Below are 53235 nucleotides of genomic sequence, written 5' to 3'. Positions count from 1 at the left end.
CCACGCCCGCGCCTACCCACGAGGGCACCGGACCCACACAGCAGGGCACCGCGCCCGCGCGGCAGAGCACCCGGCCCACACAGCAGGGCACCGCGCCTACGAAGCAGAGCGCCACGCCCCAGCAAGGCACCGCACCCACGCAGCAAGGCACTGGGCCCACACGGCAAGGCACTCCGTCCACGCAGCAGGGCATTGCGCGCACGCCGCAGGACACCTCTCCCACGCAGCAGAGCGCCGCGCCCACCAAGCAGGGCAGCCCCACCGGGCAAGGCACCCCAGCGCAGGGCGCTCCCGCCGCCGAAGCGAAGACCGCGGAGATTCCGCAGAACCGCCCTGGCACACCCGGCACCGCGGACGAGCGGGATTCTGCGGGCCGCGCACCGTCGAGTGCCGACTACGAAACCATGGTCATGCGGCGGGTCGATCTGGTCGGTCAGGACGACGATGACGAGCCCGGTCCGGCGAGCACGGATGCCGCGACGGTGGTGATGCGGCGTGAGCCGCAGGACGCGCAGGCCGATATCGCCGGGGCGGACGACGCGACGGTGGCGATGCCGATCGTCCCGCACGCCGGTGACGACGACGCGAAGACGATGGCGCTGCCGATTCAGCGGCCCCCGGGGACCGACAAGGTGCAGGGTCAGCGCCCGCCGTTGTCGAAGCCGCCGACAACTCCGCGTCCCGCGCCCGGTCCGAAGCAGGCCGGTCCGCAGGGTCCGGCCAGCCGGCCGCCGAGCTCCCCCGACGAGGTCGAGGAAACCCGCCCTTCGGCTCCGCGCCCGGTTCCCCCGCAGCGCCAGGCCGCCTCCGCACCCTCGCCCGCCGACCTCAACGCGACCCGTCCGGCGCAGTCGGTGATGGACGGACCAGGTCAGCGTCCGCCCCAGCCGCGAGCTCAGCAACCGCAGCCCCAGCAACCGCGCCCGATGGCGCAGCCGCAGCGGGTCCCCCCGGCTCCGCCGAGCCAGACGACGGCCGCGGAACCGGCGCCCGCAGGCCGCTCCAAGCGTTTGCTGCTCGTGGCGGGCGCCGCTGCCGTGGTGCTGGTGCTCGCCGTGGTCGGATTGTTCGCGGTCATGGGCGGCGACACCGACGAGGACAAGGTCCGCAACGCGATCGGCGACTACACCAGCGCGCTGCGCGACGGGGACCTCTCGACGCTGCGCGGCAGCACCTGCGGTCCGCTGCACGACTTCTACCAGAACATCCCCGACGACCAGTTCGCCGGCGTGCACCGCCTCTCCCAGGAGCGCAAGAACATTCCTGTGGTCGACAGCATCGACGCGATCCGCATCACCGACGGCACAGCTATCGCTCAGGCAACGGTTTACACAGAGGCCGATCCGAGCAAGCGGTCGGCGCGTACCTTCGACTTGGAGCGCACTGACGACGGATGGAAGGTGTGTGATCCGCCCGCGGCTACCCCGTAAGCGTCCAGCCGGGTGAGCGGTGCCAGCGGTCACGCTTACCTGGTCAATGAACCTGTACGGCCAATAACATGGCCCGGATCATGCGCAGGAGTGGACGATGGCGGAGCCGGAAGCCGAGGATACGGCGTCGCTGGCGGGGCGACGATTCCGAGTTCGGGACCATTACGAGGTCGGCCGGGAGAAGGTGCGCGAGTTCGCGCGCGCGGTGCAGAACCACCACGACGCACACTACGCCGAACCGGAAGCGCGCGAGCTCGGCTACGACAGTGTCGTCGCGCCGCCCACCTTCGCCTCGGTGATCGGCATGGCGGGCACCAAGGCGCTGCTGAACACGGTGCTCACCGACTACGACCTGACCCAGATCCTGCAGACCGATCAGGTCTTCGAGATGCACCAGCCGATCCTGGCCGGTGACTCCATCCGGAACCGGATGCTGATCGAGTCGATCCGGCAGTTCGGCGACAACGACTTCATCACCGTGAAGTTCGAGCTCGCCGACCAGCACGACGAGATCCTGCAGACCGGCTCGACCACGATCGTGGCCCGCCGCGGCGCCGAGGTGGACCCGCACCTGATCGAGGCAGTCGACAAGATCTTCATGCACTCGCCTCCGGAGCGGGAGCCGGGCGATCCGTTCCAGCCCGACACGCTCGTCCCGATCGAGTCCGATGCGAACGGGCAGTCGCATATCTCCCCGCCGCGGCCCGTGCACACCGCCCCGAAGTTCGACGAGCTGACCGCCGGCGATCAGCTGCCCGCCGGTACCGCGTCGCTGACCCGCGGCGACCTGACCAACTACGCCGGCGTCGCCGGCGATCCCAATCCGATCCACTTCAGCGAGCGCGCCGCCGAGTTGGTCGGGCTCCCGACCGTCGTCGCGCACGGCATGCTGACCATGGGTTTGGCCGCCGAGTACCTGACCGCCTGGCTCGGCGATCCCACGGCTTTCGAGAAGTTCAGCGTCCGCTTCTCCGGCTTCGTTCCGGTGCGCTCCGACGGGGCGAGCACGATCGAATTCACCGGCAAGATCAAGTCGCTCGACCCCGAGCGGCGCGCGGGCACCATCGTGCTCGGCGGCACCTCCGAAGGCCGCAAGCTGTTCGGCCGCGCCATCGCCGAGGTCCGCTTCTCCTGACCGTCAGTCCTCGATGGTGGCGTGCATCAGGTAGACGTTGTAGTCGCTCCAGGTCGAGATCTTGAAGTACAGGTCCGAGCCCGTCGACCACGGGTGGATGAAGCCGCCGTACAACTCGGGATAGTCGAGCACGCTGACCGTCGGAGTGCCCGCGGACCACACACCCTGCGGCGAATCCGCCTCGCGCACAACGATGGCGGCCCGTGCGGTGTCGAGATAACTCATCTGCCAGACGCCGCGCGCCGCGTCGTAGCGGACCGAGAGTTCGCCCGCGGGCGCGTCGACGATCGGCGTCGCGCCACCCGCGCCACCGACAGGGGTCCACCGCCCGTCTCTCCAGTACTGATAGGCGGTGGTGTTGAGGACCTGATCCTTCGTCACCCTCGCCAGGCCGACGCTGCCGAGCCGAGTATTGGGCGTGCCGAACACGTAGACGTGGTCGCCGTGCGGAACCATCGCGCTCACTTGGAAATTCGCGAGCCCGAAGATGTTGTCCCAGCGCGCGTGCGGGTCCTTGGTCCAGGTCTGGCCGTGATCGTCGGAGTAGGCTATACCGCCGTAGTTGGTGAAGAACGTGCCGGGAGCGCTTTGCCAGGTGCGAATCGACATGTAGCTCAGGTACTGCCGAGCGCCGAGCGCGAAACCCGAGGTCGGGATGGTGGTGATCTCGACGTTGTCGAGCTTGCGGCTGGACAGCACCTCGGCGGCGTGACACCGGCCGTCGGTGACCATCCGGTCGTAGGTCATCCCGTCGGACAACTCGCGGTCGGTGCTGAAAGCGATCACATTGCTGCGCCAGTCGCCGCCCATACCGCCGGGCGGGTGGAACCCGCGCCCGACGGTGTCGCCGAACGCGACCGCGATCTCGCCCGGCGCGCTCTCCCACATGATGCCGAGGTCGGTGCCGTCCACCTGCCAGCGCTTGTCGGTGCGGTTCACCGAGTCGGCTCCGGTCTGTTTGGCCACTTCGCGCACCGCGGTGATGCGCGGCGCCCGGCGCTCGGGCGACTGCGCCGCCGGTTCGACGGGCGGGTCGACGCGCGGCGGTGGCGGCGGCACCGGGCTCGGATCCGGTCCGGGGCCGGGCACGGCGAAGTGGAAAGGCTTGGGGCTCAACAGGATCTCGGGAATGCCGAGCCGCCCGGCCAGGCCGGGCGGAGGCGGCGGGCCGTCGGTGAGATCGGGGCACGGGTTCACGCACGGATCCTCGGGCAGCGCCATGTCGGTGCGCACCGGCGCGGGATCAGGCTGTTGCGGCGGCAGTACGGTGATCACCGGATACGGGATCGGCACCTCGAGTGTCTTGGGAACGAGCGGTTCGTGCACGGGCCGAGGGTCGCTCGCGCACGGGCCGCTGCCCGGCACACCGGCCGCGACACCGGGCGCGGGCGCCGCATGCGCGAGCGTTCGATCGCCGTACACCAACGCGCCGGCCCCGAGCACCACGGTGCCGACCGCGGCCATCAGCCGCATGCCCATATATGCAACCTCTCGACGTTCGACGCACTCCACGGTCGGGTCGACCCTACCGGCCACAACCCACAGACCAGGAGGTACTTTCCGAAATCCCCGGTACAGCCGAGAGTGTCGGCCGGTCGAGAGACTGTTGACGGACTTCGTCCCGAGGCGCACGTTGGAAGCGTGAGCAATCCAGTGATACGCCGCTGCGCCGCCGCGGTCTTCGGCGTGGTGAGCGTGATGGGCGTGGCCGCGCCCGCTGTCGCCGAGTCACCGCCGTTCTCGGTGGTTTCGGGTCCGCGGGATGCCGATCCGGGACCGGCGTACCGGCCGGGACCGAAGGGCAACAACGTGCCACCGCCGGAAGACAACGCCGAACGTCCGCGCCGGTACTACACCGACTGCGATCAGGTGCGCGCCGAAGGGGCTTGGCCGCTGTACCGCGGCCAACCCGGCTACGCGTCGTACCTGGACACCGACGGCGACGGAATCGCCTGCAACTGAGGCGTTCCGCCTTACTGCACCGCCTGGAAGATCAGGATGGTGGCCCCGATCCGGATGGCGTCGCCGTCGGCGAGCAGCGCGCCGCTCTCGATCTGCTCCTCGTTGATGTACACGCCGTTGGCCGAATGCAGGTCCTTGATCAGGAGTCCGGCCCGGCTCGGCATGATGTGCGCGTGGTAGCGGCTGGCCTTCGGGTCGTCGAGCACCAGATCGTTGTCGGTCATCCGGCCGATCCGCATGCCGCCCAACGCGATCGGCTGCACCCGTCCGTCCGGCATGCGCAGCTGACCGCTGCGCACCGAGCGCGGCAGCTCGGTGACGGTCTCGGTCATGGCGGCGGCCAAGCGCTCGGTGCGCTTGAACTCCACGGTGTTCAACGGCTCTTGGCGCAGCACCCGCTGTTCCAGCTCGACCAGCGCCGGGCCCGGATCGATGCCGAGCTCGTCGGCGAGCACGGCACGTACCCTGCGGCACGCCTCGAGCGCGTCGGCCTGGCGGCCGGAGAGGTAGAGCGCGGTGATCAGCTGACCCCACAGCGGTTCACGCAACGGATGCTCGTTGGTGATCGTGACCAGCTCGCTGATCACCGAAGAGATACGCCCGCAGGCGATCTCGGCGTCGATGCGGGCCGAGACGGCAAGCAGCCGCTCCTCGTCCATCGCGGTGGCGAAACCGTCGGCGAATTGCAGACCCGCCAGATCGGACATCGCCCGGCCGCTCCACTCGCGCAGGGCGTTGCCGAACAACTGCGCGGCGCCCTCGTGATCGCCGACGCCGGCGGCCTTGGCCGCCGCATCCCTCGTCGCCTCGAAACGGCCGAGGTCGCAGGCTTCTTCGGGGATCTCCAAGCGGTAGCCCGACGACTCGGTGCGCAACACCTGCGCCGGATCGACACCCGAATTCCGCAGCGCCTTACGGATATTCGAGACGAACACCTGCAAGCTGGCGGCGTAGGAATCCGGCGGATCCTCGTTCCACACCATGTCGGCCAGTGCGGCCGATGCCACAGCGCGCCGCCGATTGACGGTCAACGCGGCAAGCAACGCTCGCGGCTTGGGCCCGCCGACCGCCACCGGCTCACCGCCGACGAGCAGCCGAACGGGCCCGAGCACACGCACATCAAGACTCATGAGCTCGGGCCCCCGGAGAGAAAGGGGTCAGGCGCTGATCGACCGCCCCGCAGACTTCAGATCATTGCACGCCTCGACGACGCGCGCCGCCATCGAGGTCTCGGCCTTCTTCAGGTAGCTGCGCGGGTCGTAGGCCTTCTTGTTGCCGACCTCGCCGTCGATCTTGAGCACACCGTCGTAGTTGGAGAACATGTGCGCGGCGACCGGACGGGTGAAGGCGTACTGGGTGTCGGTGTCGACGTTCATCTTCACCACGCCGAAACGCAGCGAGTCCTCGATCTCCGACTTCAGCGAGCCGGAGCCGCCGTGGAAGACGAAGTCGAACGGCTGCGCGTCCGAGCCGAGGCCCAGCTTGGCGGCCGCGACGCGCTGGCCCTCGGCCAGCACCTCGGGCTTGAGCACCACGTTGCCCGGCTTGTAGACGCCGTGCACGTTGCCGAAGGTGGCGGCGAGCAGGTACTTGCCGTTCTCACCGGCACCGAGGGCGTCGATGGTCTTCTCGAAGTCCTCGGGCGAGGTGTAGAGCTTCTCGTTGATCTCGGCCTCGACGCCGTCCTCTTCACCGCCGACGACGCCGATCTCGACCTCGAGGATGATGTTGGCCGCGGCGGTGGCCTTGAGCAGCTCCCTGGCGATCTCCAGGTTCTCGTCGATCGGGATCGCCGAGCCGTCCCACATGTGCGACTGGAACAGCGGAAGGCCGCCCGCGTTCACCCGCTCCTGGGAGATGGCGATCAGCGGACGGACGAAGGTGTCCAGCTTGTCCTTGGGGCAGTGGTCGGTGTGCAGCGCGATCGTCACGTCGTACTTCGCGGCGACCACGTGCGCGAACTCGGCCAGCGCGACCGCGCCGGTGACCATGTCCTTCACACCCAGGCCGGAGCCGAACTCCGAACCACCGGTGGAGAACTGGATGATGCCGTCGCTGCCCGCGTCGGCGAAGCCCTTGATGGCCGCGTTGATCGTCTCCGACGAGGTGACGTTGATGGCCGGGAAGGCAAAGGAGTTCGCTTTGGCCCGACCGAGCATCTCGGCGTAGACCTCCGGAGTCGCGATGGGCACTGTGAAGACCTCCGTGTCGTGCGGCAAAAGGCGATAACCAAATTCTGTCAGGCCATACCCTAAGGCAGGGGCGTTTCGCGACCTATACGGCCCGGTATCGCGGGCGGGTCCAACAGGGCATCCCCGAGACCCTCCGGCCGTGAACGGGACGACGATCGACCGACGCCCTCGGGGGCACCGCAGGACGATGACCCGCCTGGTTAATGGAGGGTAATTTCTCGCTCGACGGGGGATTCTCAGTCCGACCCGGTACTGTGGGCCGGGTAATTGCGCTGGCAGCTTCCGACGCGGTGGCAAGCAACGTATGGCCAGCCGCACCCCGGGACAGGAGGCCGCGTGATTCTGCAGGCAGCGACCGAATCGGTGACGACCAACCTCGCGCTGACCCAGTTGCTGGACCCGATGTACCTGCTCCAGGAGACGTGGCTCAAGAACGCGGTGCTGCCCGCGATCCTCGTGATCGTCTTCATCGAGACCGGTCTGCTGTTCCCGCTTCTGCCAGGCGACTCACTGTTGTTCACCGGCGGCCTGCTGGCCGCGCAGGACCCTCCCGTGGTGTCCATCTGGGTGCTGGTGCCGGCCGTCATCTTCATCGCGTTCGCCGGTGACCAGTGTGGTTATTGGATCGGACGCGCCATCGGCCCGGCGATCTTCCGCAAGGAGGACACCCGCTTCTTCAAGAAGTCCTACGTGACGGAGACGCACGCGTTCTTCGAGAAGCACGGTCCGAAGACCATCATCCTGGCCAGGTTCGTGCCGATCGTGCGCACCTTCATGCCGGTGCTGGCGGGCGTTTCCAAGATGGATTACCGCAAGTACGTCGCGTTCGACATCATCGGCGCCGTGCTGTGGGGCGGCGGCGTCACCATCCTCGGCTACTTCCTCGGCGGCGTCGACTTCATCCGCGAGCACGTCGAGGCGATCTTCCTGCTCATCGTGTTCGTCTCGATCCTGCCCGGGATCGGGGCGGTGGTGAAGAAGCTGCGCAATCGTGGCGCAGGGGAGCCCCGAGTCGTCGAGCCCGAGCTGACCGCTTCGGCGAACGAGACCACCCGCTGAGGCCGGTGTCCAGCGCGTCGCCCCTCGCGGTGGGCAGTTTCGATCCGCTGATCTCGGCGGGCCCCGCGCTCGTCTGGGCGGTGGTACTTACTTTCGTCTTCCTGGAATGCGCGTTCATCATCGGGCTTTTCCTGCCCGGTGACTCCATGCTGATCACGGCGGGCATCGTGATGGCCTCGCACGCCAGCGGCGAAGCGCAGGTGTGGGCGCTCTCGGTGGGAGCCATGGTCGCCGCGATCACCGGCAACCAGGTCGGCTACGTCATCGGGCAACGCACGGGCCACCGCTTGGTGGCCCGCAAGGACGGCCGATACATCAACACCCGAAATTTGCAGCGGGTCTCCGAGCTGTTGCAGCGGCACGGCTTCCTCGCGGTGCTGGTGGCCCGGTGGATTCCGTGGGTGCGGACGCTGTGCCCGATGGTCGCGGGCGCCGCGCAGATGGATCACCGCAAGTACACCGTGGCCAGCACCATCGGCGCCATCATCTGGGCCCCCGTGCTGCTGCTCATCGGCTTCTACGCGGGCAGTTTCCTGGAACGCGTGCCCTGGCTGATGCCGGGTGTGATCTGCACGCTGGTGCTCGGACTGATCATCGGCACCATCCTCGGTGTCCGGCACTATCGCTTGGAGATGTCGCGCCCGGCGGAGGAGTTCGACGTGGACGTCGACGCGCCGACCGTGGTGCTCCCCCGGGTCGAGTACTGAGAACCGGCGCTCGGCGGCGAGGCCGAGCGTCGAGCCCGGATCAGAGCCCGGCCGCGCTGACCTGGTAGGCGGCCTCCATCAGCAGCCAGCCGGACAGCTGCACCGAGAGGTCGCGCTCGGGCACCTTCGACGAGGTCACCGAGCCGCCCGTGGTGAAGTAGCCCGCACCGGCCGTGCCGCCGGGCAGCTGAGCGGGTTTGCTCCAGTCGGCGCCGAACAGCGGCTCGCCCTCGACCTCGAGACGATTCGCCCAGGCCGCCGTGGCCGAGGCGCGCACGATCGCGGCTGCCGCCTGCCGGTCGGCGACCTGCTGGCGATCCTCCCCCGGCAGCATCATCGCGACCACCGCGAGATAGCGCGCGAGGATGCCGTTGAACAGTCCGCCGTCGCCGCCACCGCCGCCCTTGATGACGCCGCCCGCGGTCATCTGGTCTTCCACCGCGACCAGCAGCCGGTGCACCCGCTCCAGATGACGCTCGGCGCCGGTGTGCATCGCCAGCTCGGTCTCGACGCCGAGCACCACGCCCTGGCAGTAGGTGAACGTCGGGCGCTCGATCACCCCCGACGGCAGATGGATGCCGTCCAGGATCAGGCCGGTGCCGGGATCGCGCAGGGTCGCGTCCAGCCAGTCCGCCATCTCCTGCGCGCGGGTGTGCCTGCCGAGACGGTTGAGCGCGATGGCCGCCGGACCGTTGGCGGGGGCGTTGTAGTAGTCCGCGCGGACGCGCCACGGGATGCCGCCCCCGGCTTCCGGATTCCACGCCTCGTACAGCTTCTTCTCCAGCGCGACCAGCGCGCCGCGCGCCTCGGTGATGCCCTGGGTCCGCTCGGCCCGCTCCAAAGCGATGGCGAGCCAGGCCATGTCGTCGTAGTAGTTGTTGGTCCAGCCGGTGATGTTGCGAATGCGGTGCGCGCGTACGAGTTCGCCGATCCGCTTGCGCCGCACCGATGTCGGCGCGCGGTTGGCCGCGTCCACCGCGCAGTCGATCAGATGCGCCTGCCACCAGTAGTGCCAGGTAACGAAGGCACGCTCACGCTTGGTGGCGGGCCAGCCGACGACGCCGAGTTCCGTTCCGGGACAAGCCCACAGGGCCCGCAGGTGCCGAGAGACGATCGCGGATTCCGCCATATCCGCCCGCTCCGACCAAAGCGCGGGCGTTGGTGCAGCATCCTGCCCAGTCCGAGGGCTCCGCGAGGTCATAGCTCAATGGTGCCAGTTGGAAGCCGATTCTGGCCGCCGAATTGTTACCCGGCCGACGCCGAATCGTGCACGCCACAAGATCGTTCACCACGCCGTCGCGAGATCGGCGTGCTGGCGGATCCAGGCGTGCATGGCGATCCCGGCGGCCACACCGGCGTTGATGCTGCGGGTGGAACCGAATTGGGCGATCGAGACCGTCATCGCCGCCGCGTGTTTCGCGTGCGCGGTGACGCCGGGACCTTCCTGGCCGAACAGCAGCAGACAGTCGCGCGGCAATCGCGCGGTCTCCAGCGGCACCGAGCCGGGGACATTGTCGACGGCGACCACGGTCAGACCCGTGCGCTCGGCGAAGGCGAGCAGTTCGGCGATGTCGGTGTGGTGCTCGATGTGCTGGTAGCGGTCGGTGACCATGGCGCCGCGGCGGTTCCACCGTCGCCTGCCGACGATGTGCACCGCCGCGGCCGCGAAGGCGTTCGCGGTGCGCACCACGGTGCCGATGTTCGCGTCGTGCCCGAAGTTCTCGATGGCGACGTGAAACGGGTGCCTGCGCGCGTCGATGTCGGTGACGATCGCGTCGCGCGACCAGTAGCGGTAGGCGTCGACCACATTGCGCCGGTCACCGTGCGCCAGCAGTTCGGGATCCAGTCGCGGGTCGTCGGGCGGCGGGGCGCCGTGCTCGTCGAGCCACGGACCGACGCCGTGCGGATGCTCGCCCCACTCGGTGGGCCCGGGAAGCTGCTCCCCCGGGGAAAGGCGCGCGGTATCCGACGACGAGTGACTCACGCGGTCGATGCTAGTTCCGCCGCTCCGTCGCCTGTGCTGCGGATATGCGCGGCGACGGCGGGCTTGGCCCGCTCACTCAGTACGACGAGCTGTTCGCTGCCACGATCGAGATCACGATGACGGCGACGATGCCGACCAGGTAGACGAGCATGATGGCGGTGCCGACGATGCCGCAGACGTAGCCCGCCTTGACGTTGCCTCGGCCGCCGATCGCGCCGCCCGACGCGTCGATCTCGTCGAGCGCCCGCTTGCCCATCACCCAGGCGAACGGCGCGCAGAGCTGGCACAGCACCAGCCCGAGAATGCCGAGCACCAGGATCGTTGTCGACTGCGGATGGTCCGGCGGCGGACCGTACGGGTTACCGTAGGGCTGCTGTGGATAGCCGTACGGCGGTGGGTAAGTCATGCGGGTGATGCTAGTTCCAAAACCCGCCGAGCGGCCCGGGCAACCGCACCGGACACCCGGTCGCGTCGCTCACGATCGCCGCGTGGTGTAGCTGGCCACACCCCCGATTCGGCGGTCAGCTCCATCGAGAACGCCGCCGTCGGCGAGAAACATGGAGCCCATGACCGAGACGCAAGCCGAACCCACCCTCGTGCTCGACAAACAGGCGGCACCGCCCGAACAGCCCGGCCGCGGGGCGCTGTCGGCCGTCCTGCGCGCACCGATCCAGACGAGGACCTGGAAGGAACTCGCCTATCTGATCACCGCGTTCGTGCTCGGCTGCCTCGCCGTCTGCTACTTGTTCTTCGGCTTCGGCGGCGGGCTCTACGCGTCGATCTTCCTGGTCGGCATCCCGCTGCTCGCCCTCGTACTGCTCGGCGGACGCGTCTGGGGACGGATCTACCGTGCGCTGTGCCGCGTCCTGCTCGACACCCCTGTGGAAGCGCCGCCCCCGTTCGACAGGCAGCGCGGGCTGTTCGGGTTCCTGAAGAGCGCGTTCACCGACCGGGCGAGCTGGCGGGCGACGCTGTTCCTGCTCGCGCAGGTCGCGCTCGGGGTGGTGATCGGTTATCTGGCGCTGATCGTCGTGGCGATGGTGGTGTTCATCGCGATCTCCCCGATTCCGTGGGCGCTGTTCGATCCGGTCAATGTCGACGAGAACGGGGTCGAACGCCATTCGCTCATGCAGTTCGGTTCCTTCTACGTCGACTCGTGGCCGCGCGTGCTCGGCGTCGCCGCGCTCGGCGTCGTCGGCTGCTTCGCACTGCCCTGGCTGGTCCGCGGCGTCTGCCACCTGCACCGGTTGCTCACCGTCTGGCTGCTCGCGGCCACCGTGCGCGACCGTCAGCTGGTCGAGCTGCGGGCCAGCAGGCGCGCCGCCGTCGAAGACGCGGCCGCCACGCTGCGGCGGGTGGAGCGCGACCTGCACGATGGCACCCAGGCCCGGCTCGTCACCATCGCCATGGCGCTCGGCAGGGCCGAGGAGCGCATCGCGGCGGGCGGCGACGCGACCGACCTGATCGCCGACGCGCACGCCAGCTCCAAGGAGGCGCTCACCGAACTGCGCGAACTCGTCCGCGGCATCCATCCGCCCGCGCTGGAACTCGGCCTCGGCCCGGCGCTGGAGACGCTGACCGCACGCAGCGCGGTACCCGTCGAGCTTCGTGTGCACCTGCCGCAGCGGCCGAGCCCGGCCATCGAGGCCATCGCCTACTTCTCCGTCGCCGAACTGCTCACCAACGTGGTCAAGCACGCGCACGCCGACCGGGCGTGGGTCTCGGTGCTGCCCGACAGCCTGCGCACCATCGCGGTCACGGTGCGGGACAACGGAATCGGCGGCGTGCTGCCACCGGCCGAAAGCGCACAGGCGGGCGGCAGCGGCCTGGCGGGTCTCGCGGCGCGGGCGCGTGCCGTTGACGGCACCCTCACCGTGCACAGCCCCGCCGGCGGGCCCACCGTGGTGACCATCCTGCTGCCGAAAGGGGATCCGCAGTGACCACGCCGCTGCGCATCGTCATCGCCGAGGACAGCGCCATCCTGCGAGACGGCCTGGCGGGCCTGCTGGTGGAGCGCGGCCACGAGGTGGTCGCGATGGTCGGCGACGCGAGCACCCTGAGCGACGTGGTCGGGGAACACAACCCAGACGTGGCGGTGGTCGACGTGCGCATGCCGCCCTCGTTCACCGACGAGGGCTTGCTCGCCGCCATCGAACTGCGCAGGAAGTACCCGATGACGGGCGTGCTCGTCTTCTCGCAGTGGATCGAAACCCGTTACGCCACAGAACTTCTCGCCGGTGGCGCCAGCGGTGTCGGCTATCTGCTCAAAGACCGCGTCGCCGACGTGCGCGATTTCGTCGACGCGCTGTACCGGGTCGCCACCGGCGGCACCGCCCTCGACCCCGAGGTGGTGAGTCAGCTGATGGGCGCCTCCCGCCAACAGGATTCGCTCGCCAGGCTGACCCCGCGCGAACGCGAAGTGCTCGAACTGATGGCGCAGGGCCTGTCCAACAACGCCATCGCCGACGCGCTCACCGTCACCGAGCGGGCCGTCGAAAAGCACATCGGCAACATCTTCGCCAAACTCGATCTCCCACCGTCGGATACGCACCATCGGCGGGTACTGGCGGTGCTGCGGTTGAAGGGTTAGACGCGGCGTTACCGCGCCATCGTGCATGCCGCGGCGATTTCCTTCGTATCCCAGTAGAACGGGCGGACTTCCGCGATACGCCCCTCTTCGACGCGAAGGGTCTGCAAGATCGGGAAGCGCAGCTCGCGGCCGGTCGCGCGGGCGCGAGCCCGCACTTCGGTCCGCACCACGGCCGTCTCCCCGGTCGCCAAGAACTCCTGCTCGACCATCTCGAACGACTCCCACACCGCCGCCATCGCCACGAAGAACCGCTCCAGCCCGGCATGGCCTCGCCAGATACCGCCGTACGGCATCCCGTCGGCCTGGTACAGCACCACGTCCTCGGCGAAGAACGGGGCCAGGGTGGTCTCGAAGGGGGCGCGACCAGGGCCGCCAGCGGCGAAGTACGCGGCCTCGGCGGCATACATTCCGGTCAGCACGTCGGTAGTCGTTGCGCTCGGCATGCGAACAGCGTGGCGTGCGGGCGGGGCGGGGCGCTGGCGGAGATCGGACGGAACGATCGGGCTTTGCGGCTCACTGACGGAGCGGCCGTCGTCGCTACGAAACCGATACTCGCAAGCGACCGGATCGGAGCACGGTAGCCGCTTATGCTTGAAGTGCGAGGTCAGGAGGGGTGTACACCGACTGGCGCAGCCGGACGCAGTCCGTTCCCACGGGCTGGACGAAGTCCGTCGAGAGACCGCACAGCCGGAAGACGTCCGTCCACGGACCGCACACAGCCGAACGAAGTTTCCACAGACCACGCACGGCCGGAGCGAAGGCGGGAGGCACGCATGGATCACGCACGGATTCTGCGTACGGTGCTCGGCGTCACCGCCGCGTACCTGATCGTGCTGTGCTTCTGGCTGGGTTGGCTCGTGCACCGCACGCCGCCCGGCACGATCCCGTTCCAGGTCGTCGCCCTGGTCGGCGTCTTCGGCTCCTGCGTCGGCATCGGCATGCTGCTGGCGGGGCGCCCCTCCCGTGCCGACCGCCGCCTCTGGCGCCACGGCCTCGAAGGCTGGGCCACCGTCGAAGGCGTGCACCCGCTGGAGCGCACCGACCACTACAGCGAACTCACCGAAATCGACCTCGAGCTCACCGTCCCTGGCTCCGAAACCTACCGTGGCTCCATCGTTTTCGATGTCATGCCCGCCGACAAGCCGAAACTCGGTCTCGGCGAGACCATCTCGATCCGCGTCGACCCAGCCAACCGCGACCGGATCATTCTGGTGCTGTGAAGGCGGTGCGCACTCGGTCCGACGTGTTCTGAACGGCCGACACCAGCCGACCCGGAGAATGCCGAGGTCGGCAGACCGGTGCGCGGCGCAGCGGGTTCAGCGTGCGGCGAATCTGCCGTTCCGAACGCCCTCCACGAGGTGGTTGATCCGCTGCTGCACGGTATTGATCAGAGCCTGCTCCGGCGCGGGTTTGGCGACGACCTTGTCCTCGCCGAAGCTGATGTAGCGCCCGTCGCCCTCGAAGTCGTTGACCTGAAAGTCCTGTCTGCCCACGATGTGCCGATTGTCGACACTGCCCAGCGGATACACCGCCACGTGCGCGATGCAGGTGGTCGGCCGGTTGAAGAAGCGATCGAAATCGTCCTTCGGGCCGCGGCGCCACGGGTCGGTCTTCACACCGCGCGGACCGGCCAGATCACGGACATCAATGGAGAGCGAATCACCTTTCCCGGGAGGGCATTTCGGCAACGCGCCGATCACCGCGGGCGCGACCCGCTCCGCCGTGAGGAACGCGAGTTCCACATCGCCGCCGTGATCGTGATCCACCCCCGGCCGCTGCGTCACGATCGCACCGTGCTGGTAGTGCACCCCCGCGTGCGCACGAATCCGGTGCTCGCGCCGCAGACCGCGGAACCCAGCCACCTCGACGCGCGCCTCCGGCCGCAACAACACGTCCAATGCGCGCAACAAGTTGTCGTCCATATGCGTCCAGACCGCCATAGCCGCCACCTGCCACGCGCGACGGAAATCCTCCGGGACGCCGGTGTCCTGCCACCGGTGCCCCAACGGATACGGGAGCACGTCCCGACCCGTCGACTCCCACAGCACCCGAAACTCCAGCGCGCTGAACCGCCAGCGCGTCACCCCGCTCAGCATCGACTCCGACTCACTCCCCGATCACCGGCGGGACCGTCTTCGGCGCATCGGTCAACCCGATGAGTTCCTCGCCGTGCTCCTGCGTGATCAGATAATCCGGCACACCCTTCGACGACTCGTCGTCGCCCTTGCCGCGCGCACCCGGCGCACCCATGCCCGGCATACCCGCACGGGTGTTGGCCGCGACCGGGCGACCCGCCGCGGGGTTCGCGCCGCCCGGAATGCCGGGTACGCCAGGCACACTCGCGCCGGGGCGGCCGGGCGAGGAGCCAGGACCGCCGGGGCCGGGACCACCCGGGCCTCCCGGAAACCCAGGGGTGCCGGGCGTTCCCGGAGTTGGCGTGGTCGGCGACACCGGGGTCGCCGAAGCCGGAGTCGTCCCGGTGGGCGTCGTCGGCGTCTCGGTGGAGGCAGCCTGCGTGTCGTCGTTGGACTGCGACTGCTGCTGCGAATCCTGTTGGCCCTGCGAGGGATCCTCGGTCGGACCGGGTCGAGTCGTGTCCTCGTTCTTCGTCGGCTGATCGCCACCGTTGTTCGTGCCGCCGGGTTGCACGCCGGTGCTCGTTCCACGCGGTTGGCCGCCGTCGGTCCGGCCCGGGTCACCGTTGTTCGCGGTGGGGTTGTGGGGTTTCGGGATCACGGGGACGCGATCGGTTTCCCGGAGCACCGGTTCATACACAGTCGTCAACACCCGCTTGGCCTCGGCCCATGCGTTGTTGTACGCGTCCTCGTTGTCCTTCCAGCCGCGCCCGGCGATCCAACTCCGGGTGTTCTCCCAGTTCGAGTTGTGTTCGGGGACATGGGGCACGAGTTCTTTGGTCGGCGCCAAACCCGTGGCGAGCTCCTCGGTTTTCCTGGCCATCAGCTTGGCGGCCTGCGACGTCTTCGCCGCGGATGCGAGAAAGTCGGTGACGCCCTGCGCGACAGCCTGGGCCGACTCTCCCTGCCAGACACCGGGATTCGTAGCTTTTTGCATCTGGCTGTTGAACGCCGTCTGCGCGGCCTCGGCCCGCTTGCCGATCTCGTCCCAAGCGTTGCGAAGGTCGTTCACCGCGTCGAGATCGATCTTGTCGACCTTGGCTCGCAACTCCGCGAGCGGATTCTGGAAGTGGTCGCAGCTCTTGATTCCCGATTTGAAATCGCCGACGAACCCGATGTCGCCCGCGCTAGTTCGTACGTTATCGCGCTGCCGGTTGTACCGATCCTGCACCGCCGCCGGATCCACTTCCGGCTGCAACTCCTCGCCTGCGATCCAGTTGGTGATATTGCGAAGGACGTTTTCGCCGAACGTATAGTTGTTGAAGAAATCCATGCCGGGAAGGGACATGGGTCAGCCCCCCAATTCGTTTGTGATCCCGGAAATTTGGGCAGAATGATCGGTGACTTGACCGGTGATCCGGTTGAGCGAGAGCTGCATCACTTCGCGCATCTCTTTGACCACATCGATCGATTCGATAATCACCGCGTCAATCGAATCTGTCCCACCAGTCGCCTGACTACGGAAGAGGGCTGCGAGATCGTCCGCCATGCTGAAATCACCGAATCCAGATACGCGTTGAGCGTTTTGCGCCGACCTGATCAGGTCGGTGTAGTCCTGGATGAACTTATCGCAAGCGGTCAGACACTCGCGCGCGGCCGCCTCGTCATCGAGGTAGATTTCCCCTGATTTGGCCTGGTCGGCGAATTTACGCCACTGGGTGATGTTCGGCTCGCTCAATGTTGTCCCCTCCCAATGTCATTGCGGAAATCGCGGCACAAGCATAGTGGCGGCTCGGTTCGCAAGCGAACAAGGATCGTCAGGATGGTCATCTGCCGGGTTGTTCCCGACTTTGACCGAAAACGCTCCCTGAAGTGCAGGGAATACGATGTCACAGGTCAGCCTTTTCGAGGCTCCTTCGACTCGGTATTGGGTTCCGTCGCGGCCAGCGATCTGGACATCTTGGAACTCTACGTTCCCCGGTTTGTTCCGAATCTCCTCAGAAGTCCGCTTGGTCGAGAAGACAGTCACGTGGTACTTTGCGGCGTTCCACGAGCAGATCTCCCAGCCGGATTGCGGCACCCCCGCAACACCACTCTCTTCCGTCGCCGGATCGACGCCGATCTGCCGCAACAGCCCATCCGGCACCTCCGTGCACGGATTCCACAACGCAACCTGCGCCGCACTCGTCGAAGTCGTCGGCGTCCCCTCGGTCGCTCCCTCACAGCCCGCGACCGCCGGCACCAGCACCACTGCCGCGCACAGAGCCAACATCACACGCCGCGCCATCCGCTCCCCCTCAGGGTGTTATCGACCTGCCTGTCCACGCCACCCTACCGAGCCGCCGAAAACGGTGGCATCGGTGCGCCGGGCAGGTGTGCGTGTTCATCTTCTTGGACGCGCCAGCCGCTCAGTCGGTTCCATCGAAGCAAGGCGCGTTCGATCCACGGCGCGGTCGATAGCGGTCGGCAGCGGGGAGCGATTCGGTTCCGCCCGATCGCACCGGACGCGGCGAGATCGCCCTACGAACGGTCGAGCGGCGAGCGGGCGTGGGCCCGAGGGTCGGCCAAAAGGTATTGGGCCGCGGCGTAAGTGGCGAGGATGACGCCCTCGGTAGCGCGGCGGGAGCGGGACGTGCGGGCGAAGAGGCGGCGCAGGACGATGAGTCCGTCGGAGAGGGTGAACAGGAGGGCGCCGAGGCCCAGGCGGCTGCGCGGGTCGGCGTCGGGGATGTTCAGGCCCGCAACGTTTTTCGTGCCGGGAGCGAGGCGGGGGTCGGAGGCGAGGACAGCGGCCGTGCCGAGGGTGGCGCCGTAGGCGGTGAGCGGGGCCGCGACGGTCGGGGCCTTGGCGCGTAGCAGGCCCGCGGCGCCGAGCCAGGCGGCGACCCTGGGCAGGGCGATCGGGGCGAGGGGACGCGCGCCGCGCCGCCACCACAACGTCGAGTACCCGGCCTGCATGACCGCGAACGACGACGCGCCGGCGATGAGGCGGCGGTCGTCGTCGGGTTCGATGAGCAGGATGTCGCCGAGGGTCGCCGCGCCGAGCGAGCCGAGCAGGATGGTGCGCTCGGTGGGGTCCATATCGACGCCGCTGGTCGCCACGTCGGCGGCGAGCAGCGGCATCATCAGCGGTTTGGCGAGCCACTGGAGCCGGTCGCGCCCGGTGACCGCCCCGAAGACGGTCACGGCGGCGGCGGCCAGGAATCCCGTGCGAAACGGACGCCCCGAGCCGGGGAACGCCGTGGCGCCGGTGGAATTCATGTCAGAAGCTCGCCTCGGTCGGCGCGGGCGGCAGCGTCACGACCTGGCCCGCGTAGCTGAGGCCCGCGCCGAAGCCGAGCAGCAGCGCCAGCTGTCCGCCCTTGGCCTTGCCGGTGACCAGCATTTCCTCCATGGCCAGCGGGATCGATGCGGCGGAGGTGTTGCCGGTGTTCTCGATGTCGTTGGCCATCGGGATCTCGTCGGCCAAGCCGAGGTTCTTCTTCATCAGGTCGTTGATGCGGGCGTTGGCCTGGTGTGGGATGAAGACCTCGATGTCCTCCTTGGCCACACCGGAGGCCTCCAGCGCATCGGACAGCGCGCGCGGCAGCGTGACGGCGGCCCAGCGGAACACCCGCGGACCCTCCATGCGCAGCGACATCCGGCCGACCGGTTCGATCGCGGGATCGGTGCCCTGCAAGGCCTGGGCCTTGTTCATGAACTCCAGGAAGTCGACGTCCTGGGCGATCGCCTCGGCGTTCTCGCCGTCGCTGCCCCACACCGTCGGGGAGATGCCGTTCTCCTCGCTCGGGCCGACGACGACCGCGCCCGCGCCGTCGCCGAAGATCATCGCGGTGCCGCGGTCGGTCGGGTCGAGTCCGACGGTCATCGTCTCCGCGCCGATCACCAGCACGTAGTCGGCCGAGCCTGCGCGGATGAGGTCGGCGGCGACGCCTAGGCCGTAGCCGAATCCGCCGCAGCCGGAGGTGAGGTCGAAGGCGGGAATGCCGTTGATGCCGAGATCGGCGGCGACGGTCGGGGCGCCGTGCGGGGTCAGCTTCAGCCAGCTGGACGTACAGAGGATGAGCGCGCCGATCTTGGACCGGTCGATGCCGGTGTTCACCAGCGCGCGTTCGCCCGCGGCCGCCGCGATCGACCGCAGCGTCTCGTCACCGCTGATCCAGCGCCGGTTGCGGATGCCGGTGCGCTCGTAGATCCACTGGTCGGTCGAATCGAGAACCTCGCACACCTCGTCATTGCTGACGATGCGCTGCGGTCGGTAAGCACCGATTCCGAGCATCGCAACATTTTCGCGACTCTTGTTTACTGCAATGCTCACCACTGGTGACTCACACGTCCCTCAACTGTCGGACAAACTTAACCCGCGTCCAGGCTAACCCAGGGCAAGATCCTTCAGCCCGAGGATGGACCGATACTCCAACCCCTCGGCCGCGATCACCTGGTCGGCGCCTGTCTCCCGGTCGACGACGGTGGCGACGCCGACGACGGTCGCGCCCGCCTCGCGCAGCGCGCGGACCGCGGTGAGCGGGGAGTTTCCTGTGGTCGTCGTGTCCTCGACGACCAGCACCCGCTTGCCGACGATGTCGGGTCCCTCGATCTGGCGCTGCATGCCGTGACTCTTTGCGGCCTTGCGTACCACGAAGGCGTCGATCGGGCGGCCCGGCGCGTGCAGCACCGCCAGCGCGACCGGGTCGGCGCCCATGGTCAGCCCGCCGACGGCGTCGAAATCCCAGTCCGCGACGAGCTCGCGGAGCAGCTTCCCGATCAGCGGTCCGGCGCGATGGTGCAGGGTCGCCCTGCGCAGGTCGACGTAGTAATCGGCCTCCTTGCCGGAGGAGAGCGTCACCTTGCCGTGCACGACAGCGAGCTCGCGCACCAGCGCGGCCAATTTCTCGCGGTCGGCGCCGAGCGCGGAGTCGTTGGTTGTCGCCTCGTCGATCATGTCTAAGTCCTTCCGCGTGAATTGAACAGGCCCCGATTCATTCGGACCTGCAGGGTTCGCGGGATGAGTCCGACCACCGTGGTGAGCGCCTTGTACTGCGCACCGGGCACGCTGATCACCCGGTCCTTGTCCAGATCACTCAGCGAGCCTGCGACGACCTGCTCGACGGAAAGCCACAGCGGTTTCGGCAGCGAGGACATCTCGATACCGGCTCGCTCGTGAAATTCGGTGTGGACGAATCCGGGGCACAACGCCTGGATCCGTACCCCGGTTCCAGCGAGTCCGCCCGCCAACCCTTCCGTGAAGGATACGACGTAGGACTTCGAGGCCGAGTAGGTCGATCCCCGACCTGGCACCAGCCCCGCGACGCTGGCCACGTTGACGATCGACCCCTTCGCCTTGGCGATCATCGACGGCAGCGCCGCGTGGGTGAGCTGGAGCACAGCGGTGACGTTGACGTCGAGCTGCGCCTGCAACTGCTCGTAGGGCAGCGTCCAGAACTCCCCCGAATGCGCGAAACCCGCGTTGTTGACCAGGAATTCGATGCCGTCGGCGGCGCGGGCCGCGACCCGTTCCCGGTCGGCGGCCTGCGCGAGATCGGCGACGAGCACCTCGCAGCGGGTGGCGTACTTGCGCTCCAACTCGGCGGCCAGCGCCTTCAGCCGCTCGGCGTCCCTGGCGACGAGCACCATGTCGTAGCCGAGCGAGGCCAGCCGTAGCGCGAACCCGTGACCGATGCCGGACGTCGGTCCGGTGATCAGTGCGATCGGGCGGGTGGCGCCGGGCAGGCGCGCGGGAGCAGAGCTATCGGTCATCGCGGCACCAATCGAATCGAGCGGATCACTGCGGCACGGGGCCCTGATATGGACGGAATCCGGGGTGGAACGGGCCGCCGGGGCGGTCGGCCTGGTCGGCGCGGTTCGTGGAGCGCGGTTCGTCGTCCCAGTCGTCGGAGCGGCCACGTTCCGGTCGCCAGTCGTCTTCCGGGTCGTCGTCGGACCAGCGTTCCTCGCGCGCCCTGTCCTTGGCGTCGGGGACAACGGCAAGCGATGGACGGCGCGGCTGGTCGGCCGCCTGCTCGTCCTCGTCGTCGTAGCGAGGGGCGCTGTCGTCGAACTCGCGATCGTCGTATCCGCGATCGTCCTCGTCGGCGGCGGGCGGTAGGACGCGGGAGGCTCCGCGTGCGGCGGCTGGTTCCTCGGCTCGGCCGCGGGCCCTCGGGTGCGGACGGCCCGGATCGTGGTCGGGGTTGTCACCGCCGCGCGAGTCGCTGACCGGTGGCAGCACGTGCAGCAGACCGGACAGGCGAAGCACCGAGTCGATGGCCGACTCCCAATCCTTCGACGCCGTACCGACATTCAGCATGCCGAGGGTCCAATTGCCCTCGCTCCAAAGCATCTGGACCGTGTCGGGCAGCGTCTCGATGAACGCGACCATCCGCTGATCGACCGCGTGCCTGGCGATCTCCGGGTTCGTCGCGAAGACGACCCGGCCGCCGATCGCGCCGAGCAACTCGAGATCCGCGTCCTTCGGCGGGGACGCGGTCTTGAGCCGCATGTCGACATCGATGTCCGAACCGATCTGGCGGCGCACCGCGACCAGCGTCGCGGCGTCCTCCAGATCGAACAGAACGAACTTCTCGCCCTTGCGGATACCGGAAACCACGTCGACCGCCGACAGATAGCCGAGTTTGGCCAGCGCACCGCGCCGCCAAGTCGACGGGAGTGCCGGTTCCACCGACACGTAGGTGTATCCCTGGGCCTTGGCCCACACCTGGCGCGCGTGACCGGTCCGCTGCCGCTGGACCCGATCGAAATACAGCAGCACGATCGCGCCAACAAGCGCGATCGCCGCCAACCCGAACCACATAGCCGTCATCGCGGTCTACCCTAATAGGCCCGGCCGGTGGAGGGCCTTCTTTGGTGCCGCGCCGGGCCGGACGTCTTGTGCCGCGGCACGGTCCGGGACCACGCCGCTCATCGTCCGCCGCCGGGCAGCGCGGTGCTGATGATGAACTTGGCGCGGATCGATCCGTCCGGTCCTTTGTCGCCCTGCACCATGACCATGTCGCCGATGGGCAGGTCGGCGGGCTTGGCGCCGGACAGCGAGATCACCTGGGTTAGTTCGTCGGTCCGGACGGCGACGCTGTTGCCGGAGACGGTGTCGATGGTGAGCTGGCCGCCGTTGTTGGCGCTGATGGTGCCCATGGTCGCGCCGATGCCGTCGAGTCCAGGCAGGCCGGGCAGCCCGCTCGGCGATGGCTGACGGGGCGACGGGTTCTGCGTCGGGAAAGCGCCGCGGGTCGGGAGTTGCGCGGTGGTGGTGCCGCCCGCCGTTGTGGTGGACGAGTCACCGCCGCCGAGCACCAGGCCTGCGACCACCCCGCCCACCGCGACGAGCGCGAGAACACCCAGACCGAGCGCGATCCACAGTCCCGTATTGCGTTTGGGCGGTGGCTGATCCATCGGCGGGACGCCCGGCGGTACCGCACCGGGCGGCACGGCCGCGTGGTGCGGATCCGGCATGCCTGGGTACTGGTGGCCGTAACCGCTTTCGTAAGCGCCCCACTGGCTCTCCATCGGCGGGAGCTGCTTGGTGGCGTTCGCGGGCGGCGGGCCCCACTCGAACCGTTCGGTCGAGGGGTATCGCGTGGTGTCCCCGGACGGGTCGTAGCCGGACGCACCCGGCGGACCGAGGTGTTCGGTCGGCGCATCCTCCGGCCGCTGCCCCCAGGGATCCTTCGGGTTCGTCATGCCTCCAGGGTAGGCGTACCTCCGCCTCCGCTCCGGCCATGCGCGGAGTCATTCGACGGACTTCGTCCGGCAGCGCCCCTCGTGCGTACTCCGCCTCCGCTCCGGCCATGCGCGAGGCCGATCGACCGCTTCGGGCAAACAGCACCCGGCGGCCGCCACGTCGAGCCGAACCGATTCGGCGGCCACGCCGGATACGCGAACGTCCCGCCCCGAGCCGGGCGGGGACGTCCCGCATTTCAGCGGCTGACGATCAGGTCGTCGCCCTCCCCGCACACACCGACCGATCGCAGGACCGCTCAGTCGAAGAGTTGCGCGACGTCGGTGATCGTCACTGCCCGCCGCAACCACTCGCCCAGCTGGTCGAGATCGGTGCACGAAGTGATCGTGCGCCGGTCCTCCTCGGAGACGGGCAACTTCCGCGCCTCGAGAATGACGAGCAGCGCGTTCGCTTCACCCTCGGCCTTGCCCTCGGCGATCAGGTTCTTGAAGAAGGGGTTCTTGTACTCGTGGTAGGCCGTTTCCATCTTCATCCTCCAGGCTTTCTGTGCCGAGCTTTCCAGGCAATCCCAGATATTGTCAGCGTACTTTCCGGCCAAGGACTGATCCTCCATCCGATTCAGGGTGTAGAGAAGCACATCGAGTAACTTGTCGCCGTCGTCTTCGGCCGCATGTCCAAGAACGCCCTCTTCACCTGTGGATCACGTACGACGTTCGTCGCGTCCTCGGATGCGACAACCGCCAATGAGTACTCCGGGATCTGAACATTCAGGTAGCGGCGTAGCACGATCGCCGCCGTCCGGGTTCTGCCGGAAGAGGTCGGTCAGGAATTCATGCTCGAGTGTGTTGGCCACCGCGCGAACGTGCGCGAATGACCGTCCGCCGGAACGGATCTCGAAGGCGTAGGCGTGTGTCTCGGCGTGCCGGGCGGCGACACGCTGACCGAGTGCGTCGAGGAGAATCGGCGAACGCCCCGGCCCGCGCGGGGCCGAGGCGTCCTGAGCATTCAGCGGCCGACGATGAGCCCGTCGCCGTCTTTGCTCACTCCGACCTTCACGGTGTCGCCGTCGGCGACTTCACCCGCGAGCAGTTCCTTGGCGAGGGTGTCGCCGATGGACTGCTGGATCAGCCTGCGCAGGGGGCGGGCGCCGTAGGAGGGGTCGTAGCCGCGGACCGCGAGCCAGAACCTGGCCGAATCGCTGACGTCCAGCTTCAGCCTGCGCTGCGACAGCCGCTTCTGCAGCTGGTCGAGCTGGATGTCGACGATCTGCTGGAGCTGTTCCTCGTCGAGCGCGTGGAACATGACCACATCGTCGAGCCGGTTGAGGAACTCGGGCTTGAACGCCGAGCGCACCGCGTTCATGACGAACTCCTTGTCACCGCCCGCACCCAGGTTCGAGGTGAGGATGAGGATGGTGTTGCGGAAGTCCACCGTGCGGCCCTGGCCGTCGGTGAGCCGTCCCTCGTCGAGCACGGCGAGCAGGATGTCGAACACATCCGGGTGCGCCTTCTCGATCTCGTCGAACAGCACCACGGTGTACGGCCTGCGCCGCACCGCCTCGGTGAGCTGACCGCCCTGGTCGTAGCCGACGTAGCCGGGCGGCGCGCCGACCAGGCGGGCCACCGAGTGCTTCTCGCTGTATTCGCTCATATCGATCCGCACCATGGCGCGTTCGTCGTCGAACAGGAAGTCCGCCAACGCTTTCGCCAGTTCGGTCTTGCCGACGCCGGTGGGGCCGACGAACATGAACGAGCCGGTCGGGCGGTTCGGGTCGGCGACGCCGGCGCGCGCCCTGCGCACCGCGTCGGAGACCGCCTGCACGGCCTCCTGCTGCCCGACCACGCGACGCCCGAGCTCGTCCTCCATGCGGAGCAGCTTCTGGGTCTCGCCTTCCATCAACCTGCCCACCGGAATGCCGGTCCACGCGGACACCACCTCGGCGATGTCGTCGGGGCCGACCTCCTCCTTGAGCATCACCTCGCCGTCGGATGCGGCTCCGTTCGCCTGCTCGGCCTTGGCCAGCTCCTTCTCCAGCGTGGGAATCCGGCCGTAGCGCAGCTCCGCCGCCTTGCCGAGATCGCCGTCGCGCTCGGCGCGCTCGGACTCGCCGCGCAGACTCTCCAGCTGCTCCTTGAGGCTGCGGACCTGGTCGATGGCCTTCTTCTCGTTCTGCCACCGGGTGGTCAGCTGGTTGAGCTTCTCCCGGTCGTCGGCGAGTTCCTGGCGCAGCTTCTCCAGGCGCTGCTTGGAGGCCTCGTCGGTCTCCTTGGTCAGCGCGACCTCTTCGATCTCGAGGCGGCGCACCGCGCGCTCCACCTCATCGATCTCCACCGGGCGCGAGTCGATCTCCATGCGCAGGCGCGAGGCCGACTCGTCGACCAGGTCGATCGCCTTGTCCGGCAGGAACCGCGAGGTGATGTAGCGATCCGAGAGGGCGGCCGCGGCCACCAGCGCGGAGTCGGTGATGCGCACGCCGTGGTGCACCTCGTAGCGCTCCTTGATGCCGCGCAGGATGCCGACGGTGTCCTCCACCGAGGGCTCGCCGACGAGCACCTGCTGGAAGCGCCGCTCCAGAGCGGCGTCCTTCTCGATGTGCTTGCGGTATTCCTCCAGCGTGGTCGCGCCGACCAGGCGCAGTTCGCCGCGGGCCAGCATCGGCTTGATCATGTTGCCCGCGTCCATCGCCGATTCGCCGGTCGCGCCCGCGCCGACGATGGTGTGCAGCTCATCGATGAAGGTGATGATCTGTCCCGCGCTGTTCTTGATCTCCTCGAGCACGGCCTTGAGCCGCTCCTCGAATTCGCCGCGGTACTTCGCGCCCGCCACCATCGCGCCGAGATCCAGTGCGACGACGGACTTTCCGCGTAGCGATTCCGGGACGTCGCCCGCCACGATGCGCTGGGCCAGCCCCTCGACGATCGCGGTCTTGCCGACGCCGGGCTCGCCGATCAGCACCGGGTTGTTCTTGGTGCGTCGGCTCAGCACCTGGACCACGCGCCTGATCTCGGTGTCGCGCCCGATCACCGGGTCGAGCTTGCCGGAGCGCGCGGCCGCGGTGAGATCGGTGGAGTACTTCTCCAGCGCCTGGTAGCTGCCCTCGGGATCGGGGTTGGTCACCCGGGCGCTACCGCGCACGGTGGTGAACGCCTCGCGCAGCGCGTCGGCCGTCGCGCCGTGCTTGGTGAGCAGCATGGTGACGTCCGAGTCGCCCTCGGCGAGGCCGACGACGACATGCTCGGTGGAGACGTACTCGTCGCCGAGTTCGGTGGCCAGCCGCTGGGCCGCGGTGATCGCGGCGAGCGCCTCGCGGCCGAGGTTCGGCGTCGTGGTCGCGCCGGTCGCCCTCGGCAGCCGGTCGACGATGTCCTGTGCCTCGCGCCGGACCGTCGCCGGGTCGACGCCGACGGCCTTCAGCAAGGGGGCGGCGATGCCGTCGGTCTGATCGAGCAACGCCACCAGCAAGTGCGCCGGACGAATATCCGGGTTGCCCGCGGCCGACGCCGCCTGGAGGGCTGCGGTCAGCGCCGCCTGGGTCTTGGTGGTGGGATTGAACGAGTCCACAAGTCACCTTCCTACTTCGATTTCCCAGCGTCGAGTGCCCTTCCGCGCGTGTCGACGCGCGAGCTCGTGCTGTTCCTATCGGTCTCAACGTGGGAGAGGTTGAGTCTGTTCCGCTCAAGTTTAAAAATTTTTCGGCAACCCGCCACCCGGCCGATTCGGCGACTCATTCGGCGACTCAACGCTACGCCGCGCCACCGGCGAATGCGGTGAATCGCAGCGCCGGTGGTGTAGGGATGCATACGAGCACCAAAACGGTTAGTTGATGCATCACCATTCAGCCGAACGGAGGAGCGGAACCGATGCGCGCGATCGTGGTACGGAAGTTCGGAGATCCCGTCGAGCTGGCCGAGATGCCGGTGCCCGAGCCCGGCGCGCAGGCGGTCAAGGTGCAACTCGACGCCGCGGGCGTCAATCCCTTCGACCTGAAGATGGCCAAGGGCATCCTGGAAGGCAAACTGCCGCACGACTTTCCGGCGATCCTCGGGGTGGACGGCGCGGGCAGCGTCGCGGCGGTCGGCCCCGGCGTGACGAAGTTCGCGGTCGGCGACCGCGTCGTCGGCAAGTTCCTCGTCCCACCCGCGGGCCACGGCAGTTTCGCCGAATACTCGGTGCTACCGCAGGACGCGACGCTGGTCGCGATCCCGGAATCGATCACCAACCTGGCCGCCGCCGCTCTGCCGACCGCGGGCGTCACCGCGCAGGACCTGGTCGACGCGGCCCAGATCCGGCCCGGCCAGACGGTGCTGATCGTCGGCGCCACGGGCGGTGTCGGCTCCTTTCTGGTGCAGCTGGCCAATATCGCGGGCGCGCACGTCATCGCGACCGCGCGCGGCGATACCGCCGATCGGATGACCAGGCTCGGCGCGGCCGAGACGGTGGACTACAGCCAGGCGCCCGTCGCCGACTCGGTGCGCTTCACCAATCCCGGCGGCGTCGACGTGCTCTTCGACCTGGTCAGCCCGCCCGAGGCGCTCGCGCCGCTGACCGAACTCGTGCGCGAGGGCGGCGCGGTGTACTCCATCGTCTTCTCGGCCGACGAGGCCGCGCTGCGCGAGCGCGGCCTGCGCGGCGGCAACTTCGAGTCCAAGGGTCGCGCGCCGGAACTGGCCCGCCTGCTGGCCCGCGTCGCTGCTGGCGACGTGGTGGTACCGATCGACGCGACCGTCCCGCTGGAGGAGGCGCCCGCCGTCCTCGGCGCCGCAGGCGCGCGCGGCAAGACCGTACTGGCCATCTGAGCAGCCGACCGAGGGCGATCCGAGGCAGCAGGACCGCCACTACGTCGAGCAAGTCGCACCCGCCGTTCGCGCCACCGTTGCCGGGGCATCGTGACATCGGGTCGCCGGTGATGCGGTCAACTTGTGCGTAGCCGGCGCACGAGCAGCCCTGTCCTCCCGTTGCAGGTACCCATCCAGAGAACCACACCATGGGCAGGTTCACCCGCCCCCGCTATGCGGTCAACTTGTGCGTAGCCGGCGCACGAGCAGCCCTGTCCTCCCGTTGCAGGTACCCATCCAGAGAACCACACCATGGGCAGGTTCACCCGCCCCCGCTATCCTGGTCGTGGCCCAACCATGGGGCCGAGCGCAGCGAGGCAGCAGCGGGCGCGTGAGCGCCGCGAGCCGGCCGGGCCGACATCCCGAGCTGCCGACTTAGCCGAGGGATAACTCGGAGCGGTCGAGAGCATGCTGCGCATACCCACACGACCACGGACTTTTCGGGGATACTTGTCCGCGAAGGACCGCCGGTTATGGGCATGTCCCTGCGCAGCAGTCGATAGCGGATGCGCAGCTATAGCGGGAAGAAAGGAAATCTCGTCGTGGATGCGCGTTCGGCAGCGCTGGTCCGCGCCAACTTCCGTTCGGTGACCGAGTCACCCGGCGGAGCCGAGCGGTTGATCAGTGCGTTTTATGGTCATCTGTTCGCGGAGAATCCACGCCTGCGCGAGCTGTTCCCACCCGCGATGGACATGCAACCGAAGCGGTTGGCCACGGCCATCCAGTTCGTGCTCGACCACCTGGAAGACTGGGATCGCGCGCAACGGTTTCTCGAGCAGCTGGCGCGCGACCACCGGAAGTACGGCGTCGAGGCCGCCCATTACGACCAAGCGGGCCGCGCGCTGCTCGCCGCGTTCCGCGTCTACAACGGCGCCGCATGGAACCGTCAGCTCGAGGAGGGCTGGCGCGACATCATGATCTTGATTTCGGCTTCGATGGCGATCGGCGCGAACTCCGACAAGTCCCAGCCGTACTGGGAGGCGACGGTGGTCGGCCACCGCAGGGTGCTCGAAGACCTGGCCATCGTGCGCTTGCAGTCCGACAGCCCGGTGCCCTATCAGGCCGGGCAGTACGTCCCGGTCGCCGTGCCGCAGCGGCCCAAGATGTGGCGCTACTTCTCGCCCGCGATTCCATCGAATCCCTACGGCGAGATGGAATTCCACGTGCGCAAGATCCGCGGCGGCTGGGTGAGCCCGGCCATCGTGAACGAGACGCAGGTCGGCGATCGCTGGATGATCGGCGGCCCGCTCGGCGGACTGCACGTCGACCGCGACACCGGGCGCGACGTGCTGCTCATCGGCGCGGGCACCGGCATCGCCCCGCTGCGCGCCCAGCTCATCGAGATGAGCCAGCGCGGCATCAACCCGCGCGTGCACTTCTTCATCGGCGGCCGCTACCCGTGCGACCTGTACGACGTGGAGAACATGTGGCAGCTCTCGCAGAGCAATCCGTGGCTCACCATAGTGCCGGTCTGCGAGCAGAAGACCAATCCGTGGTGGTACCCGCACCCGGCCGCCGACGCACCGTACGGCATGCACCGCACGCTGGTCGGCAATCTGGGCGCGGTGGTGGCCAGCTTCGGCGCGTGGGCCGACCGCCAGATCCAGATCGCAGGCTCGGCGCGGATGATCGCCGACACCCGCAGGGCGCTCATCGCGGTCGGCACCCCGGAACACGTCATCAGCTGCGATCCCGTCTGATCCACCGCGCCGCGCCGCGGCACCCACAACAGCAGAGGAGTTCACATGACGGAGCCGGGCGCGCTCGGCAACGGAGTCGCGCAACAGGAGTGGACGTCGACCGTCGTCGGCCACCACCGTTTGCGCCACGACGTGGCGGTGATCCGCCTGATCGGCGAGTTCGTGCCGTTCGTCGCCGGTCAGTCCGTCGAGGTCAGGGTGCCGCAGCAGCCCGGCGTGCGCCGCAGGCTCTCGCCCGCGCTACCGCCTTCGCTGGACGGCAAGCTGGAATTCCACGTGCGCACCGTGCCGGGCGGCTGGCTCAGCGGCTCGTTGGTCGCCGACACCCAGCAGGGCGACGAGTGGCGTATCGCCGCGCCGCAGGGCGCGTTCACCGTCGATCCGGCGGGCGACGAGGTCGTGATGATCGCGGGCGGCACCGGTCTCGCGCCGATGCGCGCGCAGATCCTGGAGCTGGCCAGGGTGCCGGAGCCGCCGCGCACCTACCTGTTCGTCGGCGGCCGCTCCCCCCGCGACCTCTACGCCTCCGACATGCTCGTGCTGCTCGCCGGGGAGCTGGACTGGCTCACCGTGGTGCCGGTGGTGGAGAACCTGGACGATCCGAACTGGGCAGACGAGTGGTACGAGCACACTCGCGTCGACATCGGATTCTCCGCCGACGAACTGCTGCAAGGCACCCTCGCCGATGTCATCGGCTCGCACGGCGCGTTCGACAATCACCAGGTGCTCGTCTGCGGCTCGCCCGCGATGACGCGCGCCACGCTGGATCGGCTCGTCGAGACCGGCACGCCCGCCGAACGCATTCAGTACGAAGGACTTTGACCGTCATCGTTCCGGCGAAGGCAGGGATCCAGTCGCAGACTCGCGGATAGTAGTCACCCGCTTGGATCCCGGCCTTCGCCGGAACGACGAGGGCGTCCGCTCAGAACAGCGGATCGTGGCGGATGCTCTTGGCCTGGGTGCCGGCCGCCATCAAGCGGAACTTGGTGGTCTGCACCATCGAGGGCGAGCCGACGATCTGCACGTCACGATCGGTCCACGAGCCGTAGCTGGCGACGACCTTGCCGATCTGGCCGGTCATGCGCGGCTCCAGGCCCGGCCATATGCGCTCGACCTCCCCGGATTCGTAGTACCACCAAGGGTTTTCGTCGCTCTCGCTGACGGGCGTCACGGTCAGCCAGCGGTTGGCCATGGCCAGCTTGCTCAGCGTCTCCAGATCGTAGAGATCGCACGGGTGATGCCCGCCGACGAACAGGTGCACCCTCGGATTGGTTCGCCGCAACGCCATCTGCATGAGCTGGGCTCGCAGCGGCGCGATTCCGGTGCCGCACCCCACCATGAGCATCTTGCGCTTGGTGTTGCGTGGCACGCCGAGTCCGCCGAGCGGCGAGCCGATCAGCCACTGGTCACCCACCTGCGTCTGTCCGACGATGGCGGGGCTGACCCAGCCCCCCAGTACCCCGCGGACGTGGAATTCGATCTCGCCGTTGGCATTCGCGGGCACGGCGGGCGAGAGATAACGCCACATCCTCGGCCGCGAGGGAATCTGCACGCTCATGTATTGACCGGCGGCGTACTGCATCGGCTGGTCCAGTTGTAATCGCACGATCGCCAGGTTGCGCAGGACGAGCCGGGTCTCCACCACCCGGCCGGACCAGACGGCGGGCGTGGCCTCCTTCTCGGCGGCGCCCATCATCGTGTCGCCGATGACGGCCAACCCTTCGTCCCATGCCTTCTCGACCTCGTCGGTCCACATCTCGGTGCCCGCGAAGCGGCGCATCGCGGTCTTCAGCGAGGTGGCCACCGCGGCGTAGTGTTCGGCCTGCACACCGTATTTGCGGTGGTCGCGGCCGAGCTGGGCGAGGAACGGCAACAACTTGTCGGGCTCCTCGAGCCGATCCAAGGCGTAGCCGATAGCCTTGAGGAGGCGGTCGCGCTGTGAATCCATCGCAGCGGGGAAGAAATCACGGACTTGCGGGTAGTCCGTGAACAGGATCGCGTAGAACGACCTGGAGAGCCTTTCCGGCCCACCGTCTTCCGCAGCAACCGCCTTGAACGTTGTTCTGATCAAAGCGACAGTCCGCGAATCCATTTGTGTCACAACCCCATTTCGCACTAGAACGCAGAGCGCGCCGGCGAGTGAAGTGCTGCGGGACACTCGACAGCAGCCGATGCCAAGGAGTGTAGGCGAGGTTTGCCAGCAACGGAACGCAAAGATTAAACATCACGCATGCAATTCGGCGGAAACAAGAAACGGAAGCGAAAAACACGCATATAACAGACCGAAAGACCGTATTGGAGCGGTGGATTCGGTCGTACGCTCACCGAATTCGCGCGCTCCGGTTTGCAAGACTCGTCCAGTTGACCCGAGAGGAGCGATCTCGTGGCAACACCCTGGTCAGAGCCGAGAGTTGCTGCGGGGCAATCTTCTCGCATCTGACACGGCCGAGAAGAGTAGACCGGTCGGTTCTGGATACGTCACAAGACGACACGCGGAATGCACTGCGTCCCAGCAAACTCGGGTGGCCGCACAGCAAACTCCAACTCGCCGGTAACACCGCCCGCCTCGGCTTTTCGAACCGAATAAGAAAAGGCCTCGCCGCGGACCCGTAAACGAGTCGGCGGCGAGGCCCGAATTCTTCTCGCCTCAGCGCTGATTGCGTGGCTTCCACACCACCAACGCCGTACTGCGTTGCGGCGGAGTGAGATCCGGTCGATAACCCGCCCGGAGCCGCTCCACCTCCGCGCGTGTCTCGGCGAGCTGTTCCCGCAATTCCTCGACCTGATTGGTGAGTTCGATGATGCGTTTGATGCCCGCCAGGTTCACGCCCTCGTCCTGGGACAGCCGCTGCACCTCGCGCAGCAGCTCGACGTCCCGCGCCGAATAACGTCGTCCGCCGCCCGAAGTGCGTTGCGGCGTTACCAGTCCGAGCCGGTCATAGGTGCGCAGGGTCTGCGCATGCATGCCGGCCAGCTGGGCCGCCACCGAGATCATGAAGAACTCGGCTCGCGACGCACCGGACGCCTTCTTCGGATCAGTGGACATCACGCACCTGCCCATCCAGCACGAGGATCGAATCCGCTGGACCGCTCCGCCTTCTGGTAGCGCTCGAGCGCGTCGACGGCATCGCTGTCCAATTTCTGTGGCACCGCGACCTTGACGGTGACCAGCAGGTCACCGGCGCCGCCGCCGCGCTTGGGGACGCCGCGGCCACGCACCCGCAGGATCCGCCCGTCGGCGGTTCCCGGCGGCACCTTGACGCCGACGCGCCCTTCCAACGTCGGCACGGAGACCGTTGTGCCGAGCACCAACTCAGCGTAACTGACCGGCAGCACCAGGGTCAGGTCGTCGCCGTTGCGGCCGAAGACCTTGTCCTGGCTTACGTGCACGGTGACGAACAGGTCGCCCGAAGGCGCACCACGCAGTCCCGCCTCGCCCTGTCCGGCCAACCGGATCCGCTGACCGTCGCTGACGCCGGGCGGAATCCGCACCGTGATGGTGCGGGTGCGGTTCTGGATGCCGCTGCCGTGGCAGTCGACGCACGGGTCGTCGATGATCGAGCCGGAACCACGGCACTCGTCGCACGGTTCGCTGAATCCGAACGCGCCCTGGTTGCGGCTGACCACCCCGCTTCCGTTGCAGTTGGGGCAGACTCGGGGACTGGTCCCCGGCTTCGCGCCGCTGCCGTGACACGTGGTACACGGCGACGGACTGGTCATCCGCAGCGGAACGGTGACACCCTGCGCGGCCTCGCGGAAGCCGAGCGTCGTCTCGGTCTCTACATCGGCGCCGCGCCGCGGGCGGCTCGTTGTCCGAGCGCCACCCCGGTTGAACAAGCCGCCGAGCAGGTCGCCGAGCCCGCCGTCGCCCGTGGCGGCGCCACCGAAGATGTCGCCGATGTTGAATTCCTGCGAGAAGCCGCCACCGCCGCCGGGGGTGAACCCGCCACGCGGATAACCGCCGCCCGCGAAGAGCTTTCGCGTTTCGTCGTACTCCTTGCGCTTGGCCGGATCCGACAGCACGGCATGCGCCTCGCTGACGGCCTTGAAGCGCTCCTCGGCCTTGGTGTCACCCGGATTGGCGTCCGGATGCAGGTCGCGGGCGAGCTTGCGATAGGCCTTCTTGACCTCGTCCTGCGAGGCGCTGGAGGAGATACCCAGCTCCTTGTAGAAGTCCTTTTCGATCCACTCCCGTTGGCTCACCGAGTATCTCCTCCTCCCGCTGTGTTGGACTTGCCGCGCTCACGTTCCCCTACGTGGCCACGCTTCGCTACCGCCTCGTGGGCCGTCGCTCGCGTAGCGGGGTCAATTGTCGTCGGCATTGGCATCTACGTCCGATGCCTCGTTCTCGGCCAGATCGGCCACGCCATCGGTTACCCCGACGAGCGCGTGCCGAAGCACCCGGTCGCCGAACCGATAGCCCTTGCGCATGACGACACCGAGCACCGGATCCGCGCCGGAACCCTCGTGCTGCACGGCCTCGTGCAGGGTCGGGTCGAAGGGCTCGCCCTCCGCGCCGAACTCCTCGAGACCTTGCTTGCGCAGCGCGTCGACCAGCTTGTCCGCCACCGACTTCAGCGGTCCGGACTCGAGGTCGCCGTGGGTCCTCGCGCGATCCAGATCGTCAAGCACGCCGAGCAGTTCGGTGACCACGGCCGCCTTGGCGCCGTCGATGGCGGTCTTGCGATCGCGCTCGACGCGGCGCCGGTAGTTGGCGTACTCCGCGGTCAGCCGCTGGAGGTCGGCGGTGCGCTCGGCGAGCTCGACGCTGATCGCGTCGGCCAGCGCTTCGGCTCCCTCGGGAGTCATCACGCCGTTGCCTTCGGCACCGTTCCCGCCCTCGGGGCCGGGCCCGGCCGCGGTGTCCGCGACCGGTTCCCGAACCTCACCGCTGGCCGGATCGACCTTGCGCTTGTCGACGAAGGTGATCGGCTCCTGTGCCGAATCGCCCTGGTTGCCCTCTGTCACTTCTTCTCCGTGTCGACCGGCTCGTCAACGACCTCGGCATCGACGACCTGGTCGTCGTTCGCGGCGCTGGACGCGCCGTCGCCGGACGCGGCCTGCTCGGCGGCGGAGGCCTCGTAGATGGCCTGGCCGAGCGCCTGCGACTCGGTGGCGAGCTTCTCCACCGCCGACTTCACGGCCGCGATGTCGGTGCCCTTCAGCGCCTCGTTGGCCTCGGCGATGGCCGCCTCGACCTTGGACTTCACGTCCGCGGGCACCTTGTCCTCGTTCTCCTTGATGAACTTCTCGGTCTGGTGCACCAGCGACTCGGCCTGGTTGCGGGTCTCCGCCTCCTCGCGACGCGCCTTGTCCTCGGCCGCGTGCGCCTCGGCGTCCTTCACCATCCGGTCGATCTCCTCCTTGGACAGGCCGGAGCCGTCCTGGATCTTGATCGTGTTCTCCTTGCCGGTGCCCTTGTCCTTCGCGGTGACGTGCACGATGCCGTTGGCGTCGATGTCGAAGGTGACCTCGATCTGCGGCACGCCGCGCGGGGCCGGCGGGATGCCGGTCAGCTCGAAGGAGCCGAGCAGCTTGTTGTGCGAGGCGATCTCGCGCTCACCCTGGAACACCTGGATCTGCACCGACGGCTGGTTGTCGTCGGCGGTGGTGAAGGTCTCCGAACGCTTGGTCGGAATGGTGGTGTTGCGCTCGATGAGCTTGGTCATCACGCCGCCCTTGGTCTCGATGCCCAGCGAAAGCGGGGTCACATCGAGCAGCAGGACGTCCTTGACCTCACCCTTGAGCACGCCGGCCTGCAGGGCGGCGCCGACGGCGACGACCTCGTCCGGGTTCACGCCCTTGTTGGGCTCCTTGCCGCCGGTCAGCTCGCGCACCAGGTCCGAGACGGCGGGCATACGGGTCGAGCCGCCGACGAGGACCACGTGGTCGATGTCGGAGACGTTGATGCCCGCGTCCTTGATCACGGACTGGAACGGCGCACGGGTGCGGTCCAGCAGGTCGGAGGTGATCTTCTGGAACTCGGCGCGGGTCAGCTGCTCGTCGAGGAACAGCGGGTTCTTGTCCGCGTCGACGGTGATGTAGGGCAGGTTGATCGAGGTCGACTGCGAGGACGACAGCTCGATCTTGGCCTTCTCGGACGCCTCGCGCAGACGCTGCATGGCCATCTTGTCCTTGGTCAGGTCGATGCCCGAGGTGCCCTTGAACTTGTCGACCAGCCACTTGACGACCCGCTCGTCCCAGTCGTCGCCACCGAGGTGGTTGTCGCCGGACGTGGCGCGGACCTCGACGACGCCCTCGCCGATTTCCAGCAACGAGACGTCGAAGGTGCCGCCACCGAGGTCGAAGACCAGGATGGTCTGTTCCTTGTCGCCCTTGTCGAGGCCGTACGCGAGCGCGGCCGCGGTGGGCTCGTTGACGATGCGCAGCACGTTCAGACCGGCGATCTGGCCGGCTTCCTTGGTGGCCTGGCGCTGCGAGTCCTCGAAGTACGCGGGCACGGTGATGACCGCGTCGGTGATCTCCTCGCCGAGGTAGGCCTCCGCGTCGCGCTTGAGCTTCATCAGCACGCGCGCGCTGATCTCCTGCGCGGTGTACTTCTTGTCATCGATGCCGACGGACCAGTCCGTGCCGATGTGGCGCTTGACGGAGCGGATGGTGCGGTCGACGTTCGTGACGGCCTGGTTCTTCGCAGGCTGACCGACCAGCACCTCGCCGTTCTTCGCGAACGCGACGATCGACGGGGTGGTACGCGATCCTTCCGAGTTGGCGACGACGACCGGTTCGCCGCCTTCGAGAACGGCGACGACCGAGTTCGTGGTCCCGAGGTCGATTCCGACCGCACGAGCCATGTTTGTTCCTCCTAGTTGACGTACATATGTGCCGGTGCCGGGCGAGCGGGCTCGCCCTTGCGGCGTGTTCTGCACCGCCGCGAGACCTCGCCCCCAGCACCTCACGGAGCACGGTCCCAGCAACGCTGAGCGTGGTCGGCTCAATCTTGCACCCAATCCCTACCGGGCGTCAACTTAAACTTGAGTCCGACTCGCTCAATGTTGTCGAACACCATCAACCAGCGGCCCGCGCGCGGTATTCCCGGGGACTCGAAATCGACCTTCAGGTCCAACCCCGCCGATCCCGTTAGGCGCGGCTGCTTCGCAGTGAACACCGCCGCGGCGCTCGGCGGCGCGGACGTGGACGCCACCGGATCGGTCCGGCGCATGTTCGACCGAACCGGAGTCGGCGTTCCGACAAGCCCTTGTCAGGACTTTCGCGTAGCAGGAGGCTGTCGCGGCACCGCGGTCGGCGAGCGCAGGCTCAGAAGCGCGCGTCCATGGCCTCGGCAAGGCGCTGGGCGGCGCCGCGCACCACGTCGATCCGCTTGCCGTCCAGGAACAGGTAGTAGCTCGGTGGGTCGACCCGGTCATCGAGCTCCTGCGCCACGGCATCGCGGACGGTATCCAAGTCGAGCGCGAAAAAGGAGACGTCCGCGTGCCCCTCCGCGAGCCGGTCGAGCTCCCCTTTGATCCCCTGGCACTCGGGATCCCGCTCGACCTGGCAGTAAACGACGACCTTGGCGTTGTTGGCGAGGGCCTGACGGAAGTCCTCGGCGGACAGGATGGTGTGGATCATCGCGGACTCTCCGATCCTCGCGGCCAGGTTGAGCACTACCGAGAACAGGTATGCCCGCCGTCGGGGCGAATTCACCACCCTTGTGGCGTCGGGTCTTGCACGGGACTGCCGCGAGAATCGCTCGGCGACTTCGATCATCGGAAGGGCACCGGTCGCAAAGCGCGCTCTGTGTGTTTACAGCTCAATGCCGAGATCGGTGACTGCTTCACCGACCCCCAAGGGGGCCGCGAACTCAGCGCCTTGCGCAAGATCCCTTGCACCCGGCCCGGCGCTTTTCAGGTGAAGACCAAGGTCGCCGGTCGCGATCTCGACGTCTGCAACTCGGCCATCAGAAGACAGCATCCCGATGTGGTCGCCGTCGCGCACTCCGACAAGAGCTACTGCCTGAATCCGATTCGCGGCTGAGTTCGCCACTGCCGCAACGTCATCCGAAGTGCGGCGGCGCGACCCGGGCACGCCGCCGCGGTTCCGAGTCAAGGCGCCCGCGGCTCGCTGACCGGAGCGCCGACCCTGCCCTCATATCGGTAGACCTGAAAGTAGGTCGGCTGACCGTTGGACCACCCGGAGACCGAGCGGTCATTCGGCTCTTTTCTTACGGCACACCTCCGCCGGAGGCGGGACGTCACTCATCCTATCCGAACATACATTCGAATCAAGGGTTGGAGCAACGGAATTCGCGGCGCGCCCGGAATCGATTGACATGGAGCGCACTCCAACTCATAACGTTCTGCGACAGCAGGTTTTTCGAGCTCAGGAGGTAGCACCATGACCGACATCAGCACCCGGCATCTCGGCGAACTCGTCGTCTCCGCACAGGGATTGGGGTGCATGGGCATGAGTCACGCGTACGGGGCCTCCGACGACGCGCAGTCGATCGCGACCCTGCACCGCGCCCTCGACCTGGGGGTGACGCTGCTCGACACCGCGGACTTCTACGGCGCCGGACACAACGAGGAGCTGATCGGGCGGGCCATCGCGGGCCGCCGCGACGAGGTGGTGCTCGCCACGAAATTCGGCTTCGTCAATCGCCTCGGCGAAGCCACCTCCATCCGCGGCGACGCCGAGTACGTGCGGCAGGCGTGCGAGGCGTCGCTGCGCCGGCTCGGCGTCGACCACATCGACCTCTACTACCAGCACCGCGTCGATCCGCGGGTGCCGATCGAGGAGACCGTCGGTGCCATGGCCGAGCTGGTGCGCGCGGGGAAGGTCCGCCACCTCGGGCTCTCCGAGGCGGGGGTGCAAACCATCCGGCGGGCGCACGCGGTGCACCCGATCGCCGCGCTGCAGAGCGAGTGGTCGCTGTGGACCCGTGATCTGGAAGTGGAGATCGCGCCCGTCTGCCGCGAACTCGGCATCGGCATCGTCCCGTTCTCCCCGCTCGGGCGCGGCTTCCTGACCGGCCGATACAGCTCGGTCGATGGTCTCTCGAAGACCGATATGCGGCGCACCCAGCCCCGTTTCGCCGACGGCAACCTGGAACAGAACCTGGCGATCGTCGCGAAGCTGAACGAACTGGCCGCGGCCAAGGGCGTCACCGCAGGCCAGCTCGCCCTGGCCTGGGTGCAGCACCGCGGCGACGACGTGGTGCCCATCCCCGGCACCCGCAGGCAGCAGTACCTGGAGGAGAACCTCGCCGCCCTGAGCATCGAGCTGACCGCCGATGACCTCGCCGCGATCGAGGCCGCCGCCCCGCCGGACGAGGTGGCGGGCACCCGCTACGACGCGACCAGCCTCACCTTCGTGAACGGGTGAGCGCGGTTCGATCGGCTCGACTGCGGCGACTCAGACCGTGGTCCCTGGGTGACCGGCTACCGGCTCGTGAGGAGCCGGGTCGTGACGACCGCCAATCGCTCTCCGCGAGTAATCGATTCGCGCTCGGTCAGCGCTCGGGCACGCTGGAGGAATTCGCGGCGCAGTGCCGTGAGCTCTTCGGCGGCGAGTGTCGCTGTGTCGTAGTACTTTTCGACGGCTGTTTTCCATACCTCTTCGGGTGTACCCGATCCGCCGAGGATGATCTCCTCCCAGGTGATCGGTGCGAAACCGGCTGCTGCCAGCAGCTCGTTCAGTCCGTCGCGGCTTCGGGTGCGGCGGTCACCGATCGGCGGGACGGGGCGCTTCGCGAACAGCGGCCGGGCCAGCTTCAGGAACAGCTCGAGCCCGCTGCCCTCGGCAGCCCGCCCGCCAACGGCGACGGCGAGCGTGCCGCCCGGGCGCAACACTCGGGCGGTCTCGGCGACGACCCGCTCGACGTCGGCCATCAGCATCAGCGCCATATGGCAGACCACCGCGTCGAAGGAGTCCTCGGCGAAAGGCAGATCCTGGGCGCGGGCCTCGCGCAGATCGGCGTCGGCCAGCTCGGGCCGCGCCCGGGCCACCGCGAGCCCACCCGCGGCGATGTCGACACCGGCGAGTCCGGTCGCGCCGCCGCGGGCGAGCACCGCCAGCAGTGAGCCGTCACCGCATCCGAGGTCGAGCACCCGCTGGGCGCCCGCGACCCGTTCAGCGAGGAACTGATAGCTCGTTCTGCCGTCGGCCATGGGGTGCGCGGTGACGTATCGACTCATCGCTTCCGGCGCCCGATTGTGCATGTCCCGCAAGAATTTCTCGCCGGCATGGGCGGCGTCAGCTGTGGTCACGACGCCAACCTAGCCGACTTCGGGCGGTGATCGGACGAACCGCTTCGCGCCCATCCCGTTTCCCCGGCGGCTGAAATTCGCCATGTCATGGTTGCCCACCGCGACCGCTGCCGGACGGCATTCGAAATGGCGCCGAAAGGTTCGCCGCATCCGCCCGAGGCGGCGGATACCGGCTGGTCGATCGGACCCATTGGCGGGCCGGGCGGTGATAGGTTCGGCGCGGGGTGTCCGAGAGGAGTTCCGGTATGCGAGCCGCTGTCGTGACGAATACGAAGTTCCAGGTCGAGGAGCTGCCGACGCCGCGGCCCGGGAGTGGGCAGGTGTTGCTCGATGTGGTGCGGTGCGGGATCTGCGGATCCGATCTGCACGCGCGCACCCATGCCGACGAGATGGCCGAGCTGGCGAGCGCGACCGGATACGGCGGCTTCATGCGGGCCGAGCAGAGCGTGGTGCTCGGGCACGAATTCAGCGGGGAGATAGTCGAATACGGCCCGGGGTGCCGTAAGCGGTGGAAGCCGGGGACGAAAGTGGTTGCGTTGCCGATCATTCGGCACGACGGCCAGCCGCACCTGACCGGGCTTTCGACGGCGGCGCCGGGTGGCTACGCCGAGCAGGTGGTGGTGCAGGAATCCATGACCATGCCGGTGCCGAACGGACTATCGGCCGAGCTCGCCGCGCTCACCGAACCGATGGCGGTGGCCTGGCACGCGGTGCGCAAGGGGCGGGTCGGCAAGGGACGCACCGCGTTCGTGATCGGTTGTGGGCCGATCGGTCTCGCGGTGATCAGCATGCTGAAAGCGGCGGGCGTTCGCACGGTGATCGCGAGCGATTTCTCCCCGCGCCGCCGCGAGCTGGCCGTCTCGTGCGGTGCCGACGTAGTGGTGGATCCGGCGGCCGAATCACCTTGGGAAGCTGCGCCCAAGAAGGGAATCGGCAGCGCCACCGAGTTGCTCGGCCTCGGCTTCGACGCCATGCAGCGACTGCGCCGGGTACCGAATCTGCCGTGGTGGTACGTCTTTCGGCTCGCGCATACATTCGACGCGGGACCGGCCGGGCCGGTGATCTTCGAATGCGTCGGTGTGCCGGGCATCATCGATCAGATACTCACCGCGGCTCCGCCGCTCTCGCGAGTCGTCGTGGTCGGTGTGTGCATGGAGACCGACCGCTTCCACCCGGCGATGGCGATCAACAAGGAGATCGAACTGCGCTTCGCGCTCGGCTACGACCCCGGCGAGTTCCGCGACACGCTGCACATGATCGCCGACGGCAAGGTCGATCCGGCGCCGCTGGTCACCGGCACCGTCGGCTTGGAAGGCATCGACAACGCGTTCACCGCGTTGGGCAACCCGGAACGCCACGCCAAGATCCTCATCGACCCGTCCAGCGCCGCTGTCGCCCCCTGAGCCGGTCCGCCCGGCCGCCGTTTCTCTATCGACGGAATCGAATGGATTCGGCGAGAGATGGTGGTCGCACGCTCATTCGGAGCGACCACTTCTCCCGCGATCAGGTCGTGCATCAACGCGGCAGGCCCGGGTACGCGTTCGGTAGTCGAGCGAGGAGGGTGTGATGAGTGATCGTGAGGTTGTGCGGGCCCTGCTGGATCGCGCGGGTACGGGGTACGCCGCCGAGGCGGGCATCAAGCTCGCGGACAAGCCCGCGCCGCTGTTCCAGCTGCTGATGCTCGCCGAGCTCATGAGCACAAGGATCTCCGCGGACATCGCGGTGGCCGCCGCGAAGGAACTGGCCGACAGCGGTTACCGGACACCGCAGAAGGTAGCCGACGCCGACTGGCAGGACCTGGTCGACGCCCTCGGCCGCGCCCACTACAAGCGCTACGACGAGAGCACCGCGACCCGGCTCGGCGAGAACGCCAACCGCGTTCTCGAGCAGTACCACGGTGACCTGCGCGAACTGGCCGCCGCGGCGAACGGCGACCCGGACCGAGCGGCCGACCTGCTCCAGGAATTCAACGGCATCGGCCCCACCGGCAGCGACATCTTCCTCCGCGAGGTCCAGGACACCTGGTCTTGGGCGCGCCCCCACTTCGACGACCGCGCCCTGCGCGGCGCCCGTCGGGTCGGCCTACCCGCCAAGCCGGAGAAGCTGGCCGATCTGGCACCCGAGGATCGCACCGCCGACCTGGCCGCGGCGCTTGTCCGCGTCACCCTCGATGACAAGGTGGCAGAGGGCCTGCCGAGCTGACGGGGCCGTACCGGCGGTCGGCGACGACCATGCGCCTATCCGGTCCGCGGCGCCGAAGATGCGCCGCCGCAGACCCCGGGCATATACCCGGGGCCGTTTCTCATGACGGGGTCGGCTTGTCGGGGTGGGACATTTGGTCGATTTGGTCGCCCAGCATTCCGGGGGTGTCAGGCATCAAGTCGGACTCGCCCTTCTTCTGTTCGGCGTCGTCCTTGCTGTCGTCGGCCGCCTTCTCGGTGTCCTCGGCATCGGACGGGCCATCGGAACCGCGAGTCATGCGAAGCTCCTTTCCCTGTGGACCGTTGCACCTGCGTAATCCATGGTGGATCGCCGAGTGGCGGCTCCGCAGGCGTTCCGGGATGCGCGCCGTTGCGTACGTCCGAAGTGATCTACATCACAGAGTGTCAGGTCTTTGGTCGCCGAGGTGTCTAGTACTCGACCCCCTGCAACGAAGGAGAGACACCATGACCGGGAACATCGATGTGGTCGTCGTCGGCGGCGGATACGCCGGAGTGATGGCGGCCAACCGCCTGACCCAGCGCGATGACGTGACGGTGACCGTCGTCAATCCGCGCCCGGTCTTCGTGCCGCGGCTGCGCCTGCACCAGCTGGCGGGCGGGACGCACGATGCGGTCGTCGACTACCAGGAAGTCCTCGCCGAGGGCGTCCGTCTGGTCGTCGACAACGTGACCGGGATCGACGCGAACGGGCGCAGTGTGAGCCTCGCCGAGGGCGGCGTGATCGGCTACGACTACCTGATCTACGCGGTGGGCAGCGGCAGCGCAGGCCCGCAGGTACCGGGCGCGGCCGAATTCGCCTACCCGATCGCGACTCTGGAAGCGGCACAGCGACTTCGGTCGGTGCTCTACGACACGCCCCTCGCTGCGCCGGTGACGGTCGTCGGCGGCGGCCCGACCGGCATCGAGACCGCCGCCGAGCTCGCAGAGCAGGGCCGGCGCGTCACGTTGGTCTGCGGAGGTGTCCTCGGTCCGTACCTGCATCCGAGGGCTCGGCGCACGGCCCGCAAGTACCTCGCGAGGTTGGGCGTCGACGTGCTCGAGGGCCCCGATGCGGCGGTCAGGACGGTGCGGAGCGAAGCCGTGGAACTCGCCGGCGGCCACTCGGTGGCGAGCCGGGTCACCATCTGGACCGTCGGGTTCGGCGTGCCCGATCTGGCCGACCGCAGCGGCCTGCGCACCGACACCGCCGGGCGACTGCTGACCGACGAAACGCTGACCAGCGTCGACGACGAGCGCATCGTCGCGGCGGGCGACTCGTCGGCGCCGTCCGACCTGCCGTTCCGGATGAGCGCTTACGCCGCGGGATGCCTCGGCGCCCATGCCGCCGACACCGTGCTCCACCGGATCGCGGGTGAGCAGCCCGCGCCGGTCGACCTGTCGTTCCCCGCCATGTGCATCAGCTTCGGCAGGCAGGCCGGGATCTTCCAGCTCGGCCGCAAAGACGACACCGCGATGCCGCTGTACTTCAGTGGGCGCGCGGGCAAGAAGCTCAAGGAGTTCGCCTGCGAAGCCAGCGTCAAGCACCTGGTGACCGAGGCGAGCAAGCCGGGTTCGCACTCCTGGCCAAAGGATGGCAAGCACCGACCGGCCCTGCTGGCGGTCCAGCGCGACGACGCGGCGGCACCGGTCGCATAGGCCATCGAACCCACCACCAACAATCTCGGCTGCATGATGCGCGGCAGCGTTCGCACACACCGCCCGCACGCCTCACCGAGGTGGTGCCCATGTGGGGCGTGCGGAAAGTGTGTGCTGGCTCCGGATCTCGGCCACCTCATCGACGGTCCGGTGTCGACCTGATTGCGACCGACGGGAGAGGAATCCATGGACAGGACAAGTGCAGACGGCGAGCAGCGGCGGGCCGGAAGCGAGGCAGCGGGGCGCGATCGCGGTGAACACGTCACCGTCGAGGCGACGAAAACCTTTCTCGCCCACCGCAATCTGCTGTTCACCGTCGCCTACGAGATGCTCGGTTCGGCGGCCGACGCCGACGACGTCCTGCAGGAAACCTGGTTGCGCTGGGTCGAAGTCGACCAGGCGCACGTCACCGAACCCCGTGCCTACCTGGTTCGGATCACCACCCGCCAGGCGCTCAACCGGCTGCGCTCGGTGAAGCGCCGCCGCGAGGCCTATGTGGGCTCCTGGCTGCCGGAGCCACTGCTCACGACACCGGATGTGGCCGCCGACGTCGAACTCGCCGAGAGCGTATCGATGGCGCTGATGCTCGTGCTCGAGACGCTGACCCCGACCGAACGGGCGGTGTTCGTACTGCGTGAAGCGTTCGGTATCGGCTACGACGAGATAGCGGCAGCGGTCGACAAGACACCCGCGGCCGTGCACCAGATCGCCCACCGCGCTCGCCGCCACGTCGAAGCCCGCAGGCCACGCCGCACGGTGACCGCGCGGCAGGCCGAGGCGGCGCTCGAGGCGTTCCGGCGCGCGCTCGAGACCCGAGACCTGCAAGGCCTCCTCGACGTACTCGCCCCCGATGTGGTGGCGATCAGCGACGGCGGTGGTATCAAGCAAGCCACACCGCGGCCGATCCTCGGCGCCGACAAGGTGGCTCGCTTCATCGTCGGCGGCCTGACCAAGAACGATGTCGCGCTCACCGTCCGGCCGGCCGTGATCAACGGCAGCCCCGCGCTGGCTCTGCACGTCGGCGGGGAGCTCGACGGCGTCATCGCCCTTCGTGTCGAGGACGCCCGCATCGCCGGGCTCTACTACGTGCGCAACCCGCAGAAGCTGACCCACATCGACTCCGAAACCCCGCTCACCCTGCGATGAATACCGGCCCAACCGCTCGAGGAGTAGTTATGACCACAGGGGCGCCGCTCGCCACCGGCACGCTGCCGTCACGTTGGACGAAGGTGGGCGCGGCGATCGCTTTGCTGACGGCGATCGTCAGCGCGCTGCTCGTCGCCTTCGCATGGCCATCGGTGCGCTCGTCGGTACACGACGTGCCGATCGCCCTCGCCGGACCGGAGCCCGCGGTCGCGCAGATTCGTACGGCGCTGGACGTGCGTCTGCCGGGCGGCTTCGACATCACCGAAGTCTCCGACACCGCCGCCGCCGAACAACTCATCCGCGACCGGCGGGTGTACGGGGCGATCGATCTCAGCTCCGGCGCCCCGCAGGTGATCGTCGCGTCGGCCGCAAGCACGGCGATCGCCCAGACCATGCAGACCATGGCGACCGGCCTCGGCCAAGCGGGCGGCACCGGCTCGCCGGTCGCTGTCCGCGATCTCGCCGCCCTGCCCGCGGACGACCCGCGTGGCGCCGGGCTGTCCGCGGGCGCACTGCCCTTGGTGATGGGCGGTCTGCTCGCCGCGGTGCTGCTGACCAGGCTCGTTCAGGGCACCGTCCGCCGGGTCGCCGGGGCGCTCGGCTTCGCGGTGACCGGCGGCCTGGCCGTGGCGGCGATCCTGCAGTTCTGGCTCGGCTCACTGAGCGGGTCCTACCCGGCGAACGCCTGCGCTGTCGCGCTGACCATCGCGGCGACCTCGCTGACCATCCTCGGGCTCGAGTCACTTTTCGGGTACGTCGGGATCGGAATCGGCGCCGCGGTGATGATGCTCGTCGGCAACCCGCTCTCGGGCACGGCCACCGCACCCGAGATGCTGCCCGGCTGGTCCGGCGCCCTCGGCCAGTTGCTGCCGCCAGGGGCCGGTGGCCGATTGCTGCGCTCGACCGCGTTTTTCGACGGCCGCGGCGCTACCCAGGCCGTCACCGTCCTGGTCGCCTGGGTAGCGGTCGGCGCGGCGCTGTGCCTGGTCGGCGGCCTGCGCGCACGCCGAACCGCCGCTGGACTTCGGACGACGCGCACAGCACCGGCCGAGACGGCATCGGCCTACCTCGGGAGCTGAGGACAGCGAATCTCGGCTGCCACGGGGACTTCCGCGCTGCGGCCATCGATGCTCCGGCCGGTGTTGGCGACGAGCGGTAGTTCACGGCCTGATCAGATGGCGTGAATCAGAGACGACCCAGGCGCATTTCCGCGGCAGGGGGCAGCATGCTCAGGGTTCCCTCGGCGCTGCGGGCGGCGGTCAGGCAGGCGAGGGTGGTGAGCTGGTCGGCCATGGGGTGGCGGGCGCGTTCGCGCCATTTGCGCACCGCGGCGACGGCCTGGGCCCGCTGCGCGTCCGGGCCCGCGTCCACGGGGAGGCCGAGGCGCAGGTGCGGTGCGATGCCCGAGCCGCCGATCAAGCGATGCAGTTCGGCGAGATCCGCTGGGGGCAGGGTCAATTCGTCGGTGCGCAGGCGGCCGAGCAGACGCAGTTCGGCGAAACCGTGCACATCGGCGAGCAGGGTGCGGACCCGCGGCAGCAGTTGGTCGGCCGACGTGCCCGGATAGACGGTCAGGACCCTGGCCAGGGCGGTAAGGGCCGAATGCGCCTTGAGCTGGTCGGCGCGCTGGCCGAACTGCACGTCGAGCACCGAGCGCAGCTCGTCCACCCCGCTGCGGCTGGTCAATTCCGCGGCGAGCGTGGCGGAATCGCGGACGCCGAGCCGAACCAGGGTGACGGCCATGCGGATACCGAACATGCCGAATCGCTCGGCCAGCTGGGCGCGCAGCTCCGGCGGGACGGGCAGCGGAATGTCGGGGCGTGCGAAGCGGTCCGCCGACAACATCGCCGCGGTCAGCTCGTCCACCGGGACGCCGGCCAAAGCCTGGAAGGCGGTGAACTCCTGCTGACGCAGTGTCGCCGCGGCGAAGGCGAGCAGTCCCGCGACGGGAATCACGGCCTGACACAAGCCGGTTCGCTCGAGCTCGGTGGCGAAGCGGGACGCCACGTCGCGCGCCGAATGCAGCGCGTCGATGCGTCCCGCGCCGATCTCGTCGGCCCGCGAGACCACACCGACCACACCCAGCGGACCGGCAAGTCCCGAACCACCCTGTCGCGCACCGGTTCCAGCGCCGATCCGCTCGAGGAAGCGGATGTCGGTGGCGTCCAGCCTGCGCAGCAGGTAGACGACCGCGTCGGCGCCGGGAACGGACACGTGCTCGGCGGCCGCGGCGTCCTCGTCGTCGGGTGTCAGCAGGCGGGCGGTGCGGCGGGACACCTCGCGGGACAGCGATGACGTGCCGGGGGTATCGATGATGGTGGTGTGCGCGAGCGTTGCCGCGGGCCATTCGACCTCGAGATGGTCGACCTCGCGGGGGCCTGGCGCGTTCCAGTTCAGCCGTTGCAGGTCGAAGGTCAGTCCGTGGGCGCCGCCGCCGCGGCGCACCACCACGTTCGCGGTGGCTCCGTCGGGGGCGTAGGCGGTGACGCTCGGGGTCGGACCGTTCCGATACCAGGTGACCACCCTGGTGCACTCTGTCGCGTCGGTGGGCGCGATGTCCTGGCCGACCAGCGAGTTCAACAGTGTGGACTTGCCCGCCTTCAGCGAACCCGCCAGCGCGACGCGCAGCGGCTGATCCAGCCTGCGCGCGCAGTCCGCGAGCAGCGCCCTCGGTCGTGGCTCGCGCGCGAACGCCTGCCTGGCCGCGTCCACCAGCCGGTGCGCCTCGACGACGATGCCGGGCGCGACCCTCGTGGTCACCGGCGCCCCGCGGCGTGCACGCCGATTCGGGTCTCGACGGTGCACCGGAAAGAGGCGGCGCCCCTGGCCGAGCGCGAGTGGGGTGTCGTGATCACCCAGATACCGTACCGAGAGCTCTCTGCACGGGTGCGGCGATGGGCTGTTGCATCACGTCGGCGTAGCGGCGCAGCTCCGCGACGAGGCGCAGCTGCCGTTCCAGCACGGCACACCGCTCGGTGCGGCGCGCGGTCTCCATGTTGGCCGCCTCCTGCGCGGCGCGCAGCGAATCCTCGATGGATCGCAGGCCGCGCTCGGCGACACCGCTGTAGTGGTCGCGCAGGGCGCGGTGGATGCTGTGCAGGCGGTCCTTGGATTCCTTGCCCGCCTGGAACGCGACGTCGTCGACGAAGCGGCGCACCGCGTTCTTGGCCTCCGCGCGGCGGCGGGCCAGGCGAGCCTGTTTGTCGTCGCGAAATGCCTTGCCGCCCACGATCAGTCCCGCGCCGATGGAGATCGGGTTGAGCATGGCCAGCCCCGCGAAGGTGCTGGCGAGTCCGACCATCAGTACGCCACCGTAGGAGCCGCGCATGCCGACGAGCAGCTTGCTGGCGAAACCGATGTCCGGTTCCAGATCGGCGAGAGTGCCGCAGCCGGCGAGACTTTCCTCGGAGTTCAGCCCGCTTCTCACATCGGGCAGCTCCACCGCGCCGATATGGGTGAAGTGCTCGGCGACGCGCTCGGCCAACTGGATCGCGCGCTTGTGGGTCCACAGCAGGTTGTCGCCGAGCGCGCTGTCGACGGTGCCGGTGAGCCATTCGGCGATGGCCTCCCAGTGCCTGCCCGGATCGTGCTCGTCGATCCACTCCTCGCCGGTTCGGGTCAGGCCGCGCAGGCGATCTCGCAGATCGTGGTCGACATCGCCTGCCAGATCGGTGATTCCGTCGGTGAGCGTCTGCTGCCAGGCCGCGGTGCGCCGATGCAGTTCTTCCGCAGCGGTTTTCGCCGCCCGGAGTTCACGGATCGCGGCCGCGCCTTGATTCGGGTCGCGCAGCGCGACGAGTTCGCTGCCCAGGGCGAGCGCCAGATGTTCGGCGGCGGACTGGATGTCGCGTGCGACGGCGGCACGGGTCGCGGCTTGATCGCGAGCGACGACCTGCTCGCGCAGGAACTGATACAGCACACCGAAACCCGACTCCATCCCGAGCTGGGCGTCCTGTAAACGCATGGCGTGCTCACGCAGCAGCGCCGAGACCGGGATGATCGGCACGTCCACCCCGGCGCGCTGCAAGTGGCCGAGATTCGCTTCGTGCACCCGCCGCCAATGCGGGTACAGATCGGTCTTGGTGAGCAACAGCGCGACCGTGGGGCACAGTTCGCGCACCTGGCGCAGGAAGACCAGCTCGGGTTCGGTGATCTCGGTGGAGGCATCGGAGAGCACGAACACCGCGTCGGCGGCCGGGATCATGCCGAGAACGGTAGTGGCGCCCGCGTTTCCGTGTCCGCCGACGCCGGGGGTGTCGACCAGGACGATGCCGTCGGCGAGCAGCGGATTCGGCAGCTGGATCTCCATCCGCAGCACCCGCCTGCCGTCGGCGAGCGGTTGGCGCGCGTCGAGCTGGGGGAGCTGTTCGATCGGCACCGCAATCCGGGTCTCGCCGCCACCGTACGGGTCGGTGAGCAGCAGCTCCGCATGCGCCTGATCGCCGTTCACGAGCGTGGCGGGGACGTCGGTGGTCACGTCGTCGCCCACCGGGCAGGCGTCGACGTTGAGCAGCGCGTTCACGAAACGGCTCTTGCCCTGGCCGAGCTGACCCGCGATCACGATGCGACGCCGCGGATCGCGGACCCGGTCGGCCGCCGTCTCCAGGCGGCCGACCAGGTCGGTGCGACCCGCGGCGCGCGCCGCGGCGATGGTTTCACCCAGTACCGACAGCAGCGGTACCGCGGGCGCGGAAGCGGATACGGGTGTCCCCATCGCGATATCGACCTCTCTCAGTGCAGGAACGCATCACCCGACAGGTCCGTCGACCCGCCGAAGTCGGCGCTCGACTCGCCCTCGGCGAACAGCGAGGTCTCGCCGGTGCTGCCGAGGCCGCCGTCGAAACCACTGCCGAATGCGCTCGAAACGTCCAGCGAGGACCAGGTGTTCGCGGTGGTCTCCGCCGTGGATCCGATGCTGCCACCCAGGTCGTGGCCGCCGCCGAGCGCACCCTGTGCGCCCGCGCCGACCGAGTGGGAGGCGTCCGCGCTGCCATGGAGCGTGCTGGAGGCTCCGGTGGACAGGCCACTGCTCGCCGTGCCACCGAGGCCGGAGTCCAAACCGCCGTGCAGACCACCGCCGACGCCCGTCTCCAGGCCGCTGTGCAGGCCCGCACCCGCGTTAGCCGCACCGCCGATACCCGTCTCCAGGCCATTGTGCAGGCCCGCACCCGCGTTAGCCGCACTGCCGACGCCCGTCTCCAGGCCACTGTGCAGGCCCGCACCCGCGTTCCCCGCGGCCCCGAGACCGGCCTCGAGTCCGCTGTGCACGCCCGCGCCCGCACCCGCCGCTGCGCCGAGGCCCGTCTCCAGTCCGCTGTGCAGACCCGCGCCCGCGTTCCCGGCAGCACCGAGACCGGCCGACAGACCCGATTCCAGTCCGGCCCCGGCCTGACCAGCCGCGCCGATGGCGCCGTTGAGCCCGGCCGTGAGACCGGCGCCCGCTTGGCCTGCCGCGCCGAGTCCCGCCGACAGGCCCGCCTCGAGTCCGGACGCCGCCTGGCCGCCCGCCCCGAACGCACCGCCGAGACCGCCCGTCAGATCCGCGCCCGCGGCGACGCCGGTTTCGAGGCCGCCGGAAAGGCCTGTCTCCAAACCGGTTCCGAACTCGCCGCCCGCCTCGACGGCGGAATCCGCGCCACCGGACGCACCGCCGCCGAACCCGGTCACCCCACCGACAAGACCCTGCAAGCCACCGCCCAGTTCGGCGCCGCCCTGCGCGCCGCTGGCGAGCACGCCGCCGAGTTCACTGTTCAGCCCGCCGCCGATCTCCTGCTCCGCGCCGAGGACGCTGCCGAGGCCCGCCGACACGCTCGACTCCAGACCGGTGACCGTCTGAGCACTCGCGTTCGCCCCGCCGGAAACACCGGACCCGACGCCTGTGGAAGCCTCCACCACGCCCTGCAAACCGCTCTCCAGACCAGCGCCGAGCCCGGCCCCAGCCTCGACAGCTCCGTCGATGCCACCGGCGAACTCCCCACCGAACTCCGCCCCCGCGCTCGCCGCGGTCCCGAGCCCCGCCGCCAAGTCGGCGCTGGCGTCGACCGCGCCTTCCACGCCGCCCTCCAGACCGGCACCCGCTTCGAACGCACCGCCCACAGCGCTTTCCAGCCCACCGGCCAGATCCCCGCCGAGATTCGCACCCGCATCGACGGCCCCGCCGAGACCGGTCTCCACGCCGGCGGACAGACCGCCGCCCAGGTTCGCACCGGCATCGACCGCACCGCCGAGACCCGTCTCGAGACCGGCGGACAAATCGCCACCCAGGTTCGCACCCGCATCGACCGCACCGCCGAGCCCGGTCTCGAGGCCTCCGGCAAGACCCGCACCCGCTTCCATGCCCGCGCCTACCGCACCGCCGAGACCCGCGCCGAGTCCCGCGCCGGCATCCAGCGCACCACCGACACCCGCCTCCAGGCCGCCGGCCAGACCGGCACCAGCCTCGGCACCCGCACTCAGCGCACCACCGAAACCAGCCGCCAGATCCCCGCCGAAGTTCGCACCCGCATCGACGGCCCCGCCGAGACCCGTCTCGAGACCAGCGGACAGACCCGCACCCGCCTCGGTTCCAGCATCGAACGCACCCTCGAGCCCACCGGCCACAGCACCACCCGCCCCGAGCGCGCCCTCAACGCCCGCACCGAGATTCGCGCCAGCCTCAGCTCCACCGTTCAGCGCGCCACCGACACCGGCAGCGAAATCACCGCCGAGATCGGCACCCGCGTCGACCGCGCCACCCAGACCGGCGCCAAGACCGGCACCCGCATTCAGCGCACCACCGAGCCCAGCGGCCAGATCCCCGCCCAGGTTCGCCCCCGCCCCGAGCGCGCCCTCAACGCCCGCACCGAGATTCGCGCCAGCCTCAGCTCCACCGTCCAGCGCACCACCGACACCGGCAGCGAAATCACCGCCGAGATCGGCACCCGCGTCGACCGCCCCGCCAAGACCTGCCTCCAGGCCGCCGCCGAATCCAGCGCCCGCCTCCGCGCCTGCGTCCAGCGCGCCACCGAGACCGGCCGACAGGTCACCGGCGAGTTCCGTGCCCCCACCGAAGGCACCTTCGAGCCCGGCACCGAGGTCCGCGCCCGCACCCAGACCAGCGTCGAGAGCGCCGTCCAGACCAGCGCCTACCCCGCTCGCGAGATCGCCACCCGCGGAAATCGCGCCACCCACACCGGCGGACAAATCGCCGCCGAATTCGGCACCCGCACCGAGGCCCGCGTCCAGCGCACCGTCGAAGCCACCGGCCACGTCGCCACCGAACTCCGCACCCGCATCCAGCGCACCACCCAGACCCGCACCCACACCGGCGGCGAAATCGCCACCCGTGCCGATCGCAGAATCGATTCCAGCGGACAAGTCACCACCGAGCTCGGCACCCGCTCCGACCGCACCTTCCAGTCCGGCACCAAGATTCGCGCCCGCGCCGAGGCCCGCGTCCAGGGCACCTTCGAGGCCGCCGGCCACGTCGCCACCGAACTCCGCGCCCGCATCGAGTGCACCGCCGACCCCCGCGCCCAGACCGGCACCTGCCTCTGCGCCCGCATTGATCGCACCACCAAGACCGGCCGACAGGTCACCGCCGAACCCGGCTCCGGCATCGATCGCACCATCCAGACCCGCACCGACACCGGCGGCGATATCGCCACCGACGCCGCTCGCGCCGCCGAGACCGGCCGACAAGTCACCGCCGAGCTCAGCACCCGCACCAAGTGCGCCGTCCAGACCCACACCGACTCCAGTGGCGATGTCGCCACCCGTGCCGATGGCGGAGTCGATACCGGCGGACAGATCGCCACCGAGATCAGCGCCCGCGCCAACCGCGCCACCCAGCCCCGCGCCCAACGTACCTTCCAGTCCCGCATCGAGATTCGCGCCCGCGCCGAGGCCCGCGTCCAGCGCGCCACCCAGACCGCCCGCCACGTCACCGCCCAATTCCGCTCCCGCGCCGAGAGCGCCGCCCAAGCCCGCGCCCAGACCGGCACCCGCGTCGACCGCGCCACCGACACCGGCGGACAGATCGCCACCGAGCTCGGCGCCGACATCGATCGCACCTCCCAGCCCGGCACCCAGACCGGCACCCGCATCCACGGCACCCTCCAAACCAGCACCGAGCCCAGCGCCGACGCCCAGCGCACCATCCACAGCGCCACCGACACCGGCGGACAGATCGCCGCCGAGGTCGGCGCCCGCGCCGATCGCACCTTCCAGCGCACCGCCCAGACCGGCACCGGCCTCGGCGCCCGCACCCACGGCGCCCCCCAAACCAGCACCCAGCCCAGCACCAACGCCCAGCACACCGTCCAACGCGCCGCCGAGGCCGCCGGTCAAACCGGTTGTGAGATCGCCGACACCGTCCAACGCGCCGCCGACGGCACCCGTCAGACCGGCACCCGCCCCGAGCGCACCCTCCAGACCCGCACCGACCGACGTATCCAGCCCGGCGGCGATATCGGCGACGCCACCCACCGCGCTACCCACGGCGCCCGTCAGACCGGCGCCCGCACCGAGCGCACCCTCCAGACCCGCGCCAACACCGGCGCCCAACCCTCCGCCGACACCCGCGGCGATATCGGTGACCGCGCCGAGACCCGCGCCGAGGACGCCGTCGATGCCCGCGGTGAGGCTGCCGCCGAGATCGGCACCG

General features: G+C 68.8%; 49 protein-coding genes. 19 read left to right on the top strand and 30 right to left on the bottom strand.

Annotated features, from left to right (window positions below; translation table 11 throughout):
• Positions 1–1430, top strand: a 1430-nt coding sequence (locus NX1_RS38160; protein WP_245668685.1) for an Rv0361 family membrane protein, incomplete at its 5' end; no start/stop codon positions are given.
• 97 nt (positions 1431–1527) lie between these two features.
• Positions 1528–2565 (top strand): fused (3R)-hydroxyacyl-ACP dehydratase subunits HadA/HadB, encoded by a 1038-nt coding sequence (locus NX1_RS25855; protein WP_068064331.1) that lies wholly within the window; start codon positions 1528–1530, stop codon positions 2563–2565.
• Between the two features lie 3 nt (positions 2566–2568).
• Here the strand turns inward: NX1_RS25855 and NX1_RS25850 are convergent, their stop codons facing one another.
• The gene (locus NX1_RS25850; RefSeq protein ID WP_068064329.1) at positions 2569–4044 is read right to left on the bottom strand and encodes a glycoside hydrolase family 183 protein; all 1476 of its coding nucleotides are present in this window, start codon (positions 4042–4044) and stop codon (positions 2569–2571) included.
• Between the two features lie 162 nt (positions 4045–4206).
• Between NX1_RS25850 and NX1_RS38155 the strand changes: the two genes are divergently transcribed.
• Positions 4207–4527: an excalibur calcium-binding domain-containing protein gene (locus NX1_RS38155; protein WP_245668684.1), complete on the top strand. Its 321-nt coding sequence runs from the start codon at positions 4207–4209 to the stop codon at positions 4525–4527.
• A gap of 11 nt (positions 4528–4538) precedes the next feature.
• Here the strand turns inward: NX1_RS38155 and NX1_RS25840 are convergent, their stop codons facing one another.
• Both NX1_RS25840 and fbaA read right to left on the bottom strand, forming a co-directional pair.
• A complete protein-coding gene (locus NX1_RS25840) occupies positions 4539–5657 on the bottom strand; it encodes a BTAD domain-containing putative transcriptional regulator (RefSeq protein WP_068064327.1) in 1119 nt (372 codons plus the stop codon).
• A gap of 27 nt (positions 5658–5684) precedes the next feature.
• Positions 5685–6719 carry a class II fructose-bisphosphate aldolase gene (gene fbaA / locus NX1_RS25835; protein ID WP_068064344.1) on the bottom strand — a complete coding sequence of 345 codons (1035 nt, stop codon included), beginning with the start codon at positions 6717–6719 and terminating at the stop codon, positions 5685–5687.
• A 402-nt stretch (positions 6720–7121) separates the two neighbouring features.
• Here fbaA and NX1_RS25830 point away from each other — a divergent pair, with 402 nt between their 5' ends.
• Positions 7122–7778: a DedA family protein gene (locus NX1_RS25830; RefSeq protein ID WP_068064342.1), complete on the top strand. Its 657-nt coding sequence runs from the start codon at positions 7122–7124 to the stop codon at positions 7776–7778.
• Between the two features lie 5 nt (positions 7779–7783).
• Positions 7784–8485, top strand: a complete 702-nt coding sequence (locus tag NX1_RS25825) for a DedA family protein (protein WP_068064325.1) — start codon at positions 7784–7786, stop codon at positions 8483–8485.
• Between the two features lie 40 nt (positions 8486–8525).
• Here NX1_RS25825 and NX1_RS25820 read toward each other — a convergent pair whose 3' ends face one another.
• The 3 genes from NX1_RS25820 to NX1_RS25810 all read right to left on the bottom strand — a co-directional run bounded on the left by NX1_RS25820 (position 8526) and on the right by NX1_RS25810 (position 10875).
• Positions 8526–9614, bottom strand: coding sequence for a glycoside hydrolase family 76 protein (locus NX1_RS25820; protein ID WP_068064323.1), 1089 nt, complete (start codon positions 9612–9614; stop codon positions 8526–8528).
• A gap of 156 nt (positions 9615–9770) precedes the next feature.
• Positions 9771–10469, bottom strand: coding sequence for a TrmH family RNA methyltransferase (locus NX1_RS25815; RefSeq protein ID WP_068064321.1), 699 nt, complete (start codon positions 10467–10469; stop codon positions 9771–9773).
• A 76-nt stretch (positions 10470–10545) separates the two neighbouring features.
• Entirely contained in the window at positions 10546–10875 is a 330-nt protein-coding gene (locus NX1_RS25810; RefSeq protein ID WP_068064319.1) for a hypothetical protein, read from the bottom strand.
• 160 nt (positions 10876–11035) lie between these two features.
• Between NX1_RS25810 and NX1_RS25805 the strand changes: the two genes are divergently transcribed.
• Together NX1_RS25805 and NX1_RS25800 are read left to right on the top strand one after the other, a co-directional pair.
• Positions 11036–12409, top strand: coding sequence for a sensor histidine kinase (locus NX1_RS25805; RefSeq protein ID WP_084501764.1), 1374 nt, complete (start codon positions 11036–11038; stop codon positions 12407–12409).
• Positions 12406–13059: a LuxR C-terminal-related transcriptional regulator gene (locus NX1_RS25800; protein WP_218024184.1), complete on the top strand. Its 654-nt coding sequence runs from the start codon at positions 12406–12408 to the stop codon at positions 13057–13059. Before NX1_RS25805 ends, NX1_RS25800 begins: the two co-directional genes overlap by 4 nt.
• Before the next feature lie 8 nt (positions 13060–13067).
• Here the strand turns inward: NX1_RS25800 and NX1_RS25795 are convergent, their stop codons facing one another.
• Positions 13068–13502: a nuclear transport factor 2 family protein gene (locus NX1_RS25795; protein WP_068064315.1), complete on the bottom strand. Its 435-nt coding sequence runs from the start codon at positions 13500–13502 to the stop codon at positions 13068–13070.
• 330 nt (positions 13503–13832) lie between these two features.
• Here NX1_RS25795 and NX1_RS25790 point away from each other — a divergent pair, with 330 nt between their 5' ends.
• The gene (locus NX1_RS25790; RefSeq protein WP_068064314.1) at positions 13833–14279 is read left to right on the top strand and encodes a hypothetical protein; all 447 of its coding nucleotides are present in this window, start codon (positions 13833–13835) and stop codon (positions 14277–14279) included.
• Between the two features lie 96 nt (positions 14280–14375).
• Here NX1_RS25790 and NX1_RS25785 read toward each other — a convergent pair whose 3' ends face one another.
• The 12 genes from NX1_RS25785 to clpB all read right to left on the bottom strand — a co-directional run bounded on the left by NX1_RS25785 (position 14376) and on the right by clpB (position 26388).
• Positions 14376–15143, bottom strand: a complete 768-nt coding sequence (locus NX1_RS25785) for an ESX secretion-associated protein EspG (protein ID WP_245668683.1) — start codon at positions 15141–15143, stop codon at positions 14376–14378.
• 22 nt (positions 15144–15165) lie between these two features.
• The gene (locus NX1_RS37025; RefSeq protein WP_068064313.1) at positions 15166–16467 is read right to left on the bottom strand and encodes a PPE domain-containing protein; all 1302 of its coding nucleotides are present in this window, start codon (positions 16465–16467) and stop codon (positions 15166–15168) included.
• 18 nt (positions 16468–16485) lie between these two features.
• Positions 16486–16872, bottom strand: a complete 387-nt coding sequence (locus NX1_RS25775) for a hypothetical protein (protein WP_068064311.1) — start codon at positions 16870–16872, stop codon at positions 16486–16488.
• 18 nt (positions 16873–16890) lie between these two features.
• Positions 16891–17406: a DUF3558 domain-containing protein gene (locus NX1_RS25770; protein WP_245668686.1), complete on the bottom strand. Its 516-nt coding sequence runs from the start codon at positions 17404–17406 to the stop codon at positions 16891–16893.
• Between the two features lie 248 nt (positions 17407–17654).
• Positions 17655–18395, bottom strand: coding sequence for a lysoplasmalogenase (locus NX1_RS25765; protein WP_068064304.1), 741 nt, complete (start codon positions 18393–18395; stop codon positions 17655–17657).
• Position 18396: 1 nt separating this feature from the next.
• Complete coding sequence (locus NX1_RS25760; RefSeq protein WP_068064302.1) at positions 18397–19455, bottom strand: beta-ketoacyl-ACP synthase 3; 1059 nt, start codon at positions 19453–19455, stop codon at positions 18397–18399.
• 51 nt (positions 19456–19506) lie between these two features.
• Positions 19507–20076, bottom strand: coding sequence for an orotate phosphoribosyltransferase (pyrE, locus tag NX1_RS25755; protein ID WP_068064300.1), 570 nt, complete (start codon positions 20074–20076; stop codon positions 19507–19509).
• Between the two features lie 2 nt (positions 20077–20078).
• Positions 20079–20891 (bottom strand): SDR family NAD(P)-dependent oxidoreductase, encoded by an 813-nt coding sequence (locus NX1_RS25750; protein ID WP_068064298.1) that lies wholly within the window; start codon positions 20889–20891, stop codon positions 20079–20081.
• Between the two features lie 25 nt (positions 20892–20916).
• On the bottom strand, positions 20917–21954 hold the full coding sequence (locus NX1_RS25745; RefSeq protein ID WP_245668682.1) for a TtfA family protein: 1038 nt from the start codon (positions 21952–21954) through the stop codon (positions 20917–20919).
• Between the two features lie 98 nt (positions 21955–22052).
• Positions 22053–22829 (bottom strand): DUF5666 domain-containing protein, encoded by a 777-nt coding sequence (locus tag NX1_RS25740; RefSeq protein WP_068064292.1) that lies wholly within the window; start codon positions 22827–22829, stop codon positions 22053–22055.
• Positions 22830–23125: 296 nt separating this feature from the next.
• Positions 23126–23353 (bottom strand): hypothetical protein, encoded by a 228-nt coding sequence (locus tag NX1_RS25735; protein ID WP_068064336.1) that lies wholly within the window; start codon positions 23351–23353, stop codon positions 23126–23128.
• A gap of 479 nt (positions 23354–23832) precedes the next feature.
• A complete protein-coding gene (gene clpB / locus NX1_RS25730; protein WP_068064291.1) occupies positions 23833–26388 on the bottom strand; it encodes an ATP-dependent chaperone ClpB in 2556 nt (851 codons plus the stop codon).
• A 299-nt stretch (positions 26389–26687) separates the two neighbouring features.
• Between clpB and NX1_RS25725 the strand changes: the two genes are divergently transcribed.
• The 3 genes from NX1_RS25725 to NX1_RS25715 all read left to right on the top strand — a co-directional run bounded on the left by NX1_RS25725 (position 26688) and on the right by NX1_RS25715 (position 30184).
• Positions 26688–27623: an NADP-dependent oxidoreductase gene (locus NX1_RS25725; RefSeq protein WP_068064289.1), complete on the top strand. Its 936-nt coding sequence runs from the start codon at positions 26688–26690 to the stop codon at positions 27621–27623.
• Positions 27624–28204: 581 nt separating this feature from the next.
• Entirely contained in the window at positions 28205–29362 is a 1158-nt protein-coding gene (locus NX1_RS25720) for an FAD-binding oxidoreductase (protein ID WP_068064335.1), read from the top strand.
• A 45-nt stretch (positions 29363–29407) separates the two neighbouring features.
• On the top strand, positions 29408–30184 hold the full coding sequence (locus NX1_RS25715) for an FAD-binding oxidoreductase (protein ID WP_068064287.1): 777 nt from the start codon (positions 29408–29410) through the stop codon (positions 30182–30184).
• Between the two features lie 100 nt (positions 30185–30284).
• On the opposite strand, the gene NX1_RS25710 is transcribed toward NX1_RS25715, so the two are convergent.
• The 6 genes from NX1_RS25710 to NX1_RS25680 form a co-directional block, all read right to left on the bottom strand.
• The gene (locus NX1_RS25710) at positions 30285–31454 is read right to left on the bottom strand and encodes a globin domain-containing protein (RefSeq protein ID WP_068064285.1); all 1170 of its coding nucleotides are present in this window, start codon (positions 31452–31454) and stop codon (positions 30285–30287) included.
• Between the two features lie 555 nt (positions 31455–32009).
• Positions 32010–32408 carry a heat shock protein transcriptional repressor HspR gene (locus NX1_RS25705; RefSeq protein WP_068064283.1) on the bottom strand — a complete coding sequence of 133 codons (399 nt, stop codon included), beginning with the start codon at positions 32406–32408 and terminating at the stop codon, positions 32010–32012.
• The gene (gene dnaJ, locus NX1_RS25700; RefSeq protein ID WP_068064281.1) at positions 32408–33565 is read right to left on the bottom strand and encodes a molecular chaperone DnaJ; all 1158 of its coding nucleotides are present in this window, start codon (positions 33563–33565) and stop codon (positions 32408–32410) included. Before dnaJ ends, NX1_RS25705 begins: the two co-directional genes overlap by 1 nt.
• 102 nt (positions 33566–33667) lie before the next feature.
• Positions 33668–34330: a nucleotide exchange factor GrpE gene (grpE, locus tag NX1_RS25695; protein WP_068064276.1), complete on the bottom strand. Its 663-nt coding sequence runs from the start codon at positions 34328–34330 to the stop codon at positions 33668–33670.
• Positions 34327–36174, bottom strand: a complete 1848-nt coding sequence (gene dnaK, locus NX1_RS25690) for a molecular chaperone DnaK (protein ID WP_068064274.1) — start codon at positions 36172–36174, stop codon at positions 34327–34329. The genes grpE and dnaK overlap by 4 nt, the downstream gene beginning before the upstream one ends.
• A 463-nt stretch (positions 36175–36637) precedes the next feature.
• The gene (locus NX1_RS25680) at positions 36638–36952 is read right to left on the bottom strand and encodes a thioredoxin domain-containing protein (protein WP_169812285.1); all 315 of its coding nucleotides are present in this window, start codon (positions 36950–36952) and stop codon (positions 36638–36640) included.
• Positions 36953–37120: 168 nt separating this feature from the next.
• Here NX1_RS25680 and NX1_RS25675 point away from each other — a divergent pair, with 168 nt between their 5' ends.
• Positions 37121–37357 (top strand): hypothetical protein, encoded by a 237-nt coding sequence (locus NX1_RS25675; RefSeq protein WP_068064267.1) that lies wholly within the window; start codon positions 37121–37123, stop codon positions 37355–37357.
• Between the two features lie 360 nt (positions 37358–37717).
• Positions 37718–38704: an aldo/keto reductase gene (locus tag NX1_RS25670; RefSeq protein ID WP_068064265.1), complete on the top strand. Its 987-nt coding sequence runs from the start codon at positions 37718–37720 to the stop codon at positions 38702–38704.
• 56 nt (positions 38705–38760) lie between these two features.
• Here NX1_RS25670 and NX1_RS25665 read toward each other — a convergent pair whose 3' ends face one another.
• The gene (locus NX1_RS25665) at positions 38761–39588 is read right to left on the bottom strand and encodes a class I SAM-dependent methyltransferase (protein WP_068064263.1); all 828 of its coding nucleotides are present in this window, start codon (positions 39586–39588) and stop codon (positions 38761–38763) included.
• Between the two features lie 245 nt (positions 39589–39833).
• Between NX1_RS25665 and NX1_RS25660 the strand changes: the two genes are divergently transcribed.
• Positions 39834–40991 (top strand): zinc-binding dehydrogenase, encoded by a 1158-nt coding sequence (locus NX1_RS25660; protein WP_068064261.1) that lies wholly within the window; start codon positions 39834–39836, stop codon positions 40989–40991.
• Between the two features lie 163 nt (positions 40992–41154).
• Positions 41155–41790 (top strand): HhH-GDP family DNA glycosylase, encoded by a 636-nt coding sequence (locus NX1_RS25655; protein WP_068064257.1) that lies wholly within the window; start codon positions 41155–41157, stop codon positions 41788–41790.
• A gap of 100 nt (positions 41791–41890) precedes the next feature.
• On the opposite strand, the gene NX1_RS36545 is transcribed toward NX1_RS25655, so the two are convergent.
• Positions 41891–42067 carry a hypothetical protein gene (locus NX1_RS36545; protein WP_157120052.1) on the bottom strand — a complete coding sequence of 59 codons (177 nt, stop codon included), beginning with the start codon at positions 42065–42067 and terminating at the stop codon, positions 41891–41893.
• Positions 42068–42254: 187 nt separating this feature from the next.
• On the opposite strand from NX1_RS36545, the gene NX1_RS25650 reads away from it, so the two are divergent.
• The 3 genes from NX1_RS25650 to NX1_RS25640 all read left to right on the top strand — a co-directional run bounded on the left by NX1_RS25650 (position 42255) and on the right by NX1_RS25640 (position 45670).
• Positions 42255–43445 carry an NAD(P)/FAD-dependent oxidoreductase gene (locus NX1_RS25650; protein ID WP_068064255.1) on the top strand — a complete coding sequence of 397 codons (1191 nt, stop codon included), beginning with the start codon at positions 42255–42257 and terminating at the stop codon, positions 43443–43445.
• 186 nt (positions 43446–43631) lie between these two features.
• Positions 43632–44591, top strand: a complete 960-nt coding sequence (locus NX1_RS25645; protein WP_084501761.1) for an RNA polymerase sigma-70 factor — start codon at positions 43632–43634, stop codon at positions 44589–44591.
• 29 nt (positions 44592–44620) lie between these two features.
• Positions 44621–45670, top strand: a complete 1050-nt coding sequence (locus NX1_RS25640) for a hypothetical protein (RefSeq protein ID WP_068064251.1) — start codon at positions 44621–44623, stop codon at positions 45668–45670.
• 106 nt (positions 45671–45776) lie between these two features.
• On the opposite strand, the gene NX1_RS25635 is transcribed toward NX1_RS25640, so the two are convergent.
• The 3 genes from NX1_RS25635 to NX1_RS36540 all read right to left on the bottom strand — a co-directional run bounded on the left by NX1_RS25635 (position 45777) and on the right by NX1_RS36540 (position 49859).
• Positions 45777–47351, bottom strand: a complete 1575-nt coding sequence (locus tag NX1_RS25635; RefSeq protein WP_245668681.1) for a dynamin family protein — start codon at positions 47349–47351, stop codon at positions 45777–45779.
• A 91-nt stretch (positions 47352–47442) separates the two neighbouring features.
• A complete protein-coding gene (locus NX1_RS25630; protein ID WP_068064249.1) occupies positions 47443–49305 on the bottom strand; it encodes a dynamin family protein in 1863 nt (620 codons plus the stop codon).
• A 17-nt stretch (positions 49306–49322) separates the two neighbouring features.
• Complete coding sequence (locus NX1_RS36540) at positions 49323–49859, bottom strand: hypothetical protein (RefSeq protein ID WP_157120050.1); 537 nt, start codon at positions 49857–49859, stop codon at positions 49323–49325.
• On the opposite strand from NX1_RS36540, the gene NX1_RS25625 reads away from it, so the two are divergent.
• Positions 49854–53235: hypothetical protein (locus NX1_RS25625; RefSeq protein WP_157120048.1), on the top strand; the 3382-nt coding region annotated here is incomplete at its 3' end. The genes NX1_RS36540 and NX1_RS25625 overlap by 6 nt on opposite strands.

This window comes from Nocardia xishanensis NBRC 101358, assembly GCF_001613365.1.
Taxonomy (GTDB): domain Bacteria; phylum Actinomycetota; class Actinomycetes; order Mycobacteriales; family Mycobacteriaceae; genus Nocardia; species Nocardia xishanensis.
Note: the sequence above shows the minus strand (reverse complement) of the source record. Positions and strands in the feature narration are given on the sequence as shown.

What these genes read in the sequence shown, in the direction of transcription:
- NX1_RS25855 (WP_068064331.1), top strand. Translation starts at nt 1,528, where the DNA reads ATGGCGGAGCCGGAAGCCGAGGATACGGCGTCGCTGGCGGGGCGACGA.
- NX1_RS25850 (WP_068064329.1), bottom strand. Translation starts at nt 4,044, where the DNA reads ATGGGCATGCGGCTGATGGCCGCGGTCGGCACCGTGGTGCTCGGGGCC.
- NX1_RS25840 (WP_068064327.1), bottom strand. Translation starts at nt 5,657, where the DNA reads ATGAGTCTTGATGTGCGTGTGCTCGGGCCCGTTCGGCTGCTCGTCGGC.
- NX1_RS25830 (WP_068064342.1), top strand. Translation starts at nt 7,122, where the DNA reads ATGTACCTGCTCCAGGAGACGTGGCTCAAGAACGCGGTGCTGCCCGCG.
- NX1_RS25820 (WP_068064323.1), bottom strand. Translation starts at nt 9,614, where the DNA reads ATGGCGGAATCCGCGATCGTCTCTCGGCACCTGCGGGCCCTGTGGGCT.
- NX1_RS25810 (WP_068064319.1), bottom strand. Translation starts at nt 10,875, where the DNA reads ATGACTTACCCACCGCCGTACGGCTATCCACAGCAGCCCTACGGTAAC.
- NX1_RS25805 (WP_084501764.1), top strand. Translation starts at nt 11,036, where the DNA reads ATGACCGAGACGCAAGCCGAACCCACCCTCGTGCTCGACAAACAGGCG.
- NX1_RS25795 (WP_068064315.1), bottom strand. Translation starts at nt 13,502, where the DNA reads ATGCCGAGCGCAACGACTACCGACGTGCTGACCGGAATGTATGCCGCC.
- NX1_RS25790 (WP_068064314.1), top strand. Translation starts at nt 13,833, where the DNA reads ATGGATCACGCACGGATTCTGCGTACGGTGCTCGGCGTCACCGCCGCG.
- NX1_RS37025 (WP_068064313.1), bottom strand. Translation starts at nt 16,467, where the DNA reads ATGGATTTCTTCAACAACTATACGTTCGGCGAAAACGTCCTTCGCAAT.
- NX1_RS25770 (WP_245668686.1), bottom strand. Translation starts at nt 17,406, where the DNA reads ATGTTGGCTCTGTGCGCGGCAGTGGTGCTGGTGCCGGCGGTCGCGGGC.
- NX1_RS25765 (WP_068064304.1), bottom strand. Translation starts at nt 18,395, where the DNA reads ATGAATTCCACCGGCGCCACGGCGTTCCCCGGCTCGGGGCGTCCGTTT.
- pyrE (WP_068064300.1), bottom strand. Translation starts at nt 20,076, where the DNA reads ATGATCGACGAGGCGACAACCAACGACTCCGCGCTCGGCGCCGACCGC.
- NX1_RS25750 (WP_068064298.1), bottom strand. Translation starts at nt 20,891, where the DNA reads ATGACCGATAGCTCTGCTCCCGCGCGCCTGCCCGGCGCCACCCGCCCG.
- NX1_RS25745 (WP_245668682.1), bottom strand. Translation starts at nt 21,954, where the DNA reads ATGACGGCTATGTGGTTCGGGTTGGCGGCGATCGCGCTTGTTGGCGCG.
- NX1_RS25740 (WP_068064292.1), bottom strand. Translation starts at nt 22,829, where the DNA reads ATGACGAACCCGAAGGATCCCTGGGGGCAGCGGCCGGAGGATGCGCCG.
- NX1_RS25735 (WP_068064336.1), bottom strand. Translation starts at nt 23,353, where the DNA reads ATGGAAACGGCCTACCACGAGTACAAGAACCCCTTCTTCAAGAACCTG.
- NX1_RS25725 (WP_068064289.1), top strand. Translation starts at nt 26,688, where the DNA reads ATGCGCGCGATCGTGGTACGGAAGTTCGGAGATCCCGTCGAGCTGGCC.
- NX1_RS25715 (WP_068064287.1), top strand. Translation starts at nt 29,408, where the DNA reads ATGACGGAGCCGGGCGCGCTCGGCAACGGAGTCGCGCAACAGGAGTGG.
- NX1_RS25710 (WP_068064285.1), bottom strand. Translation starts at nt 31,454, where the DNA reads ATGGATTCGCGGACTGTCGCTTTGATCAGAACAACGTTCAAGGCGGTT.
- NX1_RS25705 (WP_068064283.1), bottom strand. Translation starts at nt 32,408, where the DNA reads ATGTCCACTGATCCGAAGAAGGCGTCCGGTGCGTCGCGAGCCGAGTTC.
- dnaK (WP_068064274.1), bottom strand. Translation starts at nt 36,174, where the DNA reads ATGGCTCGTGCGGTCGGAATCGACCTCGGGACCACGAACTCGGTCGTC.
- NX1_RS25680 (WP_169812285.1), bottom strand. Translation starts at nt 36,952, where the DNA reads ATGATCCACACCATCCTGTCCGCCGAGGACTTCCGTCAGGCCCTCGCC.
- NX1_RS25670 (WP_068064265.1), top strand. Translation starts at nt 37,718, where the DNA reads ATGACCGACATCAGCACCCGGCATCTCGGCGAACTCGTCGTCTCCGCA.
- NX1_RS25660 (WP_068064261.1), top strand. Translation starts at nt 39,834, where the DNA reads ATGCGAGCCGCTGTCGTGACGAATACGAAGTTCCAGGTCGAGGAGCTG.
- NX1_RS25655 (WP_068064257.1), top strand. Translation starts at nt 41,155, where the DNA reads ATGAGTGATCGTGAGGTTGTGCGGGCCCTGCTGGATCGCGCGGGTACG.
- NX1_RS36545 (WP_157120052.1), bottom strand. Translation starts at nt 42,067, where the DNA reads ATGACTCGCGGTTCCGATGGCCCGTCCGATGCCGAGGACACCGAGAAG.
- NX1_RS25650 (WP_068064255.1), top strand. Translation starts at nt 42,255, where the DNA reads ATGACCGGGAACATCGATGTGGTCGTCGTCGGCGGCGGATACGCCGGA.
- NX1_RS25645 (WP_084501761.1), top strand. Translation starts at nt 43,632, where the DNA reads ATGGACAGGACAAGTGCAGACGGCGAGCAGCGGCGGGCCGGAAGCGAG.
- NX1_RS25640 (WP_068064251.1), top strand. Translation starts at nt 44,621, where the DNA reads ATGACCACAGGGGCGCCGCTCGCCACCGGCACGCTGCCGTCACGTTGG.
- NX1_RS25630 (WP_068064249.1), bottom strand. Translation starts at nt 49,305, where the DNA reads ATGGGGACACCCGTATCCGCTTCCGCGCCCGCGGTACCGCTGCTGTCG.